Consider the following 57671-nt stretch of genomic DNA (forward strand, 5'->3'; position numbering starts at 1 on the left):
CGCGAAGCGGTCAACGGCGGCTGAGCCGCGCACACCGTGGCGCTGACGAGCAGGAAGAGAGAAGCAAGCGGCTTTAACACGATTGTCCTTAAGCAAATCATCAGGAGTCATATCACGTATTTAGCACGCTTTCTGGCTTTACATGCAATAAATCTTCGCGTGGCAAACGCTACGTCGCCTGCTCCTGCAACCAGCCGATAAACGCCTCGATTTTCGGCCACTGTCTGCCAGGCAGCGTGGTCACATAATAGTGCTGGTGGCATTTCAGCGTCATCTCGCCGAAAGGCGCAATCAGTTCGCCGCTATCAAGACGCTTTTGCACCAGCCGTTTACGCCCCATCGCCACACCGATATGGTTCATTGCCGCAATAACGGCTAAATCGGAACGATCGAAGCCAATGCCCGACGATGTCGGCAGATTCACGCCAAAATGCTGCGCCCAACTGTGCCATTCATCAGTGCCGGAGTCGTTGCTCCATGCCTGTCGGTCATGCAGGAGCGTACAGTGGCGCAGGTTAACCCGCGCATTCGTTAAGTCATGATGACGGGCATATTCGGGGCTGCACACCGGCAGAATGGCCTCATCCATCAGGAAGTGATGCGTCAGCTGCGCCGAGGGCGCATCATCAAAATAGATCGCTAAATCAATCCCTGCCCGCTGGAGATTCACGTTGTCATTACCGGTCAACATGGTCAGCGAGATGGACGGATAGCGGCGAGTAAAATCTCCCAGCGCAGGCACCAGCCAGCACTGAGCAATCGAAGGCCGCGAATAGACGGTCAGCGTCCCTGACAACTCCTGATTTTTAATATCGAGGATTTCCTGATTCAGCGTATCCAGCGACGATTTCAACGCCCAGAATACCCGCTTGCCCTCATGGGTGAGTTCCACTTTGCGGTGCGAACGGACAAAGAGCTGAATCCCCAGCTCCTCTTCCAGTTGATTAATTCGATGGCTGACCGCGCTGGGACTTAGCGACAGCTCATCCGCCGCCAGCGCAAAAGACTGATGCCTGGCCGCCACTTCAAAGGTGTACAGCTTTGATAATTGCCAGCCGTTGAGTAAACGGTTTCTGCCGTCGCGTAAGGGTTCCATCGCCACCTCTGTGACCTCTTTTTAGCTTTGCAGTGTAAAAAAATGCGCCTGGAAAATCAGCGTAAAGATGAATCAAAGTGAACCATATCGCATAAACAGACCATTATTGGATGCAAATCACCCTTTTGATTCAATCTGGTTCATGCGAAGGGCAATTTATATCGTTTGTCAGCAAGTGCCGTTTTTTCGTCCAATACGCCTATGTTAATCACAGGGCAAGGTGAGATATGCACTCTCAAATTTGGGTTGTGAGCACGCTGCTGGTAAGCATCGTGCTAATCGTGCTGACCATCGTGAAATTCAGGTTCCACCCGTTTCTGGCACTGCTGCTGGCCAGTTTCTTTGTGGGCGCGATGATGGGCATGGGGCCGCTGGAGATGGTCAATGCGATTGAAAGCGGTATTGGCGGCACGTTAGGCTTCCTCGCCGCCGTCATCGGTCTCGGAACCATTCTCGGCAAAATGATGGAAGTGTCCGGCGCGGCAGAACGGATCGGCCTGACGCTCCAGCGTTGCCGCTGGCTTTCCGCTGATGTGATCATGGTGCTGGTGGGGCTGATTTGCGGCATCACGCTGTTTGTGGAAGTGGGTGTGGTACTGCTCATCCCACTGGCATTTTCGATAGCGAAGAAAACCAACACGTCGCTGCTGAAGCTGGCTATTCCGCTGTGTACCGCGCTAATGGCGGTGCATTGCGTGGTGCCGCCGCATCCGGCTGCGCTGTTTGTGGCGAATAAGCTGGGCGCGGATATCGGTTCCGTTATCGTCTACGGTTTGCTGGTTGGGCTGGTGGCGTCGCTGGTCGGCGGGCCGCTATTCCTGAAGTTCCTCGGCAACCGCCTGCCGTTTAAGCCGGTGCCGACGGAGTTTGCGGATCTCGAAGTGCGCGATGAAAATACGCTGCCTTCTTTACGCGCGACGCTGTTTACCGTCCTGCTGCCGATTGGCCTGATGCTGGTAAAAACCGTTGCCGAACTGAATATGACGCAGGGCGGCACGCTGTATACGCTGCTGGAGTTTATCGGCAACCCGATCACCGCAATGTTTATCGCCGTTTTCGTGGCCTATTACATTCTTGGCCTGCGTCAGCATATCGGTATGGGTACGTTGCTGACCCATACCGAAAACGGCTTTGGCTCGATTGCTAACATCCTGCTGATTATCGGTGCAGGCGGCGCGTTCAACGCTATCCTCAAAAGCAGCGGTCTGGCGGATACGCTGGCGGTGATCCTCTCCAATATGCACATGCACCCGATTCTGCTGGCCTGGCTGGTGGCGCTGATTCTGCACGCCGCAGTGGGTTCCGCAACGGTCGCGATGATGGGCGCGACGGCGATTGTCGCGCCGATGCTGCCGCTCTACCCCAACGTCAGCCCGGAGATCATCGCCATTGCCATCGGTTCCGGCGCGATTGGCTGCACGATCGTGACCGACTCCCTCTTCTGGCTGGTGAAGCAATACTGCGGCGCCACCCTGAATGAAACATTTAAGTACTATACAACCGCGACATTTATCGCGTCGGTTGTTGCTCTGGCGGGCACATTCCTGCTTTCCTTTATCATCTAAGCGCAAAGAGACGTATTATGGAAAACGCTAAAATGACTTCACTCATCGCTCAGTATCCTCTGGTAGAGGATCTGATCGCCCTCAAAGAAACGACCTGGTTTAACCCAGGCACCACCTCTCTTGCGGAAGGTTTACCCTATGTTGGTCTGACAGCGCAGGATGTACAGGATGCGCATGCCCGCCTGGCCCGTTTCGCGCCGTATCTGGCAAAAGCCTTCCCGGAAACCGCCGCAACCGGCGGGATTATTGAGTCTGAACTGGCGATCATCCCCGCAATGCAGCAGCGGCTGGAAAAAGAGTACGGACAGAAAATCAGCGGCGAACTTCTGCTGAAAAAAGACAGTCACTTACCGATTTCCGGCTCGATAAAAGCCCGTGGCGGGATTTATGAAGTGCTGGCCCGCGCGGAAAAACTGGCGCTGGAGGCGGGTCTGCTGACGACCGAAGATGACTACAGCGTAATGCTTTCACCGGAGTTCAGGCAGTTCTTCAGCCAGTACAGCATTGCCGTGGGTTCAACCGGTAATCTGGGGCTGTCGATTGGCATTATGAGCGCCTGTATCGGCTTTAAGGTGACGGTGCATATGTCCGCCGACGCCCGCGCCTGGAAGAAAGCTAAACTGCGCAGCCACGGCGTAACGGTAGTGGAATACGAAGAGGATTACGGCGTGGCGGTTGAGCAAGGGCGCAAAGCGGCACAGTCCGATCCAAACTGTTTCTTCATTGACGATGAAAACTCCCGCACGCTGTTTTTGGGCTATGCGGTGGCCGGGCAGCGCCTGAAGGCTCAGTTTGCGCAGCAGGGGCGCGTGGTGGATGCCGACCATCCGCTGTTTGTCTACCTGCCGTGCGGCGTTGGCGGCGGCCCTGGCGGCGTGGCTTTTGGTCTGAAACTGGCATTTGGCGACAACGTCCACTGCTTCTTCGCCGAACCAACCCACTCTCCGTGCATGTTACTGGGCGTGTATACCGGTCTGCATGATGCCATTTCCGTCCAGGAGATTGGCGTCGATAACCTGACGGCGGCAGACGGCCTGGCGGTGGGGCGCGCATCCGGGTTTGTAGGGCGGGCAATGGAACGTCTGCTGGACGGGCTGTACACCCTCGACGATCGGACGATGTACGACATGCTGGGTTGGCTGGCGCAGGAAGAAGGCATTCGCCTGGAGCCGTCCGCACTGGCGGGAATGGCCGGGCCGCAGCGTGTTTGCCGTTCGACGGATTACCAGCAGATGCACGCCTTCAGCGCTGAGCAGCTTAATCACGCCACGCATCTGGTGTGGGCGACCGGCGGCGGTATGGTGCCGGAAGAAGAGATGGCGCAGTACCTGGCGAAAGGGCGCTAAACGTCACTGACCTTAACGCAGCATCGCCATCAACTCCATCGGTGAGCGATGCTGTTTAATCAGATCCCGCATAACGCGCATATGCGGCGACGTGTAGTTAATAAACGCTTTATACCCGCCGCACAGCACGCTTTTCCCGCTTAAATCCCGATGCTTTGGACAATCACCGTTGCAGAATCGCAATAAGGCGCAGTCCAGGCAATCCGCCCCCAACGTTGATTTTTTCTGCTGTCCAAATTCTCTCGCCTGCGGGCTGGCGTTTAGCATATGTAGCGGCGTTTGATGGATATTACCCAGCCGGAACGCCGGGTAGACATAGTGATCGCACTGATAGAGATCGCCGTTTGCTTCCAGGGCGAACGCGTGACCGCAGGTTTCGCTAAGCGCGCACATTTGTGCCGGATGCCCGCTCCACACGCCCAGCATCGAATCAAACAGTTGCACAAAAACGCGCCCAATATCTTCCCGAACCCAGAGATCAAACACATCGTTGAGAAAACGCCCCCAGCCTTCCGACGTCACGGAATCAGCGGTCAGTTTGCCGCTATCGTCACGTTCAACCAACGGAATGAACTGAAGAAAAGGCGTGCCAAGCTGGCGAAGATAGCGATACATACGCGCAGGCTGCTGGCTGTTCAGCCGATTCACCACCACCAGCAGGTTGAAGTCCACGCGATGGGCAACCAGCCTTGCTATCGCTTCCACCACCTTATAATGCGTCGGTTTTCCACTACGGCTAACGCGGTAAGCATCATGTAAATCGGCGGGGCCATCCAGTGAGATACCGACCAGCCAGCCGTTATCACGTAAGAATCGGCACCACTCGTCACTGAGTAAAATGCCGTTGGTCTGGAAGGTATTCTGGATGCGTTTCCCCTCTCCATAGCGTTTTTGCAACGCGACCACGCGGTGAAAAAAATCGAGTCCACACAGCGTCGGCTCTCCGCCCTGCCAGGCAAACAGCACATCATCAACCGGCTGCGCGGCAATATGCTGGCAAATAAAAGCCTCTAAGGTCGCGTTATCCATAACGGGTTGAGAGGGTTTATCGATATAAAAACAGTAATGACAATCAAGGTTACAACGTGAGCTGGCCGGTTTAGCCATGACCTGACATCCTGTCATGCAACATCCCTAATAAAGACGATAAGTTGACGAATATGCGTTACAGCAAACAGTATTGCGAGGGACAACACCGCGAGAGAGATCAAAAATTTGTCACGCACGGCGCGAGATTCGGAAAAATCACTGTGCGCCACATCCATCAGGTTACGGCTGCGGGTATAGCGCCAGAGGATGAGCGCGACAATCGCCAGCACGCCAATAGAAACCCAGAACAGAAACCCCGCCTGATGCCAGTTATGTTTCAGCGCCAGCGCCATCAATGCGCCATAGCCTAACAGGGTACGAAACCAGGCCAGCGACGTGCGCTCCGGCTGTAGACCGGGATCAACCTGACGGCGGGCTTTGCGGCTATCCGGCATACAACACCAGCGCCATGACAATCACCGCAACAATCATCAGCATCAGGCTGATTATCATCAGGCTATGGGTGTACGGCAGGTCTTCTTTCAGACGCATCGCTTTTTCGTTGCGTAGCCAGCGCAGATAGCCATAAATCGCCAGGCCGCCCGCAAAGAGACACAGCAGCAGCGCCAGCAGTTCGCGAATCACCGGCGTGGCGAAGTCCGGCGCGAGTTGATCAAGCCCGACGCCCGACGCCAGAAACCCCAGCGCGGTGCGAATCCACGCCAGAAAGGTACGCTCATTTGCCAGCGAGAAGCGGTAATCCGGCGCTTCTCCGAGGCGGGAAATCTTCATGACGGCTCCTTTAAATTATTGCCGGATGGCGGCGTAAACGCCTTATCCGGCCTACGGTATTGCGCTTTTGTAGGCCCGGTAAGCACAGCGCCACCGGGCATCATTATTGCCGGATGGCGGCGTAAATGCCTTATCCGGCCTACGGTGTTGCGCTTTTGTAGGCCCGGTAAGCGCAGCGCCACCGGGCATTATTATTGCCGGATGGCGGCGTAAGCGCCTTATCCGGCCTACGGTATTGCGTTTTTGTAGCGCCACCGGGCATAACGCATCAAAACTTCTGCTTTTTCTCTTCTACTTTCACGCCTTGCGTGGGCAAACCGGTATCGTAATCACGTACCACCGGAGAATAACCGTCTTGCGGGCGTGGGCGGAATGCCCCCATCCAGCGCGGCCGGGCATCTTTACGCCACGGACGCAGGCTCCACTGGTACGTGCGGAACGGGTCGCGGATTTTATCCATGTAATCCAGCAGCGCGTCGTGCATCTGACTGCGAACACCGGCAAATTCCGGCGCAGCAATCAGATTATGCAGTTCATCCGGGTCATTACGCCTGTCGTACAGCTCATCGCTGGTAAACAGGTTCAGCACCAGCTTCCAGTTATCCGTCACCCAGCAGCGCACCGGAATAAAGCCGCCAAAGCTGTCATGCTCGATCTCATAGCGGTTGAACTCCACCATCACCCCGCGCGGCGCTTCAACGGCCAGGATGTTTTCACCCGGAAGAATATCGGGCTTATCAATCCCCGCCAGCGCCATCATCGTAGGCAGCAGGTCAATATGGCTGACCGGCGTATCGATCTGCTGCGGCGCTCCCTGCGGCGGGCGCATAATCAGCGGGATGCGGGTAATGTCATCATACATTGCCGCCCCTTTGCTGATGAGTTTGTGCGCCCCCATCATTTCACCGTGATCGGAGGTATAAATCACCCAGGTGTTCTCACGTTGTTCCGGGGTTAACGCATTGATCACCCGCCCAATCTGATCATCAACAAAGTCATTGCAAGCAAAGTAGAGCGGATGATGATAACAGCCATCATCGCCCACCGGGGACGGCATCGCCTGCGCCCATAGCCGATGGTGCTCAGGTTTATTGCTCAGCGAATCCTGCGCCTTCGCGCCCAGGTCATAATAAAAATCCTGATACTTCTCCAGATACTCAACCGGACAGGTAAACGGATGATGCGGCTCATCATAAGAGACCACCATCAGGAACGGTTCGTCATCTCTCGCTGGCTGATGGAGAAAATCAACCGCCCGGTTGCTGATGCGATACGCCCAGGTAAAGGTCTCATCAATATTATTGGTCTGCAAATCCTCAATACTGTTCAGTCCGTTACGCCACAGGCTGATTTCATTCTCCGTCAGTTCAGAAAGGTAGTTCGCGCCGTCATACCAGTAGTCGGCATCCCACTCAGGCGGGCACTCGCCGGTGCCAAAGTAATCGTGCCCGTCGAGGTGCCATTTGCCGATATAACAGGTGTGATAGCCTGCATCCTTAAAATAACGCCCCATCGTGGAGATGTTCTTCCCCGGCGCGACGTTGTTCGTCCACGGGCCGGACTGATTGGCATAAATACCGGTAAAAAGCCCCGCGCGGGCTGGCGTACACACCGGCGAGCAGGTATACGCGGAGTTAAAGCGAATCCCTTCAGCGGCCAGACTGTCAATATGCTGCGTGTTCAGCGGCTTACCGCTATAGCAACCCACCATATTGGTCGCCTGTGTATCGGTCATAATGAACAGAAAATTCGGACGGGTCATGCTTTATCCTTAGCGTCAGAAACATAAACCACAGGCGCGGAATGGCGCGTCTGCCATGAGCTGTAAATCAGGTAAACAACCACCGCAGCGGTGATGGCGTAGCTGAGAATGGTCAGCCACCGGGTCTGATAGCCACCGAACTGCGCCAGACCAGAATAGACGCCAATCATCGCGAACAGGACGCCAACGGCGGCGATCTTCACGTTTTTCCACGGTTTCATGTCAACCGCAAACGCATCATGAAATTTAAACGGCGTTGCACGCGGCTTAATCACGCCAATGAGCAGCATCACCACGACGTTGATACAGAAGGTGCAGGCCAGCACATAGAGGAAATGAAAATCAAATTTCACCAGGTAGTTGATGGTGATGTAACTGACAATACCGAGTCCCATTGCGACCTTCGCGGCCAGCGCCGGAATACGCGGGAAGAAGAAGCCCATAATAACAATGGTCACCAACGGCACGTTATAAATCCCGTTGAGTTGTTTCATCCAACTGTAGAGCCCTTGCGGCGCATAGGCGATCCACGGCGCCACCAGCACGGAGATCACGGCCACAATAAAGCCAAAGCGACGACCAACAGTGACCAGTTTATCGGGGCTGGCCTGTTCATTAATCAGTCGGCGATAGATACCGAGGCTAAACAGGGTCGAAGCACTGTTCAAAAAACCGCAGAATGCGCTGATAATCGCGCCAAACAGCACCGCGCTAAAAAAGCCAATCAGCGGCAGCGGCATCACTTTGTTCACCAGCGCCGGATAGGCCATGTCTGCTTTCGGTAGATCCTGAAAGAGATGAAAAGCGATAACGCCCGGCAGCACCAGAATCAGCGGGTCCAGCATCTTCAACACCGCCGTAAGCAGCGCCCCTTTTTGCCCTTCCGATAAACTTTTTGATGCCAGCGTACGCTGAACGATCCCCTGGTTGGTGCACCAGTAGAACGTATTGACCAGGATAAGCCCGGTCAACGCCGCGCCAATCGGCACCGGGTCGTTGCTGCCGCCAATCGAGTTCAGCATCTGGCTGTGATCCTGGGTTAAACGCGTAATACCTTCGCTCAGACTGCCTTTCCCCATCGCCATCAGACCAAACAGCGGCACCATCAGGCCGCCAATCACCAGGCCGATACCGTTAATCACATCGGCAATGGCAATCGCCCGCATCCCGCCGACGACAGCATACAGGATGCCGCTAATCCCCAGCACGACAGCCATCAGCCAGATCGCCGTATGTTGTGAAATACCAAAGGTTTCAGTGACATGAAACATGCTGTTAAAGGCAAGCGCGCCGGAATACAGAATGATGGGTAAAAAACAGATTCCCGTCGCAATCAAAAAACAGCAATCAATAATGATGCGGGTAGTTTTATCATAGCGCTCTTCAATAAAATCCGGGATCGTTGCAATGCCGCGTTGCAGATAGCGTGGCAGAAAGATCAGCGCCAGAAAAATAAGCGGAATTGCGGAGATGACTTCCCATGCCATTACCGACATACCGCTGCGGTAAGCCTGGCCGGTTAATCCCACCAGTTGTTCCGTTGAGAGGTTAGTTAACATCAGCGAGGCGGCAATAACCGGCGCTTTTAACGAACGTCCCGCCAGAAAATATCCCTGCTGCGAACCGGTATCCGCTTTTCGTAACTTCCACCAGGTGATAACCGCCACCAGTAGCGTAAAACCAACAAAGCTCAAAATTTGTAGCGTATTCATCTCATAGCCCTTGTTTTTCATTATGTCCCGGCAGCGATAGGGTCAACACGAGGTAAAGCGTGCCGGGTCAGGCAGTCAGATTTCTTAATTACAAACATCGCCTCCCTGAAGCATTCACTTTCTGTTATGTTCAGGTTGTGGGCATCATTCTCCGGCGAGAAAATAAAATGAATGGAAACTTGCTAAGTTCGCATGTAAAAAACGAAACTACGTACAATATTCCCCTGCTGATTAATGAAAATGTGATCTCCAGCGGAATTTCATTGATCTCGCTGTGGCATACCTACGCTGACGAAAATTACCGTGTTATATGGCCGCGAGATAAGAAAAAGCCGCTAATCGCCAATTCGTGGGTCGCGGTCTATACCGTACAGGGGTGCGGGAAAATCCTGCTGAAAGACGGTGAGCAAATTACATTAAACGGCAACTGCATTATCTTTTTAAAACCCACCGATATACAGTCTTACCATTGCGAAGGTTTATTGTGGGAGCAATACTGGATGGAGTTTACCCCAACCAGTATTATGGATATTCCTATCCGACAACAAAGCATTATTTATAATGGTGATGTTTATAATCAGGAACTGGCCGAAGTTTCACAATTAATTACCCGCCCGGAACCGATTAAAAATAATCTCGCCGTCGCGTTTCTCACGAAAATTATTTATCAGTGGATTTGTCTTATTGACTCAAACGGGAAAAAAGACCCACAACGCATACAGGTTGAAAAGTTAATTGCAGCGTTACATGCCAGCCTGCAACGCCGCTGGAGCGTGGCGGATATGGCAGCCACGATCCCCTGTAGCGAAGCCTGGCTGCGTCGTCTGTTTTTACGCTATACCGGGAAAACACCGAAAGAATATTATCTGGACGCCCGGCTGGAACTGGCATTATCGCTGTTAAAACAGGAAGGGAATTCGGTGGGTCAGGTAGCGGATATGCTCAACTTCTTTGACTCATTTCATTTCAGCAAAGCATTTAAGCATAAATTTGGCTACGCGCCGTCGGCGGTGTTGAAACATCCTGACCGGCACCCGCTGGATGCCAGTCAACAAGATTAGTGCAGTTCAGGCCAGTATTCTTTGTTGGCTTCAATCAGATCATCAAGAATCGCTTTGGCGACAGACGCGCTCGGCACGGTTTTGGAGAGCGTAATCGCCTGCCACAGACGCTGATAGGAGCGATGCTCCCAGGCATCGACCACCAGTTTCTCGACGGCCACCTGCTGGCTCATCAGCCCTTTCTGGAACTGCGGAATATCGCCAACCGTCAGAGGTTCCGGCCCGTTATGCCCCACCAGGCAAGGGATCTCCACCATCGCTTCATCATCAAAGTTATGAATCGCCCCGTTGTTTGGCACAATCAGCAGCATCCGTTCCTGCGTATTAAAGGCGATTGCCGTTGCCAGATCGACGATATAAGACGCGTGTTCATCAATTTCCAGCTCGCCAGCGGAGGAGTGGCCCGCTTCAATAATGGCGCGGCAGGAGCCAAATACCTGTTTTTCACGGTGATCCATCACCTCATTAGCACGCGTGCGCGCCGGGTTCGAGTGCTGCACCACATAGTCCGGGAACAGATAGTATTTCAGATAGGTATTCGGCATGGTGTCCGGGTCCAGCGCCTGCACATCCTTCGCTTTGGCGAACGTATCATTCCAGCTCGCTTCAGTATGCGGATCGTTAGATGGCGGAACATAACCGTGTTTCGCGACGTATTCCCGCAGTTTCGGCATCAGGTCGTTACCCTGCAAGTCCTCAATCGACGTCCACCAGCCAAAGTGGTTCAGCCCGTAATAACGCACGCGCATTTGCTTACGATCTTGCAGGCCGACAATCTGCGCCATCCGCCCTTCAATGCCGATCGGCATATCACAGATATTGAGGATTTTAGCGTTCGGGCGCAGACGGCGCGTCGCCTCGGCCACTATCGCCGCCGGGTTGGAGTAGTTCAGCATCCACGCGTTCGGGGAGTATTTCTCCATGTAATCCACCAGCTCCAGCACGCCGCCAATAGAACGCATCCCATACGCAATCCCGCCCGGGCCACAGGTTTCCTGGCCTAACACGCCGTGGCGCAGCGGGATTTTTTCGTCTTTTTCCCGCATCGGGTATTTGCCCACGCGGATATGCGCCATCACGAAATCAACATCGGTAAACGCTGCTTCGGGATCGGTGGTGTAACTAAACTCAATCTCCGGCGCCTGCTCTTTAAGGATGATTTTGCACGCTTCGGCAATCACTTCCTGGCGAGCGCCGTCGTTGTCATAGAATTTCAGCGCGCGAAGCGGAAAACGGTCCTGGTTTGCCAGCAACATCAATACGATGCCCGGCGTAAATGTGCTGCCGCCGCCTGCGATAACCACTGAGAATTTTTTCATGATACTGCCTCCGTCATGGGGATTTGTTCGGTCGATAAGGGGGATTTCATTAGCGTTTCAAGCTGGTCACGCACCTGGGGCACATGCAGGCCGACAATCACCTGGATGCCATTGCCACGGCGAACCACGCCGTGCGCGCCCAATGCTTTAAAGACGTCATCACTCTGGGTCTGCGCCATATCGTGGAGCGCGATACGTAAGCGCGTGGCGCAGTTATTAATGCTTTCGATATTGCCCGCGCCGCCCAGCGCCTGGAGGAACCCGGCTGCCTGCCCAAGTTTTGCGTCCGGCGCGGGCGCCGTTGTCTGTCCACGCGCGGCCTTGTAATCCGCTTTGCTGTAGAGTCTGATTTCACTCTCTTCACGACCCGGCGTTTTCAGGTTGAAGCGCAGGATCAGGGTGCGGAAAACCACAAAATAGAGGGCGGTGAATGCCAGCCCAATGCCTATCTGGGTAAACATCATTCCGGCATGGTTGTGGAACATCGGGACCCAGTTTTGCGGTAAGAACTGATCCAGCAGTCCGCCGCCCATATTTCCTACCACGCCACAGATATACATCACCGTCGCCATTGAGGCCGCCAGTACCGCGTGTACGGCAAACAGCAGCGGAGAGATAAACAGGAAAGTGAATTCCAGCGGTTCCGTGATGCCCACCAGTACAGCGGTTAACGTGGCGGGGATCAGCAAACCGGCGACCTTCACCCGGTTTTCTGGCGATGCGGTGTAATAGAGCGCCAGCGCAATCCCGACGGAGCCAAAGATTTTTGAGTTACCGTGCAGGGCAAAACCGCCTTCCGGGAATAACGTCTTCAGCGATTCCGTGCTCTGGCTGAACGCCTGCATGTGTTGCGCCCAGTAAACCTGAATGCCACCTTCTACCGCCGCCGGGCCAAAAATGAAGGGGCCATAGACGAAGTGGTGTAACCCTGTCGGGATCAGAATACGTTCGAGGAAGGTGTAGACCCACACGCCCAGCGCGCCCGCTGAACGCAGGAAAGCCTGTAGGGATTCAATGCCCATCTGCACTTTTGGCCAGCCGAGCAGCGTCAGCCAGGCGCAGGGGATCATCACCAGGAACGCGATAATCACCACAAACGACGTGCCCTGAAAAATACCGAGGAACACGGGCAACGGCTTATCGAAATAGCGGTTGTGCAGCGCGGTGACGATGCCCGAAATCATAATGGCGCCGATAATGCTGGTATCGAGCGTTTTTATTCCGGCCATCATCGTCAGACCGCTGCCTGCCGTCGGGTCTACGCTGAAGTCCACGCCGAAGAAATGCCCCCAGGTCATGCCCATGGCATTAATGAAATAGTTCCATGTCAGGAAGCTGACCAGCACCGCCAGACAAGCTCGGCCTTGCGCCTGTTTAGCCAGGCCAATTGGCAAGCCGACGGCGAAAATCAGCGGCATATTACGGAAAACCGTCCAGCCGCCCTCTTCAATAATATGAACGATTTGCGCGAATAAACTGTTGGGATCGGTCAGCGCTTCGCCAACAAAAAGCGGGTTGCGCAGCATGATGGCGATACCCACGACGATACCGGCGAACGGGAACAGCAGTACCGGGGTAAACATAGCGCCGCCAAAGCGTTGTATTTGACTGAGCATTTTTACATCCTCATATAACAACCAGTAGGGAGAGGCCTTTTTTGTAGTGATTGCTGGCCTGATACGAGAATATGTAGTTGCGATTCTGAGAACATGACGCGCCGCTTCGATTCGTGATCGCATTCATGGTTTTAATTCAGTCAATGATATCTACTTTTTACATAAAAGTTAGACATCAAAAGGTTCGTAGCGCGGAAATTAAAGGGAAAAAGAGGTCTGGTAGTGATCTACAAATCGATAGCGGAACGACTAAGAATCCGGCTCAACTCATCTGATTACAACATCGGTAGCCCGTTGCCTGGTGAAAAAAAGCTGGCGGAAGAGTTTGCTGTATCACGAATGACCATCCGCAAAGCCGTCGATATGCTGGTGGGGTGGGGACTGGTGGTGCGGCGGCACGGGAGCGGCACATACGTGGCGCGTAAAGACGTTCATCATGAAACCACCAACCTGACCGGACTGGCGGAAGTGCTGCGGCGTCAGGGAAAAGAGGTCACCAGCCAGGTGCTGGTGTTTGAAGTGATGCCTGCGCCCCCCGCCATTGCCAGCCAGTTGCGGATTCAGATCAACGAACGTATCTACTTTTCCCGCCGCGTGCGCTATGTGGATGGCAAACCGCTGATGCTGGAGGACAGCTATATGCCCGTCAGGCTGTTCCGTAACCTCTCGCTGATCCACCTGGAAGGGTCGAAATTTGATTATATTGAGAAAGAGTGCGGCATCACCATCAGTGGCAACTATGAAAGCCTGACGCCTGTACTGGCCGATAAACAGCTCTCCGCGCAAATGAACGTCCCCGAGCAAACGCCGCTACTGCGGACCACATCGCTTTCTTACAGCGACAGCGGGGAATTTTTGAATTATTCGGTCATGTTCAGAAATGCCAGCGAATACCAGGTGGACTACCATTTACGGCGCGTCCACCCGGATGCAAACCTGACCTAGCCTAACCCCCAGAAAAGCACCGCCAGCAGTTGTGGGGTGATAATCCGCAGGAACATTACCAGTGGATAAACAGTGGCGTAGGAGAGCGCCGCCGCGCCGCTGGTGGCATGCAGGTTGTTAGCGAACGCCAGTGCAGGCGGATCGGTCATTGACCCCGCCAGCATCCCGCATAGCGTCAGGTAGTTCATTTTGGCAAAGATACGTGCCAGAAGACCGACGGTAATCAGCGGAATGGCAGTAATAAAGATGCCGTAACCAATCCAGCTCAGACCATCACCCTGAGTCAACGTATCAATAAAGTCACCGCCAGATTTCAGCCCGACCACCGCGAGAAACAGCACGATCCCCAGCTCACGCAGCGCCAGGTTGGCGCTTGGCGGCATAAACCAGTACAGCTTGCCGATGCTGCCGATACGTCCCAGAATTAGCGCCATGATCAACGGCCCGCCCGCCAGTCCCAGCTTTAACGCTACCGGGAATCCAGGGACAAACAACGGAATCGACCCCAACAGCACGCCCAGACCAATACCGATAAACACCGGTAACATCTGCACCTGTTGCAGTTTTTGCTGGGCGTTACCCACAACATTGGCCACCGCATCAATTGAAGAGGGACGGCCAACCAGATTGAGGATGTCACCGAATTGCAGGCTGGCGTCGCTACTGGCTACCAGCTCTACGCCCGCACGGTTCAGACGGGAGATCACCACGTCATAGCGCTCTTTAAAATGGAGGTCGCGAATGCGTTTTCCGAGCACCTTTTCGTTAGTGACCACGACGCGTTCAACGCGCAAATCCGTCCCTCGCGTTGAGAGCGAGGTGTCCACCTCCTGACCAATGACCAGCTGCGCGTTATGCAGATCGGCGGGCTGTCCCACCAGATGCAGCAGGTCGCCCGACTGGATGATCGTTCCCGGTGAAGGCACCATCAGCGTCTCGTCGCGTTTCAGACGCGAACAGATGATTTTATCGCTGTTCAGGATGGGCACATCCTGGATCGCCATATTGTTGAGATTCGGGTTCTCAACACGGATATTCATGGTCTGGATTAACGAGTGTCCATTGCTAAGCGTGTCTTCATGCTGCTTCGCTTCCGCCTCCACGTTGACGCGAAAAATCATCCGCATCAGCCACATGGTGAGCAAAATACCGCAAATCCCGAAAGGATAGGCCATCGCATAGCTCATCCCCATCTGATCCACCGCTTCCATTGGCGTTCCCAGATCGCGCAGAATTTGCTGCCCGGCCCCCAGCGCTGGCGTATTGGTGACCGCGCCGGAGAAAATCCCCAGCACCACCGGTAGCGGGATAGCGAAGATTTTATGCAGAATGGCGGTAACCAGCCCACCGATAATGACAATCAGGATGGCAAAGAGATTAAGGCGCAGCCCTGAGACGCGCAGAGAGGCAAAGAACCCCGGGCCCACCTGAATACCAATGGTGTAAACGAAGAGTATCAGGCCGAATTCCTGGATAAAATGCAGCATGTCACTGCTCAGCGTCATCCCGGCCTGATCGACAAAGTGGCCGACGATAATCCCGCCGAACAGTACGCCGCCAATGCCAAAACCGACACCCCGCACCTTGATATTGCCGATCCACAACCCGACAACCGCCACCAACGCCAGAACGCTGACCGTCAATGCTATATCACTCATCTTCTTTTCCCTGTGAATAACATTATTAATTAAATGGATTCTCGCAGAGTACAAGCGGTATGTATGGGTGGTAAAGCACAAAAATGCCCCGTCATTGCTGGCGGGGCGGTTTGTTGAAAAGCATGATGCCGGACCTATAGGTTCTGCGTCGCTTTGTAGGCCCGGTAAGCATAGCGCACCGGGCGATTTGCCGGATGGCGGCTACGCTTTATCCGGCCTACAGGTAGTCCTGGATTAGCTATTTAACGCGGGACGTTCGCTAATAGCGATACGCTGCGGAGCGATGGTTTCCGGCTCGTTGCGGGTTAAATCAATGTGCAATAACCCATTGGTGAAGGTCGCGCCGCTGACCTCCATATTTTCTGCCAGAGTAAAACTCAGACTGAATGGCTGTGTCACCAGCCCCTGATGCAACCATTTGGTTTCTTTTTCCGGCTGCGCTGGCGTGCCTTTTACGGTCAGGCGCGTGCCTTCCAGTTGAATATCCAGATCTTCCTGACGGAAACCGGCTAACGCGAGGGTAATGCGGTAGTGGTTGTCATCGCTTTTTTCAATGTTATAGGGCGGGAAGCTCTGGCTTTCACCGGTGTTTTGCAGGGCGTTGGCCAGTTTGTCAAAACCGATCCATTGACGCAGCAGTGGGGATAAATCGTAATTACGCATGATAATCATCTCCTTCTAAGAAGCGAGTAATACCCAGCGAATCCTCAGATTCGCATATGCTCCCTGACGGCGAGCATGGAGATAACAGGCCGCCAACGGCGACCTGACTGAATCAGTTAATTTCGATACGGCGCGGTTTGTTCGCTTCTGGAATCACGCGCTCCAGGTCGATATACAGCAGACCGTTCACCAGGTTAGCGCCGCGAACATGAATGTTCTCTGCTAACTGGAATTTGCGTTCAAAGTTACGCTCTGCGATGCCCTGGTAGAGATAGGTACGTTCTTTTTGCTCATCCGCATGAGCGCCTTTTACCACCAGCAGATTATCCTGAGCAGTAATTTCCAGTTCGCTTTCCGCAAAGCCTGCAACGGCAATCGCAATGCGGTAATGGTTTTCATCCACCAGTTCGACGTTATACGGAGGATAACCGCCATTACTCTGGCTCTGGTTGTTTTCTAAGAGGTTAAACAGACGATCAAAACCAATGGCAGAACGGTACAGCGGGGATAAGTCAAAGTTACGCATAATGAATAGCTCCTGAAATCAGCGAGAATAGTTGACCTTCCATCATGGACAGGTCAGGTAGCCAGAACACCCATCAGGCGTGCTCTTTATTTGTCTACACCCTAAAAATGGGTCTGGAAATGAACTTTTCAAGCGCTTGCAGGGGACTTTTTTTGCAGTTTGTTGTCTATCGCATAGACTGGGTGAACAGCACACATTGTTAAAGTGCGATAAGCGCCACAGTGCGACGTGATGGTGATGTTATTTTTCGCGACGGATCGCTATAACTCATCATGCAAACATCGATAATCAACAGATGAATAAATCATGATAAAAAATGTGTTGTTAACGCTGATGATGTGCAGTGGATTGATTTTACTGGGTGGCTGCTCCAGCGTAATGTCACATACCGGCGGCAAAGAGGGGACCTACCCCGGCACACGCGCCAGCGCTGAAATGATCGGCAGCAGTGATACAAACTGGGGCACCAAATCGCTGGCAATCCTGGATATGCCCTTTACCGCCGTCATGGATACGATACTCTTGCCGTGGGACTTCTTCCGCACAGACAGCTCAGTGAAGTCGCGAGTGGAAAAGAGCGAGGAGAAAACAAAGATGACCAACGCCGTTATCCCCCCGGCAAGAATGCCCGCTCACTGATTTATCGTTCGGTTTCCGTCACCCAAAGCTGGCGGAAACCGTCAACCTCTTCCATCCACGCGATTAACGCTCCATCCGGCGAAAAAACAACGGCGTCCACTGAAGGCGGGCTGTCATGACTCGCCGTTAAAAAGGCGATTGCCCCGCTCTGCGCGTCGCAGCAGGCAATGCGGTTTTCCAGCACAAACCCCAACCACTGGCCTGACGGGTGCCAGTTGAACGCTGACTGAATATCGGTCGCGTTATGCGTAAGCTGGCGCGGCTCTCCCCCCTGCGCCGGGATCAGCCAGAGCTGGACAATACCGCGATCATCGCGCATCAAAAACGCAATGTCCGTGGCTTGCGGGTTACTCCGCACCCAATGTCGCGGAACGTTTACCAGCCCAGGGAAAGCGCGATCGTGCGTAAAGGTCAGACGGCGCTGAACAACGCCCACGGGCGGCGCAGGCAGCGTTGATTCTGTTCCGGTCAGCGGCATATCGCCTGCCTGTTTCCAGCCTTTTTCATCCTGCGGCAACGCCACCAGAAACAGCTCCGGCACTTTTTCACCCTTCGCCGACAAGGTATCGCCAATAAACGCCAGCGCATGATCGCCCACCCACCCCTCTTCGTAGGCGCGGTTAATGTCATCGCTGCCCGGCCGTGGCGCCGGCGTGGTCTGGCTCACTAACACGCACCAGTGGCTGCCGCTGTACTCCCGAGGATGCTGAACCGCTACCGTAACCGGGCCATACGGCACCGCAACGCCGACGTTGCGCAAGTCCAGTGCCGGATCGCGCTCATGCAGTACATGGTCGTTATAGGTGAAGCTGACACGCTCGCCGTTCGGACTGAACACATGCACATGGCTGCCGCCGCGCAGCGCGCCGGGCGTATACGGCACGGTGATGTCCATTGCATCCAGATTCATCACGCGGTTTTGCGCCGCTATCACGCCGCGACGATGGTGGAAATCATAATGCCACGTCTCGTCCGGGTTCTCCGGGCCATGAATGAACACATAGCGATCGTCTTGTGGATGAACAGTCACCACGCCAACGTGCGCGCCCTGCGTAGCGCGATAAATGACCTCAATCTCGCCAGTCCGTACGTTGACGCGCTCAATCGTCTCACCGGTAAACGAGGCACCTGACGGACGCACATCAAAAACCAGCCACTGGCTGTCCGCCGTCCAGGTGTTGGTATTCGTAAGCTGATGATGACGCGAAGCGAAAGTGATTTGTTTCATGGAGATACCCTGATGCGCGGTTTTCGCATCAGGGTATAGCATTGGAAGAAATTAGCCTACCCGTTTAACGTCGCCGACCAGCAGGATATAAGAGAGCGCGCCAATCAGAGCAACAGCGGAGATATAGACCAGCGCCGGGCCAAAGCCATAATCCTGCGCAAGGTAGCCAATCACCAGCGGCACGGTGATGCCACCCAGTCCACCAACAAAGTTAAACACGCCGCCGGTCAGACCAATCAGACGCATCGGTGCGAGTGAAGAGACCAGTGACCAGGTGATAGACGCAAAACCATTGCCGAAGAACGCCAGCGCCATCAGAGTCATAATCCATACGGGATCGTTAGTGTAGTTCGCCCCCATGATGCAGGTAGAAATCAGCAGCCCGCAGATAATAGGCGTTTTACGCGCAACACCCAACGAGAACCCTTTTTTCACCAGCTTATCCGCCAGCCAGCCGGAGAGCAGCACCCCAAAGAAAGCGGCAAGGAACGGTACGGTCGTCATAAAACCCGCCTTCAGGGCGGTGATCCCTTTCTCCTGGGTTAAATAGTTCGGGAACCAGGTCAGGAAGAACCACAGCGTAGAAGTAACCGCAAATTGCCCCAGGTAGACCCCGACAAGTTTGCGGTGAAACACCAGTTTCCAGTCAGCTTTGGTCAGTGGCTGACGCGCCTCTTTTTTGACTGGCGCATCGCCGTCCACCAGACCGCCGCCATCGCGAATATAGTCCAGCTCAGCCTGGCTGATGCTTTTGGTCAGGCGCGGCGGCTGATAAACCTTGAACCAGATTAGCGACCAGATAATCCCGATTCCCCCGGTAACGATGAACACCCAGTGCCAGCTCAGCATCTCCTGAATCCAAATCAGCAGCGGCGTCAGAAACGCCAGGCCGACAAACTGCCCAGAGGTGTAGAAACCGACGGCGGAGGCGCGCTCATGCTCCGGGAACCAGCTGGTAACCATCCGGTTATTGGTCGGAAATGCGGGCGCCTCAAAAATCCCGGTGATGGCGCGAAGACCAATCAGCGACATTAATCCGGTGGCGAACCCCTGAAATAGCGTTGCAACAGACCAGCCCAAAATAGCGATAAAGTAGGTCAGTCGCGATCCCACACGGTCAAGGAACCAGCCGCCAGGAATCTGGCATAGCGTATAAAGCCACGCAAAAGCCGAAAAGACGTAGCCCATTTCCGCTTTGGTGATGCCGAATTCTTCCTGAATATGCGCCGACGCCACGGCGAGGTTCGCGCGGTCAACATAACAAATAACCACGGTAATAAAGATCATAATCAGCGTCAGATAACGACGACGCCCGGGTTTTGCAGCTGTAACTGAAATATCCATCGCAATCTGTCTCCAGATTTTGGGCATAGCGAGACCGCTCACCATGCCCTGTAATTTACAGAGGGTTATATTTTTGTATGTAAGGTTTTTGCCCGGTGGCTTACCGGGTCTACGGGATGGCGATTACCATTCCGCTACGCTGCCATCTTCATGACGCCACAACGGGTTGCGCCAGTCCGGCGCGTTTTTACTCAGTTCAATGACTTTAGCTTCGTCAATGTCCACGCCAAGGCCCGGTTTAGTTAACGGTTTAAAGAAGCCGCCTTCCATACTGAAATCGTCCTTGTTTTTCACGAAGTCGAGCAGCTCCGCGCCTTTGTTGTAGTGAATGCCCATGCTCTGCTCCTGGAATACCGCATTGCGCGATACGAAGTCGATATGCAGACAGGCTGCCAGCGCAATCGGCCCCAGCGGACAGTGCGGCGCCAGCGCCACGTCGTAGGCTTCCGCCATCCCGGCGATTTTGTAGCATTCGGTGATACCGCCAGCGTGCGACAGATCCGGTTGCAGAATCGCCAGCCCGCCCGCTTCCAGCACGCGTTTAAACTCAAAGCGTGAGAACATGCGCTCGCCTGCGGCAATCGGAATATGCGTCTGCGCCGCCAGCTTCGGATAATATTCCGCCTGCTCCGCCAGCACCGGCTCCTCAATAAACAGCGGACGATATTGTTCCAGCTCTTTAATTAATACTTTCGCCATCGGGGCGCTGACACGACCGTGGAAGTCGAGACCAAATTCAATTTCGTTACCAAAAGCCTCACGGATTTGCGCTACGGTATTGACTGCCGCATCCACCGCGCGTGAATTATCAATCACGCCCATCTCTTCACAACCGTTCAGTTTGAAGGTGTCGAAGCCAATAGCGCGCAGTTTCCTAATGCCGTCGATCACTTCCGCCGGACGGTCGCCGCCCACCCAGCTGTAGGCTTTAATTTTGTCGCGAACCAAACCGCCCATCAGTTGCCATACCGGCGCGTTCAGCACTTTGCCTTTGATATCCCACAGCGCCTGGTCGATACCGGCGATGGCGCTCATCATTATTGGGCCGCCGCGATAAAAACCGGCGCGGTACATCACCTGCCACAGATCGTTGATACGCGCCGGGTCCTGACCGATCAGATAGTCGCCAAACTCATGAACCGCCGCTTCGACGGTACGCGCGCGCCCTTCTATAACCGGTTCGCCCCAGCCAACCACGCCTTCATCCGTTTCGATTTTCAGGAACATCCAGCGCGGGGGTAAACGGTACGTGGTGATTTTGGTTATTTTCATTTCACTGCCTCTCGATACGCTTTAACAAATGCCGTCGCCTGCTGCGCGGTACGCTCAACGGACTGCCCGGCGCGATAGAGATCGCTGCCCAGCCCGGCGCCTGCGCAACCCGCGTTAATCCATTGCGCCAGGTTTTCCGGCGTCACGCCCCCCACGGCAAACACCGGGACATCAGCCGGAAGCACCGCTTTCAGCGCTTTGATGTAGTCCGGGCCAAATGCCGATGAGGGGAATATTTTCAGCGCCTGCGCACCCGCATCCAGCGCGGTAAAGGCCTCGCTGGCGGTCGCGCATCCAGGGCATACGGTCATGCCATAACTCACCGCGCGACGAATCACCTCGGGCTGAATATTTGGCGTGACGATCAGCTTGCAGCCCATTTGCGCTAACAGGTCTACCTGATCGGGCTGAAGTACGGTGCCCGCGCCGATCAACGCCTTATCGCCATACGCATCCACTATCGCCGGGATACTTTTTTCCCACTGCGGGGAGTTAAGCGGGATTTCCACCGCATCAAAGCCAGCCTCGATGACCGCGCCAACATGCGCCAGCGCTTCATCGGGCGTCACGCCACGTAATATCGCAATAAGCGGAAGATCAGTTTGCCACTGCATGAGCGATGCTCCTTATTCCTGCCTGAAATGCCTTCTCACCGGAAACGACGGTTGCATGACGGCCAATGGCGCTGAACGCCTGCTGGTAGCGTTCCGCCAGCGCGTCTCCGGCAACAATGGTGATCTGCCGGGCGTCAAAGCTTTCGCTAAGGGTGGCGACTTCAGCGCCAATCAACAGACCGGATAAAAATTCGCTCACCTGCGCGCGCGGGAGTGTTCCCAGGACGTGCGAGGCGCGAACCTCAAAAAGTTGCGGCAGGATGGCGGGGGTAGCGAGACCACGCTCCAGCCCGGCAGTAAAGGCGACAGGCGAGGTTTCCTGTTCAGGCAACCCTGCGCCAACCAGTGAATAACGCAGCAACAGATGGTGTAATTCACCCGTCATCACGGTGCGAAAATCGTGAATTTGCGCGTTATCAGCCCGTACCCATTTACAGTGCGTACCGGGCATCACATAGACAGAAGAAGGAGAAAGCGTGCGGGCGCCAAGCAACTGTGTCTCTTCGCCGCGCATCACATTGTGGTTATCGTCGCGTGAGACACAGAGTCCGGGAATAATCCAGATCTTGTCGCCAACGGAGGTTAACTGCTCGCCTATGGAAGAGAAATGGGCAGGAACCGGCAGATAGGGGGCGATTTTCCAGCCTACATTGCTGCCGACCATTCCCGCCATAACCACGGGAGTGGCGCTGTCGCGCCAGTTTTGCGTCACTTCTGCTAACACCGCTTCAGGAGATTTACCCTTCAGACGCGTTACGCCTGCTTCTGATTGCCTGCTCTCCAGGCATTTGTCGCCCTGGTAAAGCCAGGCGCGCAAATTGGTCGATCCCCAGTCAATTGCGATGTAGCGAGCTGTCATGTGATTTCCTTGAGCCTTCGTGTCGAGCTGGCGATCATCGTTAAGGCCGCCTGCTCTGCCGCATCGCCATCCTGATGCCGTATCGCATCGAATAGCGCCTTATGTTCCTGGAGCGTTTTTGGCATGTTGGCCTCATCACCCATCCAGGTTCGTTCAAACACCGCTCGCTGTAGCGAACTGATCGCCACACTAAGCTGTTGTAAAACCGGGTTATGTACCGACTGCAATACCGCCTCGTGATAGCGAATATCCGCTTCGTTGAAGGCATCCCGGTTCTGGTTGTTGGCGATCATGTCATTGAGCGCCGACTCAATTTCGGCCAGATCGCTCGACGTCGCGCGTTCCGCCGCCCAGCGCGCAATAGCCGGTTCCACCAGGTTACGGACTTCACTCATTGCGCTGATCAGCCGCGGGTCATAATCGTTTTCCAGCACCCATTGCAGCACGTCGGTATCGAGGTAGTTCCACTGGTTTCGTGGTGCGACAAACGCTCCGCGATAACGCTTCATTTCAATGAGCCGCTTCGCCATCAGCGAACGGAACACTTCGCGAATGATGTTGCGCGAGGTTTCAAACTCCTCACACAGATCCGCTTCCGCAGGCAGTGCCGAACCCGGTACGTACTTGCCGCTGACAATCTGTTTTCCCAGCGTGATGACGATACGATCGGTTTTATTGAGGGTCATGGAGAGTCCTTGTGCTCTGTATGTACCGCTCTACTTTACCGTTACCGCTGAAATTCGCCTCAACTTTGTAGTACTAACGTGATGTCATTCATCGTTGCTGTGTTGATAATGTAGTACAACACAAATGTGTTGTACTACAATTTAGATCACAAAAACGACAATCAGTAATGGGAATGTTATGAAGGGAAAATGAGGGCGTAAAAAAACCCGCAGCAGAGGCGGGTTACGGAACGTCTGTTTTGCCGGATTAATCCAGGCCAGCCACTTAATTCAGCACAAATTTCTCAATTGCGTATGCCACACCGTCTTCCAGGTTGGATTTGGTGACAAAATTAGCCACCTCTTTCACCGACGGAATCGCGTTGTCCATCGCCACACCCATGCCTGCATATTCGATCATCGCGATGTCGTTTTCCTGATCGCCAATCGCCATGATTTCTTCCGGCTTGATCCCCAGTGCATCGGCCAGCGACTTCACGCCAGTGCCTTTATTGACGCGTTTATCCAGGATTTCGAGGAAGTACGGCGCACTTTTTAACACAGTATATTTCTCTTTTACTTCCGCCGGAATACGCGCAATGGCCTGATCAAGGATGACGGGTTCATCAATCATCATCACTTTCAGGAACTGCGTTGCCGGGTCCATTTTCTCCGCTTCACAGAACACCAGCGGAATGGTGGCGACATAGGATTCATGTACGGTGTAGTAGCTGATATCACGGTTTGCGGTGTACAGCGTGTTGCGATCCAGCGCGTGGAAGTGTGAGCCGACTTCGCGGGACAACTTCTCCAGAAAGCGGTAATCGTCATAGCTCAGCGCCGTTTGCGCGACGGTACTGCCATCGCCCGCTTTCTGCACCAGCGCGCCATTGTAGGTGATGCAGTAGTCGCCGGGTTGTTCCATGTGAAGCTCTTTCAGATAGCTATGGACACCCGCATACGGACGGCCAGTGGTCAGCACCACGTTAACGCCACGGGCGCGCGCGGCGGCAATCGCCGTTTTTACCGCAGGTGAAATGGTGTGATCGGGCAGCAAAAGGGTGCCATCCATATCGATAGCAATGAGTTTGATAGCCATGAGTTCCCCGGATTAAATGAGTCCGTCCTCATGCTAACGCGATTCCGCTCAAAAAACAGCAATGAAAAGGGGGATAGAAAGGGGAACCGGGATTCCCCTTTTGCAGATCGGTTGTAGGCCGGATAAGGCCTAAGCCGCCATCCGGCAGCTTAGGCTGATGAACTGCCTGATGGCGCTTCGCTTATCAGGCCTACAGGAGAGGCCTACAAGCTGATTAGATATCGATGTTTGCCGCTTTCAGGGCGTTCTCTTCGATAAAGGCGCGACGCGGTTCAACGGCATCGCCCATCAGCGTAGTGAACAGCTGGTCGGCGGCAATCGCATCTTTCACGGTGACGCGCAGCATACGACGGCTTTCCGGGTCCATCGTGGTTTCCCACAGCTGATCCGGGTTCATCTCGCCCAGACCTTTATAGCGCTGAATCGCCAGGCCACGACGGGACTCTTTCACCAGCCACTCCAGCGCCTGCTCGAAGCTCGCAACCGGCTGACGGCGCTCGCCGCGTTCAATGAACGCATCGTCTTCGATCAGACCGCGCAGCTTCTCGCCGAGCGTGCAGATGCGACGGTATTCGCCGCCGGTAACAAACTCGTGATCCAGCGGATAGTCGGTATCCACGCCGTGAGTACGCACGCGAACAATCGGTTCGAACTGCTGCTGTTCGGCGTTCTCGCGAACGTCAAACTTCCACTGGCTGCCGTGCTGCTCTTTCTCGTTCAGCTCGGTAATCAGCGCGTTCACCCAACGGGTGACAGCCTGTTCGTTGCTAAGATCGGCTTCCGTCAGCGTCGGCTGATAAACCAGCTCTTTCAGCAGCGCTTTCGGGAAGCGACGCTCCATGCGGCCAATCATTTTCTGCGTCGCGTTGTAATCAGAAACCAGTTTTTCTAACGCTTCGCCCGCCAGTGCCGGTGCGCTGGCATTGGTGTGCAGCGTTGCGCCATCCAGAGCGATGGAGATCTGGTACTGATCCATCGCCTCATCGTCTTTAATGTACTGTTCCTGCTTGCCTTTCTTCACTTTGTACAGCGGCGGCTGCGCAATGTAGACGTGACCGCGCTCGACGATTTCCGGCATCTGACGATAGAAGAAGGTCAACAGCAGCGTACGGATGTGCGAGCCATCGACGTCCGCATCGGTCATGATGATGATGCTGTGATAGCGCAGTTTATCCGGGTTGTACTCGTCACGACCGATGCCGCAGCCCAGTGCGGTGATCAGCGTCGCCACTTCCTGGGAAGAGAGCATCTTGTCGAAGCGCGCTTTCTCCACGTTGAGGATTTTACCCTTCAGCGGCAGAATCGCCTGGTTCTTGCGGTTACGACCCTGTTTAGCAGAGCCGCCCGCGGAGTCCCCTTCCACAAGGTACAGTTCAGACAGCGCCGGGTCGCGTTCCTGACAATCCGCCAGTTTACCCGGCAGACCCGCCAGATCCAGCGCGCCTTTACGACGCGTCATTTCACGCGCACGACGCGCGGCTTCACGCGCACGCGCCGCATCGATAATTTTGCCGACCACGATTTTGGCGTCGGACGGGTTTTCCAGCAGGTATTCGCTCAGCAGCTCGTTCATCTGCTGTTCCACCGCCGATTTCACCTCGGAAGAGACCAGTTTATCTTTGGTCTGGGAGGAGAATTTCGGGTCCGGCACCTTCACGGAAACCACGGCAATCAGGCCTTCACGCGCATCGTCACCGGTGGCGCTGACTTTGGCTTTCTTGCTGTAGCCTTCTTTATCCATATAGGCGTTCAGGGTACGGGTCATCGCCGCACGGAAGCCTGCAAGGTGCGTACCGCCGTCACGCTGCGGAATGTTGTTGGTAAAGCAGTAGATGTTTTCCTGGAAACCATCGTTCCACTGCAATGCCACTTCCACGCCGATACCGTCTTTTTCGGTGGAGAAGTAGAAGATATTCGGGTGAATCGGCGTTTTGTTCTTGTTGAGGTACTCAACAAACGCTTTGATGCCGCCTTCGTAGTGGAAATGGTCTTCTTTACCGTCGCGCTTGTCTTTCAGACGAATAGAGACGCCGGAGTTCAGGAAGGACAGCTCACGCAGACGCTTCGCCAGAATTTCGTATTCAAATTCGGTGACGTTGGTGAAGGTTTCCAGGCTCGGCCAGAAACGCACCATCGTACCGGTTTTGTCAGTTTCGCCGGTCACCGCCAGCGGCGCCTGCGGTACGCCATGCTCATAGATCTGACGGTGGATTTTGTTATCGCGCTGGATAACCAGTTCCAGTTTCTGGGACAGGGCGTTAACCACGGAAACACCCACGCCGTGCAGACCGCCGGACACTTTATAGGAGTTATCGTCGAATTTACCGCCCGCGTGCAGCACGGTCATGATCACTTCCGCAGCAGAAACGCCCTCTTCCGGGTGAATACCGGTCGGGATGCCACGCCCGTCATCCTGCACGGATACGGAGTTATCGGCATGAATGGTGACGATAATGTCTTTACAGTGACCCGCGAGCGCTTCGTCGATAGCGTTATCTACCACCTCGAATACCATGTGGTGCAGACCGGTGCCGTCATCCGTGTCGCCGATATACATACCCGGGCGCTTACGCACCGCATCCAGCCCTTTCAGGACTTTGATACTGGAGGAGTCATAAGAATTCGACATCAACGTTTCTCGCTCAATTTATCTTGGGTTAATCCGTTATTTTACCCTTTTCCACGGTGAACATCTTCGAATTTTTGTCCGACATGTCCAGAACGTGTTCAGCGCTGATTGCGCTGACAAAGACCTGTGATTGCGTCGCTTTCAAGCGGCTGGCCAGCAGCCCGCGACGCGCATCATCAAGTTCAGAGGCAAAATCATCTATCAGGTAGAGACACCGCCGCCCGCTTTCACGGGTGAGGAACTCCCCTTGCGCCAGTCGTAAAGCGCACATCAGCAGTTTAAGCTGCCCACGCGATAAGGTATCTTCCACCGGCGCACCGTCAGCACGAATGCGGAAATCCGCTTTGTGCGGGCCATGCGCGGTGTAGGTCAACATGCGATCGCGTTCGAAGCTCCGCTCCAGCACCTCGGCATAATCCGTCTCTTTTTCCCAACCGCGCTGAAAAGAGAAGGTGAGGGAGAACTCCGGTAGAAATTGCTGGCAGGTATCCGCCATATCCTGCGCAATACCAGCACTGTACTCAGCACGCCAGGTACTGATTTGTTCCGCGAGAGGAATCAACTCCTTATCCCACGGACGCAATTGTTCATAACGGCTTACCTGGCGCAGCGCCGCGTTGCGCTGCTTGAGCAACCGCTTCAGGTTGCTCCAGGCGGTAAAAAAACCGACTTCGTTGTGAAAGCATCCCCAGTCAAGGAACGCTCTTCTGTATTTGGGGCCGCCGTTGAGTAAAGTAAACCCCTCAGGGGTAATCAACTGCATCGGCATCAGGTGCGCCAGCTCCGCCACTTTGTGGCCGTCGGTGCCGTCGATGCGCACTTTGCTGTCGCCCAGCTTGTCTTTCGTCAGGCCGATAGCGGTTTCGCGCTCTTCCCCTTGCAAACGTCCGTGGAGGACAAACGACTCCTGCTCATGACGAATGACGCGGCCAATCTGCAAACTGCGAAACGCCCGGCCGTGGCCGAGCGTATAGATGGCCTCCAGCACGCTGGTTTTGCCGCTACCGTTTGCGCCAACCAGGAAGTTAAAGCCGGGGGATAAAGCGAGATCCGCATTTTCAATATTGCGAAAGTCGCGGATCAACAGGCGGGTGAGCGACATTACAGTCTCATTGGCATCACAACATACGCAGCACTTTGAGACGCCGCATCTTCAATCTGTACGCTGGAAACGGAGTCTGTCAGCAGAATACGCACGGTTTCACATTTCAGCGCGTTTAGCACATCGAGCACGTAGCTGACGTTAAAGCCGATCTCCATCTCAGTACCGCCGTAGGTGACGTCCAGAATCTCTTCCGCTTCTTCCTGTTCCGGGTTGTTGGCGGTGATTTTGAGTTGGTTTTCGCTCACATACAGGCGTACGCCACGGAATTTCTCGTTGGAGAGAATCGCCGCGCGGGCAAACGCCTGCTTGAGAATATCGCAACCCGCTTCCAGCGTTTTGTCCGGGTTCTTCGGCAATACGCGGCGATAATCCGGGAAACGACCATCAACCAGCTTGGACGTAAAGATAAAATCACCGACGTGGGCACGGATGTTGTTACTGCCGATCTGTACGCGCAGCGGGGTTTCGCCGCCGTCGAGCATACGCATCAGCTCAATCACGCCTTTACGCGGCACAATCACCGAATGGTTAGGCAGAGATTGCCCGACCGGCATAGAGCAGACCGCCAGACGGTGACCGTCGGTCGCGACGGTACGCAACTCTTCACCTTCAGTCTCAAACAGCATGCCGTTTAAGTAGTAACGCACGTCCTGATGCGCCATTGAGAACTGGGTGGCTTCAATCAGGCGCTTCATCGTTGCCTGCGGCAGGGTGAATTCGACTTCGCTCTGCCAGTCATCCAGATTAGGGAAATCGGCGGCAGGCAGCGTGGAAAGCGAGAAACGGCTACGCCCGGAGCGCACCAGCATCCGATCGCCTTCCAGCTGGACGGCAATTTCAGCCCCTTCCGGCAAGCCACGGCAGATATCAAAGAATTTCCGCGCCGGGACGGTAGTTGCGCCTGGTTCATGAGGTTGAATCAACGCAACGCGCGCCACCATTTCCATTTCAAGATCGGTGCCCGTCAGCGACAGCGTACCGTCAGCCACCTGCAACAGCAGGTTACCGAGAATGGGCAGCGTAGGACGACCGCCCAGCGGGCCACTGACCTGCTGAAGCGGTTTTAATAAATGTTCACGTTCAACGGTAAATTTCATAGCGTCACGAAGATAATGTTCTGATTAAGTTTGAGAAATCTTCTTTAATATCATGGCTTTCTTCACGCAGCTGCTCAATTTTACGGCAGGCATGAAGTACGGTAGTGTGGTCACGTCCACCAAACGCGTCGCCAATTTCCGGCAGACTGTGGTTGGTGAGCTCCTTTGCCAGCGCCATAGCCATCTGACGCGGGCGCGCTACCGAGCGAGATCGACGCTTGGAAAGCAGATCCGCGATTTTAATTTTGTAATACTCCGCCACCGTCTTCTGGATATTGTCGATGGTGACCAGCTTTTCCTGCAACGCCAGCAGATCGCGCAGCGCTTCACGCACAAAGTCGATAGTGATAGCGCGTCCGGTAAAGTTAGCGTTAGCGATCACGCGGTTCAGCGCCCCTTCCAGCTCACGCACGTTAGAGCGTAGTCGCTTGGCAATAAAGAACGCCACCTCACCAGGCAAACGAATATCATTTTCGTCCGCTTTTTTCATCAGGATCGCCACGCGGGTTTCCAGCTCAGGCGGTTCGATCGCCACCGTCAACCCCCAACCGAAGCGGGATTTCAGACGATCTTCAACGCCGTTGATCTCTTTTGGATAACGATCCGACGTCAAAATGATCTGCTGATTACCTTCTAACAGGGCGTTAAAGGTGTGGAAAAACTCTTCCTGGGATCGTTCTTTATTGGCGAAGAATTGAATGTCATCAATAAGCAGTGCGTCAACGGAACGGTAGTAGCGTTTAAACTCTTCGATCGCGTTGTTTTGCAAGGCTTTAACCATGTCCTGCACAAAGCGCTCGGAGTGCATATACACCACTTTCGCATTCGGTTTGCGCGCCATAATGCCGTTGCCCACCGCATGCAACAGGTGAGTTTTACCCAGACCGGTGCCGCCGTAGAGGAACAAGGGATTGTAGGCGCCGCCGGGGTTGTCCGCCACCTGACGCGCCGCCGCGCGCGCCAGTTGGTTGGATTTACCTTCGACGAAGTTATCAAACGTGTGTTTCACGTTAACGTTAGAGCGGTAGGTCGGTTCTGCCGGAGCCGGCACGTTATCCCAGCCCGGGCGCGCCGCGGCTGGCGCCGCACGCTGTGGCTGCGCCTGAGCGACCTGCGCAGGCGCAACAACATTGTTGACCGGCGTTTTGAGCGTTTGAGTGACGGGTTTCGTCCCGACCTCAAAACGCAGTTGTGGGGCATCCGCTCCGCAGAAATTATTCAGCAGTCCATTGATATTATTGAGGTACTTGTCTCTTACCCAATCGAGCACAAAACGGTTTGGCGCATACAAAGCCAGCGTGTTATCGCTCAGTTCCGCCTGCAACGGGCGTATCCACATACTGAATTCTGTGGCTGGTAACTCATCCTGCAATCGGGCAAGACACTGCTGCCAAAGCGAAAGTGACACGGCGGACTCCACTCGAACAAAAGTCGATAAATGACAAAGGCTGAAACATTCATGATTGTTGACGCACGTCGAAAAGACCCTGTGCATAAAAGGGTGACGTGCGAATTGCTATCTGCAATTTTACCCGATCAGGATCCGTTGAAACGATCAGGACCGCGGATCATAGCCTAAACTGAGCAAGAGATCTTCTGTTTCTCACAGATTCTTCCCGATTTATCCACAGGATGATCCAGAACCGGGTAAGTGTAAACGATCCAGGCGAAGTGCTGCACGATTTCGCGCGCATATTGAAAAAATTAATGAGTAAAGACATTAAGCGCCTTAAACGATCTAATAAAGATCCCGTGCGATCCTTGCGCTTTGTTCGGCAGTCCGTATAATCCTCCACCCGTTGTACAATGCCCATCGTACGGCGTTAGCGCTGCTTGTTTTTCGCGCGAAAAGGTGCGGAAAAACGCAGGGTTTTAAGGAAAGAGAATTGACTCTGGAGTGTACAATTATTACAATCCGGCCTCTTTAATCACCCACGCTGAGGCGTAAGTCGTTCGATAATCGTTCGGGTATACGCAAAAGTCAGTGAATTTATTCAAGTTTAGGTAGAAATCGCCATGAAACGCACTTTTCAACCGTCTGTACTGAAGCGCAACCGTTCTCACGGCTTCCGTGCTCGTATGGCTACTAAAAATGGTCGTCAGGTTCTGGCACGTCGTCGTGCTAAAGGCCGCGCTCGTCTGACCGTTTCCAAGTAATAAAAGCTAACCCCTGAGTGGTTAAGCTCGCATTTCCCAGGGAGTTACGTTTGTTAACTCCCAGTCATTTCACATTTGTCTTCCAGCAGCCACAACGGGCTGGCACGCCGCAAATCACCATTCTCGGCCGCCTGAATTCGCTGGGGCATCCCCGCATCGGTCTAACCGTCGCCAAGAAAAACGTTCGACGCGCGCATGAACGCAATCGGATTAAACGTCTGACGCGTGAAAGCTTCCGTCTGCGTCAACATGAACTCCCTGCAATGGATTTCGTGGTGGTGGCGAAAAAAGGGGTTGCCGACCTCGATAACCGTGCTCTCTCGGAAGCGTTGGAAAAATTATGGCGCCGCCACTGTCGCCTGGCTCGCGGGTCCTGATAGCCCTTATACGGGTCTATCAACGCCTGATCAGTCCGCTGCTTGGGCCGCATTGCCGTTTCACGCCAACCTGCTCAAGCTACGGAATTGAGGCATTGCGCAGGTTTGGAGTGATAAAAGGCAGTTGGTTGACGGTGAAACGCGTATTAAAATGCCACCCTTTACACCCTGGTGGTGACGATCCCGTCCCGCCCGGACCATTTGATACCAGAGAACACTAACGATGGATTCGCAACGCAATCTTTTAGTCATCGCTTTGCTGTTCGTGTCTTTCATGATCTGGCAAGCCTGGGAGCAGGATAAAAATCCGCAGCCTCAGACCCAACAGACCACGCAGACAACGACCACCGCAGCGGGTAGCGCCGCCGACCAGGGCGTACCGGCCAGTGGCCAGGGGAAACTGATTACGGTTAAGACCGACGTGCTTGATCTGACCATCAACACCCGTGGCGGTGATGTTGAGCAGGCCTTGCTGCCAACTTACCCGAAAGAGCTGGGTTCTAAAGAACCGTTCCAGTTGCTGGAAACGACTCCGCAGTTTATCTACCAGGCGCAAAGCGGCCTGACCGGTCGTGATGGCCCGGATAACCCAGCTAACGGCCCGCGTCCGCTGTACAGCGTCGATAACGACACGTTTGTCCTCGCGGATGGCCAGAACGAACTGCATGTTCCGATGACCTGGACTGACGCCGCTGGCAACACCTTCACCAAAACGTTTGTCCTCAAACGCGGTGAATATGCGGTCAACGTCAACTACAGCGTGCAGAACGCCGGTGAGAAACCGCTGGAGATCTCCACCTTTGGTCAGTTGAAGCAATCCATCAATCTGCCGTCTCATCGCGACACCGGTAGCAGCAACTTTGCACTGCATACCTTCCGTGGCGCGGCGTACTCCACGCCGGATGAGAAGTACGAAAAATACAAATTCGACACTATTGCCGATAACGAAAACCTGAACGTCAGCTCCAACGGCGGTTGGGTCGCCATGTTGCAGCAGTACTTCGCAACGGCATGGATTCCGCGTAACGACGGCACCAATAACTTCTATACCGCTAATCTGGGTAACGGCATTGCCGCTATCGGCTATAAATCTCAGCCGGTTCTGGTACAGCCGGGTCAGACTGGCGCAATGACCAGCACCCTGTGGGTTGGCCCGGAAATTCAGGATAAAATGGCGGCCGTTGCACCGCACCTGGATCTGACCGTTGATTACGGTTGGCTGTGGTTCATCTCTCAGCCGCTGTTCAAACTGCTGAAATGGATTCATAGCTTCCTGGGTAACTGGGGCTTCTCCATCATCGTTATCACCTTTATCGTTCGTGGCATCATGTACCCGCTGACGAAAGCGCAGTACACCTCCATGGCGAAGATGCGTATGCTACAGCCGAAGATTCAGGCTATGCGCGAGCGTCTGGGCGATGACAAACAGCGTCAGAGCCAGGAAATGATGGCCCTGTACAAAGCTGAGAAGGTTAACCCGCTGGGCGGCTGCTTCCCTCTGATCATCCAGATGCCTATCTTCCTGGCGTTGTACTACATGCTGATGGGCTCCATTGAACTGCGTCATGCGCCGTTCGCACTGTGGATCCATGACTTGTCCGCACAGGACCCGTACTACATCCTGCCGATCCTGATGGGCGTGACGATGTTCTTCATCCAGAAGATGTCTCCGACTACCGTGACCGACCCGATGCAGCAGAAGATCATGACCTTTATGCCGGTCATCTTCACGGTATTCTTCCTGTGGTTCCCGTCAGGTCTGGTGCTGTACTATATCGTCAGCAACCTGGTAACCATCATCCAGCAGCAGCTGATTTACCGTGGTCTGGAGAAACGTGGCCTGCATAGCCGCGAGAAGAAAAGCTCCTGATTCCATGTAAGCCGGGTAAGCATAGCGCCACCCGGCAATCAGAACAGCGATGACAGGGCGGTCAATTGACCGCCTTTTTTATTAGCAAAAAAGAGAAGATCATGAGCCATAACGACACTATCGTCGCCCAGGCTACCCCACCGGGACGCGGTGGCGTCGGTATCCTGCGCATTTCCGGCCTCAAGGCGCGCGAGGTGGCCGAAGCCGTATTGGGCAAGCTACCAAAACCGCGTTACGCCGATTACCTGCCGTTTAAAGATGCCGATGACACGGCGCTGGATCAGGGGATCGCGCTGTGGTTTCCCGGCCCGAACTCGTTCACTGGTGAAGACGTACTGGAACTGCAAGGGCATGGCGGCCCGGTCATTCTCGACCTGCTGTTAAAACGTATTCTGACGCTCCCCGGCCTGCGCATTGCCAGACCGGGCGAGTTCTCCGAGCGCGCGTTCCTCAATGACAAGCTCGACTTAGCCCAGGCAGAAGCGATTGCCGACCTGATCGACGCCAGTTCCGAGCAGGCGGCACGCTCGGCGCTGAACTCGCTACAGGGGGCATTTTCCGCGCGTGTAAATCATCTTGTGGAAGCACTTACTCACCTGCGCATCTATGTGGAAGCGGCCATTGACTTCCCGGACGAGGAGATCGACTTTCTCTCCGACGGCAAAATTGAAGCCCAGCTCAACGGCGTGATCGCCGATCTCGATGCGGTACGCGCCGAAGCGCGTCAGGGCAGCCTGCTGCGTGAAGGGATGAAGGTGGTCATTGCCGGACGCCCTAACGCCGGGAAATCGAGCCTGCTGAACGCCCTGGCGGGCCGTGAGGCCGCCATTGTCACCGATATCGCTGGCACCACCCGCGACGTGCTGCGCGAGCATATTCACATCGACGGAATGCCGCTGCACATCATCGATACCGCCGGTCTGCGCGATGCCAGCGATGAAGTGGAACGTATTGGGATTGAGCGCGCCTGGCAGGAGATAGAACAGGCCGACCGCGTGCTGTTTATGGTGGATGGCACAACCACCGATGCCGTTGATCCGGCGGAAATCTGGCCGGACTTTATCGCCCGTTTACCGGCGAAACTGCCGATCACCGTTGTGCGCAACAAAGCTGACATCACTGGCGAGACGCTGGGTATCAGCGAGGTGAATGGTCACTCACTTGTCCGTCTTTCCGCCCGTACCGGCGAAGGCGTGGATGTGTTGCGTAACCATCTCAAACAAAGCATGGGCTTTGACACCAATATGGAAGGCGGCTTCCTTGCCCGCCGTCGCCATCTTCAGGCGCTGGCAGAAGCCGCAGAACATCTCCAGCAGGGCAAATCACAGCTGCTTGGCGCCTGGGCTGGCGAACTGCTGGCGGAGGAGCTGCGTCTGGCGCAGCAGGCGCTGAGTGAGATCACCGGCGAGTTTACCTCCGACGATCTGCTGGGCCGTATTTTCTCCAGCTTCTGTATTGGCAAGTGATGTTGTTTTGCCCGGTGGCGCTACGCTTACCGGGCCGACTAAATCTGTAGGCCGGATAAGGCAAAGCCGCCATCCGGCAATAATAAATTTCCTCACAGGAAATCACCGTTGTCCAAATGGCAACTCGCGTCACTGAAAAGCTCCCCGTATTCTTAGCGCCACGCTTATTGTGAGGACGCTATGACCCGCTTTCTAATCTGTAGTTTTGCCCTTGTTTTACTCTACCCAGCCGGTATCGACATGTATCTGGTCGGTTTACCCCGTATTGCCGCCGATCTGAACGCCAGCGAGGCGCAGCTGCACATCGCGTTTTCGGTATACCTGGCCGGGATGGCTACCGCAATGCTGTTTGCGGGTAAAGTTGCAGACCAGTCAGGGCGCAAACCGGTGGCGATAGCGGGCGCGGTGATATTCATCATCGCCTCCATGCTTTGCTCACGAGCAACGGACGGGTCGCTGTTCCTGACCGGGCGCTTTATTCAGGGCATCGGGGCGGGGTGCTGTTATGTGGTGGCGTTTGCGATTCTGCGCGACACGCTTGACGATCGCCGCCGGGCAAAGGTGTTATCGCTATTAAACGGAATTACCTGCATTGTGCCGGTATTAGCGCCAGTGTTAGGGCATTTGATTATGCTTAAATTCCCGTGGCAAAGTCTGTTTTACACGATGATAGCGATGGGTATCGCGGTATGCCTGCTCTCGGTGTTTATCCTGAAAGAAACGCGCCCGGCAACATGCTCATCGACCTCGCGCCCTCAGCAAAATGCAGAGTCGCTGCTCAACCGCTTTTTCCTCAGCCGTCTGGCGATCACCACGTTGAGCGTGTCGGTGATCCTCACATTTGTAAACACCTCGCCGGTGTTGCTCATGGAAATGATGGGCTTTGATCGCGGTGAATACGCCACCACAATGGCGCTGACGGCAGGCATCAGCATGGTGGTGTCGTTCTCAACGCCCTTTGCGCTGAGCGTATTTAAACCGCGCACGCTGATGCTCACGTCGCAAGGGCTGTTTCTGGCTGCGGGCATCGTACTCAGCCTCTCATCCTCTCACGCCGTCACGCTCTTTGGCCTGACGCTCATCTGCGCGGGTTTTTCAGTTGGCTTTGGCGTGGCGATGAGCCAGGCATTAGGCCCATTCTCACTGCGTGCTGGCGTCGCAAGCTCTGTACTCGGCATTGCACAGGTCTGCGGGTCATCGCTATGGATATGGCTGGCGGCAGTCATTGGCTTTAACGCCCTGAATATGCTGATCGGGATTCTGATTGGCTGTAGCATGGTCTGTATCCTGTTACTGATGACCATACAGCCCGCAGCGCACTATGAAAAAATCCATCACCAGTCTCGATCTTAATCTGTTGTTATGTTTGCAGCTTCTGATGCAGGAGCGCAGCGTCACCAAAGCGGCGAAGCGGATGAACGTCACGCCCTCGGCGGTGAGTAAATCGTTGTCAAAGCTGCGAACATGGTTTGATGACCCGCTGTTTGTGAACACGCCGCTGGGGCTGACGCCGACGCCGCTGATGGTCAATATGGAACAAAGCCTGGCGGACTGGATGCAGATGAGCAATCAGCTGCTTGATAAACCGCATCACGAATCGCCACGCGGCCTGAAATTTGAACTGGCGGCAGAATCGCCGCTGGTAATGATCATGTTCAATTCTCTGTCGCAGCAGATTTATCAGCGCTATCCGCAGGCCACAATCAAGGTGCGTAACTGGGATTACGACTCGCTGGATGCCATCACACGCGGCGAGGTGGATCTCGGCTTTACCGGAAGGGAGAGCCATCCCCGTTCGCGGGAGCTTCTCAGCCTGCTGCCGCTGTCTATCGATTTTGAAGTCCTGTTCAGCGACCTCCCCTGGGTCTGGCTGCGGGAAGATCACCCGGCGCTACAAGAAGAGTGGAATCTGGAAACATTTTTACGCTATCCGCATATCAGCATTTGCTGGGAGCAAAGCGACACCTGGGCGCTGGATGATGTATTGCAGGAGATGGGCCGCAAACGCAATATCGCCTTAAGTTTACCGGGGTTTGAACAATCGCTGTTTATGGCCGCCCAGCCGAACCACTCGCTGCTGGCGACCGCGCCTCTCTACTGCCAGCGTTATAACCAGCTCCACCAGCTACCGTTGGTCGCGCGTCCTCTCCCTTTTGACGCCGCCCAGCGAGAAAAGCTGATGGTGCCTTTTACCCTCCTTTGGCATAAACGTAACAGCCATAACCCTAAAATTATCTGGTTAAAAGAGACCATCAAAACGCTCTATAGCCACCTCTCCTGACGGTAAATTAACCACGACCGCGTCAGAAATGTAAAAGTCGCGTAAGCGCCGCTGTTTTCGTCGAACTTTTGACCAGTAAAACCTGTCCATAATCTACGTAAATGTTACTCTCGTAATAATCACGGACCATTAATCACGGAGCGAAAAATGGCGACACATTTTGCCAGAGGGATTCTTACGGAGGGACACCTGATTTCAGTCCGTCTGCCTTCTCCATGCCACATCGAAGCCAGAAACCTTCCCGCTCACCGCCGGACACGTTTTTTGGCTTCACGCGGCTTACTCGCTGAACTGATGTTTATGCTCTACGGAACCAGCGAGCTGCCAGAAATTGCTATTCAGGCCAAAGGGAAGCCTGTCTTTCGCGATAAAAATCTGCCTGCGTTCTCCATCTCATATGCCGGGAATATGGTAGGCGTGGCGCTGACAACGGAGGGGGAATGCGGCCTGGATATGGAATTACAGCGAGCCATGCGAGGCTTCCATAGCCCACTCTCAGCCGAGAGCCCGGCGTTCTCCAGCAACGAAAATCTGTGGATCAACAATCAGAGCGATCCCAACGAAGCGCGCGCGCAACTGATCACCTTACGCCAGAGCGTGCTAAAGCTAACCGGTGACGTACTGAATGACGATCCGCGTGAACTCCAGCTCCTTCCCGGCGCAGGCCGCCTGAAATGCGCCCACGTTACGCAGGTGGAGGCAATATGCGACGCGGAAGATATTCTGGTCTGGTCGGTGGCGGTTACGCCAGCCATTGAAAAACTGAATGTTTGGGAGTTTGATAGTAAGCAAGGATGGAAAAGCCTGGCCGATATCCAGACCCGGGCGAATGAACCTACCGGTCGCCTGATGCGATTCGCTCAATTATCCACAGCAAAGTCATCTTATACACTTAGCTGATTCGGCCCTGTCCCGGCCGCCATGATGAAAAGGAGTAATCATGTCCGAAACGTTGAATGTTGTTACGTTACTGGGGAGCCTGCGCAAAGGTTCATTTAACGGTATGGTCGCCCGCACGCTGCCGAAAATTGCCCCGGCAGGCATGGAGGTCAGCGCATTACCTTCGATTGGCGATATTCCGCTGTATGACGCTGATGTGCAGCAGGAAGAGGGGTTCCCGGCGAGCGTTGAAGCGCTGGCGGAGCAAATCCGTAAAGCGGACGGCGTCGTCATCGTCACACCGGAATACAACTACTCGGTGCCTGGCGGACTGAAAAACGCGATCGACTGGCTGTCCCGCCTGCCAGAACAGCCGTTAGCCGGGAAACCGGTGCTGATCCAGACCAGCTCAATGGGGGCAATCGGCGGCGCTCGCTGTCAGTATCATCTGCGCCAGATTCTGGTATTCCTTGATGCGATGGTAATGAACAAACCGGAGTTTATGGGCGGCGTGATTCAGAACAAAGTTGACCCGCAAACCGGGGAAGTGGTTGATCAAAGCACGATTGATCATCTTACCGGCCAGCTAACCGCATTTGGCGATTACATTCAGCGCGTTAAAGCGTGATAATAGCGCGCGCGTAGGGCCGCAGGCCGGATAAGGCGTTTGACCGCCATCCGGCTATCAAATTTGCCTGATGACGCTACGCTTATCAGGCCAGGACACCTCGCGCAGCGCCGTATCAGCGGCAATTAGTGCGCGTCGATAAACACAATCTTCAGCACAAACAACAACGCCACGACCACCACGCAAGGACTCAGCTCACGCAGACGTCCGGTGCCGATTTTCATCACACAGTAAGAGATAAAGCCCAGCGCGATACCTTCGGTAATCGAGAAGCTGAACGGCATCATCACGGCAGTAATAAACGCCGGAACAGACTCGGTAAGGTCCTGCCATTTCACGCGCGCCAGACTGGAAGTCATCAGTACGCCAACATAGATCAGCGCCCCGGCAGCGGCATAACCCGGCACCATTCCCGCCAGCGGCGACAGGAAGATAACCAGCAGGAACAGCAGACCGACAACAACGGCGGTCAGGCCCGTGCGCCCGCCGACGGATACGCCGGATGAGGACTCGATATACGCGGTAACCGACGAGGTTCCGATAAACGCCCCGGTCACAGAAGAGACGCTATCGACGAACAGCGCCTGCTTCATCCGCGGGAATTTACCTTTCTCATCAGCCAGACCGGCTTTGTCGGTGACGCCAATCAGCGTACCGGAGGAGTCGAACAGGTTCACCAGCATGAAGGAGAAAATCACGCCAGCCAGACCAATGTTAAACGAGCCCGCCAGATCCACATGCCCGATCACAGAGCTAACGCTTGGCGGCGCAGAGACAATGCCGTTGTAATGCACATCACCCATCATCCAGCCGAGCAGCGTCGTTACAATAATAGAGACCAGCACGGCGGCATGAATGTTACGTGATGCCAGAATAGCGATGATGAAGAAGCCCAGCACGCCGAGCAGTACGCTGTGAGAGGTCAGATTACCGATGCTCACCAGGGTTTCCGGGTTCGCGACGATAACGCCTGCGTTTTTCAGCCCCATCATGCCGATAAACAGGCCGATACCGCTGGTGATGCCCACGCGCAGACTGACCGGAATGTTAGCAATCATCCAGTAACGCACGCGGAAGATGGTCAGCAGCAGCAGGCCGATCGCTCCCCAGAAGATTGCGCCCATACCAACCTGCCAGGACAGCCCCATCGCGCCAACGACCACGAAGGCGAAAAACGCGTTCAGACCCATAGCCGGCGCCAGCGCGACCGGTAAATTAGCAAACAGCCCCATCAGAATGCTGCCGAACGCCGCGATAAGACAGGTGGTAACGAAGACGGCGCTGGTGTCCATGCCAGCAACGCCAAGAATCTGCGGGTTAACAAAAACGATGTAAACCATCGTCAGGAAGGTGGTAAAACCGGCGATCACTTCGGTTCGTGCCGTCGTGCCATGTTCGCGCAGTTTAAACACGCGTTCCAGCATACCCTGACCAGAAGTCTGGGTGGTGTGTTGTTGACTCATTATCTATTTCCGAACAAGGAGGGAAAATTCGTCGCTATCCTATACCAAAATGCGACAATAAGGGCAGTTGTGAGACACTTTTTTCATTGAATTTGCTTATACGGCAACGATTGCGTCGCACAATAAGGCATTACGAAAACGTTAAACTAGCGAGAAAAGAAAGCATGTCCCAGATTCAAGCGGTATTTTTCGACTGCGACGGTACGCTGGTCGACAGTGAAGTCATTTGCTCCCGCGCGTATGTCGCGATGTTCCAGGAATTCGGCATCACGCTCGATCTCGAAGAGGTGTTCAAACGCTTTAAAGGCGTAAAACTCTACGAAATCATCGATATCATTAACGAGGAGCAGGGTGTGTCGTTAGCAAAAGCGGATTTAGAACCCGTTTACCGCGCCGAGGTCGCACGCCTGTTCGACTCAGAACTGGAGGTGATCGCAGGGGCAAATGCGCTGCTGGACAGCATGACGGTGCCGATGTGCGTCGTCTCTAACGGCCCGGTCAGCAAAATGCAGCATTCACTGGGCAAGCTGGGCATGTTGCATCATTTTCCAGAAAAATTGTTCAGCGGCTATGACATTCAACGCTGGAAGCCCGATCCGGCTCTGATGTTCCACGCGGCGAAAGCCATGAACGTTGACGTAGAGAATTGCATTCTGGTGGATGATTCCAGTGCCGGCGCCCGGTCGGGAATCGATGCGGGAATGGAGGTGTTCTACTTCTGCGCCGATCCGCACAACAAACCGATCGATCATCCGAAAGTGACGACGTTTACCGATCTGGCGCAGTTGCCGGAATTGTGGAAAGCGCGGGGTTGGAATATCGTCGATTAAACCGTAGGCCTGATAAGCAAAGCGCCATCAGGCGAATGGCGCAGAATGCCGGATGCGGCGTAACGCCTTATCCGGCCTACAATAGCGACGCCGGGGGATCCCGGCGAACGCAACAAGCCGCTTATTCCTTCGGATCTTTGCCTGCCAGCAGTTTATCCAGCTCGTCACCACCGACGTGGCGGAAATCCTGTCCCTTCACGAAGTAGAAGATGTACTCGCAGATATTCTGGCAACGGTCGCCAATGCGCTCAATGGAGCGTGCGCAGAACAGCGCGGTCAGCACACTTGGAATGGTGCGCGAATCTTCCATCATGTAGGTCATCAGCTGACGCACGATACCTTCGTATTCCTGGTCAACTTTCTTATCTTCACGGTAGATACGCACCGCTTCGTCAATATCCATTCGCGCGAACGCGTCCAGCACGTCATGCAGCATCTGTACGGTGTGACGCCCCAGCGACTCCAGGCTCACCAGTAGCGGCTGGTGCTGGTGGGAGAATTTCTCCAGCGCGGTGCGACAAATTTTGTCCGCCACGTCGCCAATGCGCTCCAGTTCAGCGATGGTTTTGATGATCGCCATCACCAGGCGCAGGTCGCTCGCTGTCGGCTGGCGTTTGGCAATGATGCGCACGCACGCTTCATCGATCGCCACTTCCATCATGTTGACGTGCTTATCGCCGTCAATAACGCGTTTCGCCAGTTCGCTATCCTGATTATGCATCGCGGTGATCGCATCAGAAAGCTGTTGCTCCACCATGCCGCCCATGGTCATCACCTGGGTGCGGATGCTTTCCAGTTCTGCGTTGAACTGGCCGGAAATGTGTTTGTTAAGGTTTAGGTTGTCCATGGTTAGCTCCAAATCAACCGTAGCGGCCAGTAATATAATCTTCGGTTTGCTTTTTAGCGGGCTTAGTGAACAGATCGTCCGTGTTGCTGAACTCAATCAACTCGCCCAGATACATAAACGCCGTGTGGTCGGAACAACGCGCAGCCTGCTGCATGTTGTGCGTCACGATCACCACGGTGTAGTCCTGCTTCAGCTCAGTGATCAGCTCTTCAATACGCCCGGTGGAAATCGGGTCCAGCGCTGAACACGGCTCATCCAACAGCAGAACTTCCGGGCGAATGGCGATACCACGCGCAATGCACAGACGCTGCTGCTGACCACCCGAGAGAGAGTACCCGCTCTGGTGCAATTTATCTTTGGTTTCGTTCCATAATGCGGCTTTGGTCAACGCCCACTGAACGCGTTCGTCCATATCGGCGCGAGACAGTTTCTCAAACAGGCGCACGCCAAAAGCGATGTTGTCATAGATAGACATCGGGAACGGCGTCGGCTTCTGGAACACCATCCCCACTTTGGCACGCAGCAGAGCGATATCCTGGGTGTTGGTGAGGATATTATCGCCATCCAACAGGATCTCGCCTTCCGCGCGCTGCTCTGGATACAACGAATACATTTTGTTAAAGGTACGCAGCAGTGTGGATTTACCACAGCCAGACGGCCCAATAAACGCCGTGACCTGGTTCTTCGCGATATCCAGGTTGATATCCTTCAGGGCATGGAATTTGCCGTAGTAGAAGTTCAAATCACGAACCTGAATCTTACCCGGAGCAGTATCAACCATACTCATTTCAATCTCTTCCTCATTCGGCGTCGCCGTTGGCCGCGCCGTAAAAAATTAACCGCTGTTCACATCTGTAGGCCAGATAAGGCGTTTACGCCGCCATCCGGCACCTGAAATTAACCGTGTTTACTCTTCGCAAAAATGATGCGCGCCAGAATATTCAGCAACAATACGCACAGGGTAATGATCAACACCCCAGCCCAGGCCAGTTGCTGCCACTCCGCGAACGGACTCATCGCAAATTTAAAGATAGTGACCGGCAGGTTAGCGATAGGCTGCATCATGTCGGTGCTCCAGAACTGGTTGGAAAGCGCAGTAAAGAGCAGCGGCGCGGTTTCACCCGCAATACGGGCAACCGCCAGCAGTACGCCGGTGATGATCCCAGAAATAGAGGCTTTCAGGGTAATCGCCGAGATCATTTTCCATTTCGGCGTCCCCAGCGCATAAGCCGCTTCACGCAGGCTATCCGGCACCAGTTTCAGCATGTTCTCTGTGGTACGAATGACGATAGGCACCTGTAGCAGCGCTAGCGCAATCACGCCCGCCCAACCGGAGAAGTGCTCCATTTGCGCCACCACGATGGTGTAAACAAACAGACCGACCACGATAGACGGCGCGGAAAGCAGGATGTCGTTAATGAAACGGATCACTTCCGCAAGCCAGGATTTACGACCATATTCCGCCAGGTAGATCCCCGCCATGATGCCAAGCGGCGTACCAAATACCGTCGCCCACAAAATTAACAGTCCGCTCCCCGCCAGGGCGTTCGCCAGACCACCGCCAGCGGTATTCGGCGGCGGCGTCATTTCGGTAAACAGCGCCAGCGACATGCCGTCGAAACCACGCGTAATGGTGGACATCAGGATCCAGATGAGCCAGAACAGCCCAAACGCCATCGTCGCCATTGAGAGCGTCAATGCGATGCGGTTTCTCGTGCGGCGCTTAGCCTGCATTTTACGGCGGGATTCCGCCAGTTCTGCGGTCGTTTGCATTTCAAGCGTAGCCATTAGCGTGCCCCCTCATTCTTCGCCAGACGCATAATCATCAGCTTAGAAATCGCCAGCACAATGAAGGTAATCACAAACAGAATCAGACCCAGTTCCATCAACGCGGCAACGTGCAGACCAGACTCCGCTTCGGCAAATTCGTTCGCCAGCGCAGAGGTAATACTGTTGCCCGGCATGTACAGCGAAACGCTGTCGAGCTGGTAGGTGTTACCGATGATAAAGGTCACCGCCATGGTTTCTCCCAGCGCACGACCCAGCCCCAGCATAACGCCGCCGATCACCCCATTTTTGGTGAACGGAAGGACGATACGCCAGATAACTTCCCAGGTGGTGCAGCCGATGCCGTAGGCCGACTCTTTCATCATCACCGGGGTTTGTTCGAAGACATCGCGCATAACTGCCGCGATGTAAGGAATGATCATAATGGCGAGAATAACGCCCGCCGCCAGAATACCGATACCAAATGCCGGGCCAGAGAACAGTGCGCCAACAAACGGAATGTTGGAAAGAATATTCCCGACCGGTTCCTGGAACCAGGTAGCAAACAGCGGCGCGAAGATAAACAGGCCCCACATGCCGTAGACGATACTGGGGATAGCCGCCAGCAGTTCGATGGCGATGCCCAGCGGGCGACGCAGCCAGCCCGGCGCCAGTTCCGTCAGAAACAGGGCAATACCGAAGCTCACCGGAACGGCGATCAGCAGAGCGATAAACGAGGTAACCAGCGTGCCATAAATGGGAACCAGTGCGCCGTAGATATCGTTTGGCGCATCCCACTCTTTAGTCCACAGAAACGAGAAGCCAAACTTCTCAATGCTTGGCCAGGAGGAGATAATCAGCGAGACAATAATGCCACCCAACATCAATAGCACAATCAGCGCAGCCAGTTTTACCAGCGCGCTGAATATCATGTCACCCTTTTTACCCGGCGGGTTAAAAGCAGGCTTGGTTGCAGCCATAAATTACTCTTTCCATTAAACGCGTTTACGAAGTTGCCCATGCCGGATGGCGCTACGCTTATCCGGCCTACAAATCGGGCCTACAGTCGGAACTGTAGGGCGGATAAGCGTAGCGCCATCCGCCAGTTCGTTAAAGATATTCTATTAGTACAGCGCTTTACCGCTGCTATCCTTCACATTAGTCTTCCATGCTGCACGAACCTGCTCAACAACGCTGTCCGGCAGGCTGGCGTAATCCAGGTCATTCGCCTGTTTGCCGCCATTTTTGTACGCCCAGTCGAAGAACTTCAGCACTTCAGCGCCCTGCTCAGGTTTCTTCTGCTCTTTGTGGACCAGGATGAAGGTGGTGGAAGTGATTGGCCACGCATCGTCACCTTGCTGGTTCGTCAGATCCTGAGCGAAAGAGGTGCTCCAGTCAGCGCCTTTCGCGGCGTTAGCAAAGCTCTCTTCGGTCGGGCTTACGGGTTTACCATCCGCTGAAATCAGTTTGGTGTAAGCCAGGTTGTTCTGCTTCGCATAAGCGTATTCAACATAGCCGATAGAGCCCGGCAGACGCTGTACGAATGCGGCAATACCGTCGTTACCTTTACCGCCCAGACCGGTCGGCCAGTTAACGGTAGAGCCAGCGCCGACTTTAGATTTCCACTCTTCGTTCACTTTCGCCAGGTAGCTGGTGAAAACGAAGGAGGTGCCGGAACCATCTGCACGACGCACAACGGCGATGTTCTGAGAAGGCAGTTTCAGACCCGGATTCAGTTTGGTGATGGCTTCATCATCCCACTTCTTAATTTTACCCAGGTAGATGTCACCCAGGGTTTTCCCATCCAGCACCAGTTCGCCAGACTTCAGACCCGGGATATTCACCGCCAGCACTACGCCGCCAATGACGGTCGGGAACTGGAACAGACCTTCCTGCTCCAGTTTTTCGTCAGACAGCGGAGCGTCGGATGCACCGAAATCAACGGTGTTAGCCGTAATTTGTTTTACACCACCGGAGGAGCCGATACCCTGGTAGTTTACTTTGCTACCGGTCTCTTTCTGATAGGTATCAGCCCATTTGGCATACACCGGCGCAGGGAAAGTTGCACCTGCACCTGTCAGGCTCGCTGCTGCGAAAGCAGAGAACGCGCTCATGGATAAGGTCGCGGCGACAACAGTTGCGACAGTGGTACGCATGACTTTCATAATGTCTCCTGCAAGATTTTCGTAAATCATTGTTAAGTGGCTACGATGAGCAAAATAGGACAAACAGGTGACAGTTAAATGTACGAAATATGACAGTTTTATGACAACGAAAACTGATGAAATAAATCACAGAAAAAACAATTTATAAACAATCAGTTAATTCACTTCATGACAATGCGATTTCATGAAAATTTTCTTTTTATGACACTGAAAACAGTAGCTGAAGATGACGGTTTGTCACATTAAAACGACGGGAGAATTGATTAAAAACAGAACAGCGCAGAAAAAAATGCCCCGCTTTCGCAGGGCATCGTCACGATTACTCAACGGTAACAGATTTCGCCAGGTTACGCGGCTGGTCCACATCGGTGCCTTTGATCAGCGCAACGTGATACGCCAGCAGTTGCAGTGGAACGGTGTAGAAGATCGGTGCAATCACCTCTTCCACATGCGGCATCTCAATGATGTGCATGTTGTCGCTGCTGACAAAACCGGCATCCTGGTCGGCGAAGACGTACAGCTGGCCGCCACGGGCGCGGACTTCTTCGATGTTGGATTTCAGTTTTTCCAGCAGTTCGTTGTTCGGCGCCACCACGATAACCGGCATATCTGCGTCGATCAGCGCCAGCGGGCCGTGTTTCAGCTCACCTGCCGCATACGCTTCTGCGTGAATATAAGAGATCTCTTTCAGCTTCAGCGCGCCTTCCAGCGCGATCGGATACTGATCGCCACGGCCCAGGAACAGGGCATGGTGTTTGTCAGAGAAATCTTCCGCCAGCGCTTCGATACGCTTGTCCTGAGACAGCATCTGTTCGATACGGCTCGGCAGCGCCTGCAAACCGTGAACAATATCGTGCTCGATAGACGCATCCAGACCTTTCAGACGCGCCAGCTTCGCCACCAGCATCAGCAGAACGGTCAGCTGAGTGGTAAACGCTTTGGTGGAGGCCACGCCGATTTCCGTCCCGGCGTTGGTCATCATCGCCAGATCGGATTCACGCACCAGGGAAGAACCCGGAACGTTACAGATGGCGAGAGAACCCAGATAGCCCAGCTCTTTCGACAGGCGCAGACCGGCAAGGGTATCCGCCGTTTCGCCAGACTGAGACAGAGTGATCATCAGGCTGTTACGACGCACGGCGGATTTGCGATAGCGGAATTCAGAGGCGATTTCGACGTCGCACGGAATACCGGCCAGCGATTCAAACCAGTAGCGAGAGACCATACCGGAGTTATACGACGTGCCGCAGGCGATAATCTGAATATGTTCAACCTGAGACAGCAGTTCGTTCGCTTTTGGCCCCAGCTCGCTTAAATCCACTTCACCGTGGCTGATACGCCCGGTCAGCGTATTTTTAATCGCATTCGGCTGTTCGTAGATCTCTTTCTGCATGTAGTGACGGTAAATACCTTTATCGCCCGCATCATATTGCAGACTGGATTCGATATCCTGACGTTTCACTTCCGCGCCGGATTTATCGAAAATGGAGACCGAACGACGGGTCACTTCCGCAATATCGCCTTCTTCCAGGAAGATGAAGCGACGGGTTACCGGCAGCAGTGCCAGCTGGTCGGAAGCGATAAAGTTTTCGCCCATACCCAGACCGATAACCAGCGGGCTGCCAGAGCGCGCCGCCAGCAGCGTATCCGGGTGACGGGTATCCATGATTACCGTGCCGTACGCGCCGCGCAGTTGCGGAATCGCACGCATAACCGCTTCACGCAGCGTCCCGCCCTGTTCCAGCTCCCAGTGTACTAAGTGAGCAATCACTTCGGTGTCGGTCTCAGAAACGAAGGTATAACCACGCGCTTTCAGTTCTTCACGCAGTGGTTCATGGTTTTCGATGATGCCGTTATGCACCACCACAATGTGGTCAGAAACATGCGGATGCGCGTTTGCTTCCGAAGGTTCGCCGTGGGTCGCCCAGCGGGTGTGAGCAATCCCGGTGCCGCCAGACAGAGGATGGTCTTCCGCTGCCTGGGCCAGCATCTGTACTTTACCAAGGCGACGCAGACGGGTCATGTGACCTTCCGCATCAACCACGGCCAGACCGGCAGAGTCATAACCACGGTATTCCAGACGACGTAAACCTTCGAGAAGGATTTCAGCTACATCACGTTGCGCGATAGCGCCAACAATTCCACACATAGTATTTAATTCCGATTTTGGCATTAAGCCTGTCGTTGTCGCTGACCTGTTAATACCCGTATTCCGGGCGCCCCGAGCCTTGTAGAGAGTGGGGTTATTTTTATAGGTACTGCTTTTGGGCGAGCGATATATCTTTATCGCCTCATCCCTCATCTGCCGGATGGCGCTTACGCTTATCCGGCCTACAGAACGTCATCGAACGTAGGCCGGATAAGGCAAAGCCGCCATCCGGCAAAAAAACTTACTTCTTCTTCACCGGACGCTGCCAGCCTTGCTTATGCACCTGCGGCACGCGGCTTAACACCAGTTCGTTATCCGCGACATTGCGGGTAACGGTTGTGCCGGCGGCGATGGTCGCACCTTTACCCACGGTAACTGGCGCCACCAGCTGAGTATCGGAACCGACAAACACATCATCGCCAATAATCGTTTTGAATTTATTTGCGCCATCGTAGTTGCAGGTAATGGTGCCCGCGCCGATATTCACGTTGTCGCCAATTTCCGCATCACCCAGATAGCTCAGGTGGCCCGCTTTCGAACCTTTCCCCAGACGCGCTTTTTTCATTTCAACGAAGTTGCCGACATGAGCGCCTTCCCGCAGTTCCGCGCCGGGGCGCAGACGGGCAAACGGACCAATAGTACAGGCCGCTTCCAGGTGCGCATCTTCCACCACGCTGTACGGGCTGATGTCACAGTCATCGCCAATTACGCTGTTTTTAATAACGCAACCCGCGCCAATCTTCACGCGGTGACCCAGCGTGACGTTGCCTTCGATGATAACGTTAGTATCAATTTCAACATCGCGCCCGTGGGTGAGAGCGCCGCGCAGGTCAAAACGCGCGGGATCGCGCAGCATCACACCGGCCAGCAGCAGCTTTTCGGCCTGCTCGGACTGATAAACGCGTTCCAGACGAGAGAGTTGCAGACGGTTGTTTACGCCTTCCACTTCGCTTAAACGATCCGGGTGTACAGCAGCGATTTCGCGGCCTTCCTGATACGCCAGCGCAATGATGTCGGTAATGTAATATTCACCCTGAGCATTATTGTTGGTCAGTTTCGCCAGCCAGCGCTTCATGTCCGCACCATTAGCGATCAGGATACCGGTATTGATTTCCTGGATCTGACGCTGTTCGTCGGTGGCATCTTTATGCTCAACGATGCCGGTCACTTTACCGTTCTCACGCGTAATACGACCGTAACCGCTCGGATCGTCCAGCTTCACGGTTAATAAACCAATGCCGCCCTGCGGTTTGGCGTCACGCAGACGCTGTAAGGTTTCCACAGAGATCAGCGGCACATCGCCATAGAGCATTAAAATGTCTTCGTCATCGCTAAAGAACGGCGCCGCCTGCTGCATCGCATGACCCGTCCCCAGCTGCTCTGCCTGCAAAACCCAGTTCAGGTTGTCATTTTTAAGGGTGTTTTTAAGCAGATCGCCGCCGTGACCATAGACCAGATGCACCTGAGATGCGCCTAATTCATTAGCGGCATCAATGACATGCTGAACCATCGCTTTTCCCGCAAGGGTATGCAGCACTTTAGGAAGATCGGAATACATACGCGTGCCTTTGCCTGCGGCAAGGATCACTACGCTCATAGCACTATTCAACATACGCGTCCTGACTGTAATTTGAGAACGAATTTATACCGTTTCACATTGAAAATACTACATTTTTTTCATCGTGAAATGGGTAGAAGAGAAAACGCTCAACGCGGGGTTTTCACCGCTTGTTAATGGGATATTTTCGTTCATCGCCCTGCCTTTTGTCTTCAGAAAAGTCAGACTTACCTTTCATTAAAGGCTTAGGTTAATGTTTTTGCTATTTTTTTGACCCATGAATAAAGATGAAACAGCACGGAATAACATTCAGGCAAAAAAAAACCAGCCTGATTTCAGACTGGTTTTTATGCTTTCAAGCCGGTGTTACATCGCTTTTTTGGTCAACTCGATAACGCGCAGTTTGGCGATCGCTTTGGCCAGTTCCGCAGATGCCTGAGCGTAATCCACGTCACCATGAGAGCTCTTAATGCGCTCTTCAGCCTTACGTTTCGCTTCCAGAGCTCGCGCTTCGTCGAGATCCTGGCCGCGAATCGCGGTATCAGCCAGTACGGTCACGCTGCCAGGCTGCACTTCAAGAATGCCGCCAGACAGGTAGATAAACTCTTCATGACCGAACTGTTTAACGATGCGGATCATACCAGGCTTAATGGCGGTGAGCAGCGGCGCGTGGCCCGGGTAAATACCCAGTTCACCTTCACTACCCGTTACCTGGATTTTTTCGACCAGACCAGAGAACATTTGTTGCTCTGCGCTGACGACGTCCAGGTGGTAAGTCATTGCCATATCACCCTCCGATTAAGGCGTTAAAGTTTTTTGGCTTTTTCCACGGCTTCGTCGATGGAACCGACCATATAGAACGCCTGCTCCGGCAGGTGATCGTATTCGCCTTCCATGATGCCTTTAAAGCCACGGATGGTGTCTTTCAGGGAGACGTATTTACCCGGAGAACCGGTAAATACTTCTGCCACGAAGAACGGCTGGGACAGGAAGCGCTGAATCTTACGTGCGCGAGCTACCACCAGTTTGTCTTCTTCAGACAGTTCATCCATACCCAGGATGGCGATGATGTCTTTCAGTTCCTGGTAACGTTGCAGGATAGACTGTACGCCACGCGCGGTGTCGTAGTGCTCCTGACCAACAACCAGCGGGTCCAGCTGACGGCTGGTGGAATCCAGCGGGTCAACGGCCGGGTAGATACCCAGAGACGCGATCTGACGGCTCAGTACCACGGTTGCGTCAAGGTGCGCAAAGGTGGTGGCTGGAGACGGGTCAGTCAAGTCATCCGCAGGTACGTATACCGCCTGTACGGAGGTGATAGAACCGGTTTTAGTGGAGGTGATACGTTCTTGCAGAACACCCATCTCTTCCGCCAGGGTCGGCTGGTAGCCTACCGCTGAAGGCATACGACCCAGCAGTGCGGATACTTCCGTACCGGCCAGGGTGTAACGGTAGATGTTGTCGACGAACAGCAGAACGTCACGACCTTCGTCACGGAATTTCTCCGCCATGGTCAGGCCGGTCAGCGCAACGCGCAGACGGTTTCCCGGCGGCTCGTTCATCTGGCCGTAAACCAGGGATACTTTGTCGATAACGTTGGAGTCGGTCATTTCGTGGTAGAAGTCGTTACCCTCACGAGTACGTTCACCTACGCCCGCAAACACGGAGTAACCGGAGTGTTCGATCGCGATGTTACGGATCAGCTCCATCATGTTTACGGTTTTACCTACACCCGCACCACCGAACAGACCCACTTTACCGCCCTTCGCGAACGGACACATCAGGTCGATAACTTTGATACCGGTTTCCAGCAGTTCCTGAGAGTTTGACAACTCTTCGTAGGACGGTGCCGCACGGTGGATAGCCCAACGCTCTTCTTCACCGATCTCGCCTTTCATGTCTACTGGTTCGCCCAGTACGTTCATGATACGACCCAGCGTTGCTTTACCTACCGGGACTTCGATCGGGTGCTCAAGGTCTTTCACATCCAGACCACGACGCAGGCCGTCGGAAGAACCCATGGCGATGGTACGTACGATACCGCCACCGAGCTGCTGCTGAACTTCCAGCACCAGATGTTCATTACCATTCTGCACCTCAAGGGCGTCGTACACGCGCGGTACGGCATCCTGAGGGAACTCGACGTCAACTACGGCGCCGATTACCTGGACAATTTTTCCAGTAGCCATCTTGAATCCTCTACGAATTAACCTGGTTATACCGCGGATGCACCACCGACGATTTCGGTGAGTTCCTGAGTAATGCTGGCCTGACGAGCTTTGTTGTATACCAACTGCAACTCTTTAATCAGGCTGCCGCCATTGTCGGTCGCGGCTTTCATCGCCACCATACGTGCGGCCTGCTCGCTGGCCAGGTTTTCTACCACGCCCTGATAAACCTGAGATTCCACATAGCGACGCAGGAGGGTATCCAGCAGCGCTTTCGGATCGGGTTCGTACAGGTAATCCCAGGTTTTACGTTTCAGTTCATCATCTTCTGAAGCCGGTAACGGCAGCAGCTGAGTGATAGTCGGAACCTGAGACATGGTGTTAATAAATTTGTTGCTGACAATGTAAAGCTTGTCCAGACGGCCTTCATCATAGGCCTGCAACATCACTTTTACCGGGCCGATCAGTTCGGACAGGGATGGGTTATCCCCCATACCCGTCACCTGGGCGACAACATTGCCACCTACGGAACTAAAGAAAGACACGCCTTTAGAGCCGATCATTGCGAGGTCGCACTGAACGCCTTTATCGGACCATGCTTTCATATCCGCCAGCAGTTTCTTGAACAGGTTAATGTTCAAGCCACCGCACAGACCACGGTCGGTCGACACCACCAGGTAGCCCACGCGCTTAACGTCGCGTTCTTCCAGATAGGGGTGCTTATATTCCAGATTACCGTTCGCAAGGTGACCAATCACTTTGCGCATGGTATCTGCATAAGGACGGCTGGCCGCCATGCGATCCTGCGATTTACGCATTTTGGAAGCGGCGACCATCTCCATCGCTTTAGTGATCTTTTGCGTGTTCTGGACGCTTGCGATCTTACTACGTATCTCTTTTGCGCCGGCCATGAGCTTCTCCTCAATGCCTTGCGGCCTGCCTTAAGGCAGGCCACCAGACGTTACCAGGACTGGGTTGCTTTGAAGGAATCGAGGATGCCTTTCAGCTTGCCTTCGATTTCGTCGTTATAGCCACCGGACTGGTTGATCTCTTGCATCAACGGAGCGTGATCACGGTCGACGTAAGCCAGCAGAGCGGCTTCGAAGCTACCGATTTTCGCCAGTTCTACATCCGCCAGATAACCACGTTCTGCCGCGAACAGAACCAGAGACTGCTGCGCAACGGACATCGGCGCATACTGTTTCTGTTTCAGCAGTTCAGTCACTTTCTGACCGTGGTCAAGCTGTTTACGGGTTGCATCGTCAAGGTCAGATGCAAACTGGGAGAACGCCGCCAGTTCACGATACTGCGCCAGCGCGGTACGGATACCACCGGACAGTTTCTTCATGATCTTGGTCTGCGCTGCACCACCAACACGGGATACGGAGATACCCGGGTTAACCGCAGGACGAATACCAGAGTTAAACAGGTTGGTTTCCAGGAAGATCTGACCATCGGTAATAGAAATTACGTTGGTCGGAACGAACGCAGAAACGTCACCCGCCTGGGTTTCGATAATCGGCAGCGCAGTCAGAGAACCGGTTTTCCCTTTCACTTCACCTTTCGTGAAGGCTTCAACGTATTCAACGTTAACACGCGCAGCACGCTCCAGCAGACGAGAGTGGAGGTAGAATACGTCGCCCGGGAATGCTTCACGTCCTGGCGGACGACGGAGCAGCAGGGAGATCTGACGATAAGCAACAGCCTGTTTGGACAGGTCATCGTAGATGATCAGCGCATCTTCGCCGCGGTCGCGGAAGTATTCGCCCATTGCGCAACCGGCATACGGCGCCAGGTATTGCAGTGCGGCAGATTCAGATGCGGTAGCAACCACAACGATGGTATTTTGCAGTGCGCCGTGTTCTTCCAGCTTGCGAACCACGTTAGAGATGGTGGACGCTTTCTGGCCGATAGCCACGTAGACGCACTTGATGCCGGAATCACGCTGGTTGATGATGGCGTCGATTGCCAGAGCGGTTTTACCGGTCTGACGGTCACCGATGATCAATTCACGCTGGCCACGACCGATTGGGATCATGGAGTCAACGGCTTTATAACCCGTCTGAACAGGCTGATCAACGGACTGACGTTCGATTACGCCCGGCGCGATAGCTTCAACAGCAGAGAAGCCATCATGCTCAACCGGACCTTTACCGTCGATTGGCGCGCCCAGGGTGTTAACCACACGGCCCAGCAGGCCACGGCCAACCGGAACTTCCAGGATACGGCCAGTACATTTAACCTTCATGCCTTCGGCAAGGTCAGCGTACGGACCCATCACAACCGCACCTACAGAGTCGCGCTCCAGGTTCAGTGCGATAGCGTAACGGTTACCCGGCAGGGAGATCATTTCACCCTGCATACAATCGGCCAGGCCGTGAATGCGGATAACACCGTCACTTACAGAAACAATAGTACCTTCGTTGTGAGCTTCACTCACAACATTGAACTGAGCAATGCGCTGCTTGATCAGTTCGCTGATTTCGGTGGAATTCAGTTGCATGCTCCAGTCCCCTTAAGACTGCAAGACGTCTGCAAGGCGTTCAAGACGGCCGCGTACGCTGCCATCAATGACCATATCACCCGCTCGGATGATAACGCCTGCCATTACAGACTTATCGATTTTGCAATTCAGCTTAACTTTGCGTGACAGACGTTTTTCCATCGCAGCGCTAATTTTCGCAAGCTGTTCTTCACTCAATGCGGTGGCGGAAGTTACCTCAACTTCAGAGGTGGACTCACTCGCGGCGCGCAGGTGAATAAACTGCTCCAGAACATCCGGGAGCGCGTTCAGACGATTATTTTCAGCCATCACCCGAATCAGGTTCTGACCGTTTTCGTCCAGCTGCTCACCGCAGACTGCGATAAACGACTCAGCGAGCGTTTCCGGCGCCAGCGCACCAGAGAGAAGCTCTGCCATTTGTTCGTTCTTGGTTACCTCGGCGGCAAACGCCAGCATGTCCTGCCAGCGCTCTACACTTTGGTGTTCGACGGCAAAGTCAAAAGCTGCTTTGGCGTAGGGGCGAGCTACCGTAACAAATTCAGACATCAGCCCCTCCCTCCTTACAGTTCAGCGACAAGTTTGTCCACGATGTCGCTGTTAGCAGCTTCATCCACGGAACGTTCGATGATCTTCTCGGCGCCAGCAACAGCCAGGATAGCAACTTGCTTACGCAGCTCTTCACGGGCACGTTTACGCTCGGCGTCAATTTCCGCCTGCGCCTGGGCCACGATTTTAGTACGTTCCTGCTCTGCTTCAGTTTTGGCTTCATCCAGGATCTGAGCGCGACGTTTGTTCGCCTGCTCAATGATTACCTGAGCTTCCGCCTTCGCTTTTTTCAGCTGGTCGGTCGCGCTGGCCTTTGCAAGGTCAAGGTCCTTATGTGCTCGTTCTGCGGAAGCAAGACCGTCAGCAATTTCTTTTTGACGTTTTTCGATGGCAGCCATTAACGGCGGCCATACGTACTTCATGCAGAACAGAACGAACAGGACAAACGCGATGGCCTGGCCGAGGATTGTTGCGTTAAGATTCACAGCACAATGCCTCTATCTAGTTAACGTTCTGATATTGCTCTTAATTCAAGCAACGCTTACTACGCGACAGCGAACATCACGTACAGACCCAGACCTACAGCGATCATCGGGATAGCATCCACCAGACCCATAACGATAAAGAACTGAGTACGCAGCAGAGGAATCAGATCAGGTTGACGCGCTGCGCCTTCCAGGAATTTACCCCCGAGGATGCCGATACCGATCGCAGCACCGATTGCCGCCAGACCCATCATCACAGCGGCAGCCATGTACAGCAGATCCATATTCAGGTTTTCCATGACAGTCTCCAGTTTGTTTCAGTTAAAACGTAGTAGTGTTGGTAAAATTAATGCTCTTCAGACGCCATCGACAGATAGACAATCGTCAGAACCATGAAGATGAAGGCTTGCAGCGTAATGATCAGGATGTGGAAAATGGCCCACGGCACATTCAGAATCCACTGTGACCACCACGGCAACAGACCAGCAATCAGAATGAAAATCAGCTCACCGGCATACATGTTGCCGAACAGTCGCAGACCGAGTGATACCGGTTTGGACAGCAGACTTACCCCTTCAAGGATTAAGTTGACAGGGATGAACGCCCAGTGATTGAACGGCTGTAGCGTCAACTCTTTCGTGAAGCCGCCGATGCCTTTCATTTTGATGCTGTAGAACAGAATGAGGATAAATACGCCCAGCGCCATCGACAGGGTGATGTTCACGTCAGCGGACGGAACGACACGCAGTGCCGGCAGACCGAAGATATGCTCGCCGATATACGGCAGCAGATCGATAGGCAGTAAGTCCATCAGGTTCATCAGGAATACCCAGACGAAGATCGTCAGGGCCAGCGGCGCAATCAGCTTGCTTTTGCCATGGTACATGTCTTTCACGCTACCATGCACAAAGCCGATGACCAGCTCAATCGCGGTCTGAAATTTACCTGGTACGCCGCTGGTCGCCTTTTTGGCTACGCTGCGGAACATAAGCAGGAACAACAGACCCAGCACCACCGAGAAGAACATGGAGTCAATATTGAGCGTCCAGAAGGTGGCTGGGGGGTTATGCGGATCCACCAGCGAGAATGTACGCAGGTCCAACTGAAGGTTGTTCAGATGGTGTCCTATGTAATCCTGCGGCGTCATATTTTCTGAAGCCATGATGCCTTTTACCCTTTGTTGTTAATTACAGCCGGCGCCAGTATCTGAACCACCAGCACCAAAACCCACGTAACGATCAGCGGCAAAAATACCGCCTTAAAAACCGCCAACGCCACCACCAGTAGAACCAGCATCGCTAACACCTTGAAGGCTTCGCCGAAGGCGAATGACCAGGCCACGCGGCCTTTCGCAGGTGTATGCGCCTGGTGACGCCAGGCAAATATCATAAACAACATGTTAGGCAGCAACACTGCCAAGCCTCCGCATAAGGCGGAAGCGCCCCAGAAGGGGTCTTTGAGGCTAAACAGCAATCCACTTGCTATTACCGCCAGAAGCTGAATGAACAGAAGCTTACGAGCAACGTTTCGACTCAAGAGCGACACAGACATCACGTTTTTACTCCTGCTCCCTTCGAGGTATGCCGCGTGTCGTATAAAACGTTCTTTAAGGCTTAGAGTCAAGCATCAAAAAGCGGTCAAATTATACGGTGCGCCCTCGTGATTTCAAACAATAAGTAGCTAAAAGGTGAATAAATGTTTAAATATTTTTCCCTGGTGCACATTTATCACTTTTCATCAAACTGTGAACGATCATGCAAAACTGCAAATGGCGCGTAAATACTGGTGATAAAGCGTGCTTCGGATCACATATTGAGCATATTCGCCCCGGCAGTATTTATTTACTTGGCAAATGATGCCTTTTCATCTTTCTGATATTTAAGCCTAAAAT

General features: G+C 54.1%; 56 protein-coding genes and 1 other annotated feature (1 of these 57 only partly in view). Of the genes, 16 read left to right on the top strand and 40 right to left on the bottom strand.

Features of this window, described 5'->3' with window-relative positions; all coding sequences use genetic code 11:
* Positions 1-80, bottom strand: partial view of a cellulase family glycosylhydrolase gene (locus OGX81_RS14410; protein WP_225622034.1) — the beginning only. 982 nt of this gene lie to the left of the window's left edge; only the first 80 of its 1062 coding nucleotides appear in the window; the start codon lies at positions 78-80; the stop codon falls past the left edge of the window.
* An 89-nt stretch (positions 81-169) separates the two neighbouring features.
* On the bottom strand, positions 170-1096 hold the full coding sequence (gene dsdC, locus OGX81_RS14415) for a DNA-binding transcriptional regulator DsdC (RefSeq protein WP_024130072.1): 927 nt from the start codon (positions 1094-1096) through the stop codon (positions 170-172).
* 227 nt (positions 1097-1323) lie between these two features.
* On the opposite strand from dsdC, the gene dsdX reads away from it, so the two are divergent.
* Both dsdX and dsdA read left to right on the top strand, forming a co-directional pair.
* Positions 1324-2661 carry a D-serine transporter DsdX gene (gene dsdX / locus OGX81_RS14420; RefSeq protein ID WP_047460149.1) on the top strand — a complete coding sequence of 446 codons (1338 nt, stop codon included), beginning with the start codon at positions 1324-1326 and terminating at the stop codon, positions 2659-2661.
* Positions 2662-2678: 17 nt separating this feature from the next.
* Positions 2679-4007: a D-serine ammonia-lyase gene (gene dsdA / locus OGX81_RS14425; protein WP_104867985.1), complete on the top strand. Its 1329-nt coding sequence runs from the start codon at positions 2679-2681 to the stop codon at positions 4005-4007.
* A 12-nt stretch (positions 4008-4019) separates the two neighbouring features.
* On the opposite strand, the gene OGX81_RS14430 is transcribed toward dsdA, so the two are convergent.
* The 5 genes from OGX81_RS14430 to OGX81_RS14450 all read right to left on the bottom strand — a co-directional run bounded on the left by OGX81_RS14430 (position 4020) and on the right by OGX81_RS14450 (position 9302).
* A complete protein-coding gene (locus OGX81_RS14430) occupies positions 4020-5132 on the bottom strand; it encodes an anaerobic sulfatase maturase (RefSeq protein ID WP_158661209.1) in 1113 nt (370 codons plus the stop codon).
* On the bottom strand, positions 5129-5491 hold the full coding sequence (locus OGX81_RS14435; protein WP_012000783.1) for a DUF202 domain-containing protein: 363 nt from the start codon (positions 5489-5491) through the stop codon (positions 5129-5131). Before OGX81_RS14435 ends, OGX81_RS14430 begins: the two co-directional genes overlap by 4 nt.
* Positions 5481-5828: a YidH family protein gene (locus OGX81_RS14440; protein ID WP_104867983.1), complete on the bottom strand. Its 348-nt coding sequence runs from the start codon at positions 5826-5828 to the stop codon at positions 5481-5483. Before OGX81_RS14440 ends, OGX81_RS14435 begins: the two co-directional genes overlap by 11 nt.
* A gap of 268 nt (positions 5829-6096) precedes the next feature.
* Positions 6097-7590 carry a sulfatase-like hydrolase/transferase gene (locus tag OGX81_RS14445; protein ID WP_058668309.1) on the bottom strand — a complete coding sequence of 498 codons (1494 nt, stop codon included), beginning with the start codon at positions 7588-7590 and terminating at the stop codon, positions 6097-6099.
* Positions 7587-9302: a solute:sodium symporter family transporter gene (locus OGX81_RS14450; RefSeq protein WP_024130074.1), complete on the bottom strand. Its 1716-nt coding sequence runs from the start codon at positions 9300-9302 to the stop codon at positions 7587-7589. The genes OGX81_RS14445 and OGX81_RS14450 overlap by 4 nt, the downstream gene beginning before the upstream one ends.
* Before the next feature lie 167 nt (positions 9303-9469).
* Between OGX81_RS14450 and OGX81_RS14455 the strand changes: the two genes are divergently transcribed.
* Positions 9470-10363 (top strand): helix-turn-helix transcriptional regulator, encoded by an 894-nt coding sequence (locus OGX81_RS14455; protein WP_104867982.1) that lies wholly within the window; start codon positions 9470-9472, stop codon positions 10361-10363.
* Here OGX81_RS14455 and OGX81_RS14460 read toward each other — a convergent pair.
* Positions 10360-11682 (bottom strand): 6-phospho-alpha-glucosidase, encoded by a 1323-nt coding sequence (locus OGX81_RS14460; protein ID WP_047460135.1) that lies wholly within the window; start codon positions 11680-11682, stop codon positions 10360-10362. The genes OGX81_RS14455 and OGX81_RS14460 overlap by 4 nt on opposite strands.
* Entirely contained in the window at positions 11679-13298 is a 1620-nt protein-coding gene (locus OGX81_RS14465) for an alpha-glucoside-specific PTS transporter subunit IIBC (protein ID WP_104867981.1), read from the bottom strand. Before OGX81_RS14465 ends, OGX81_RS14460 begins: the two co-directional genes overlap by 4 nt.
* A 222-nt stretch (positions 13299-13520) precedes the next feature.
* Here OGX81_RS14465 and OGX81_RS14470 point away from each other — a divergent pair, with 222 nt between their 5' ends.
* The gene (locus tag OGX81_RS14470; protein ID WP_286487579.1) at positions 13521-14243 is read left to right on the top strand and encodes a GntR family transcriptional regulator; all 723 of its coding nucleotides are present in this window, start codon (positions 13521-13523) and stop codon (positions 14241-14243) included.
* Here the strand turns inward: OGX81_RS14470 and OGX81_RS14475 are convergent.
* The 3 genes from OGX81_RS14475 to ibpA form a co-directional block, all read right to left on the bottom strand.
* Positions 14240-15901 (bottom strand): putative transporter, encoded by a 1662-nt coding sequence (locus OGX81_RS14475; protein ID WP_101744157.1) that lies wholly within the window; start codon positions 15899-15901, stop codon positions 14240-14242. The two genes, OGX81_RS14470 and OGX81_RS14475, sit on opposite strands and share 4 nt — an antisense overlap.
* A gap of 234 nt (positions 15902-16135) precedes the next feature.
* Complete coding sequence (ibpB, locus tag OGX81_RS14480) at positions 16136-16564, bottom strand: small heat shock chaperone IbpB (RefSeq protein ID WP_047460126.1); 429 nt, start codon at positions 16562-16564, stop codon at positions 16136-16138.
* Between the two features lie 112 nt (positions 16565-16676).
* Positions 16677-17090, bottom strand: a complete 414-nt coding sequence (ibpA, locus tag OGX81_RS14485; protein ID WP_006687722.1) for a small heat shock chaperone IbpA — start codon at positions 17088-17090, stop codon at positions 16677-16679.
* Positions 17084-17156, bottom strand: a sequence feature (ROSE (Repression Of Heat Shock gene Expression) occurs in the 5'-region of heat shock genes and acts as an RNA thermometer to modulate expression.). Its footprint overlaps the gene before it by 7 nt.
* 240 nt (positions 17157-17396) lie before the next feature.
* Here ibpA and OGX81_RS14490 point away from each other — a divergent pair.
* Positions 17397-17729 carry a YceK/YidQ family lipoprotein gene (locus tag OGX81_RS14490; protein WP_286487580.1) on the top strand — a complete coding sequence of 111 codons (333 nt, stop codon included), beginning with the start codon at positions 17397-17399 and terminating at the stop codon, positions 17727-17729.
* Position 17730: 1 nt separating this feature from the next.
* On the opposite strand, the gene OGX81_RS14495 is transcribed toward OGX81_RS14490, so the two are convergent.
* The 11 genes from OGX81_RS14495 to dnaA form a co-directional block, all read right to left on the bottom strand.
* Positions 17731-18957, bottom strand: coding sequence for a YidR family protein (locus OGX81_RS14495; RefSeq protein WP_104867980.1), 1227 nt, complete (start codon positions 18955-18957; stop codon positions 17731-17733).
* A 51-nt stretch (positions 18958-19008) separates the two neighbouring features.
* Positions 19009-20346 carry an MFS transporter gene (locus tag OGX81_RS14500; protein ID WP_075203724.1) on the bottom strand — a complete coding sequence of 446 codons (1338 nt, stop codon included), beginning with the start codon at positions 20344-20346 and terminating at the stop codon, positions 19009-19011.
* 78 nt (positions 20347-20424) lie between these two features.
* Complete coding sequence (dgoD, locus tag OGX81_RS14505; protein ID WP_049008765.1) at positions 20425-21573, bottom strand: galactonate dehydratase; 1149 nt, start codon at positions 21571-21573, stop codon at positions 20425-20427.
* A complete protein-coding gene (locus OGX81_RS14510) occupies positions 21570-22187 on the bottom strand; it encodes a 2-dehydro-3-deoxy-6-phosphogalactonate aldolase (protein WP_104867979.1) in 618 nt (205 codons plus the stop codon). The genes dgoD and OGX81_RS14510 overlap by 4 nt, the downstream gene beginning before the upstream one ends.
* Entirely contained in the window at positions 22171-23046 is an 876-nt protein-coding gene (locus tag OGX81_RS14515; RefSeq protein WP_104867978.1) for a 2-dehydro-3-deoxygalactonokinase, read from the bottom strand. Before OGX81_RS14515 ends, OGX81_RS14510 begins: the two co-directional genes overlap by 17 nt.
* Positions 23043-23732 carry a D-galactonate utilization transcriptional regulator DgoR gene (gene dgoR / locus OGX81_RS14520; RefSeq protein WP_049008770.1) on the bottom strand — a complete coding sequence of 230 codons (690 nt, stop codon included), beginning with the start codon at positions 23730-23732 and terminating at the stop codon, positions 23043-23045. The genes OGX81_RS14515 and dgoR overlap by 4 nt, the downstream gene beginning before the upstream one ends.
* A 265-nt stretch (positions 23733-23997) precedes the next feature.
* A complete protein-coding gene (gene yidA, locus OGX81_RS14525; RefSeq protein WP_012000803.1) occupies positions 23998-24810 on the bottom strand; it encodes a sugar-phosphatase in 813 nt (270 codons plus the stop codon).
* Positions 24811-25024: 214 nt separating this feature from the next.
* Positions 25025-27439, bottom strand: a complete 2415-nt coding sequence (gene gyrB, locus OGX81_RS14530) for a DNA topoisomerase (ATP-hydrolyzing) subunit B (protein ID WP_012000804.1) — start codon at positions 27437-27439, stop codon at positions 25025-25027.
* A gap of 28 nt (positions 27440-27467) precedes the next feature.
* Positions 27468-28541, bottom strand: a complete 1074-nt coding sequence (recF, locus tag OGX81_RS14535) for a DNA replication/repair protein RecF (protein WP_012000805.1) — start codon at positions 28539-28541, stop codon at positions 27468-27470.
* A complete protein-coding gene (gene dnaN, locus OGX81_RS14540; protein WP_012000806.1) occupies positions 28541-29641 on the bottom strand; it encodes a DNA polymerase III subunit beta in 1101 nt (366 codons plus the stop codon). The genes recF and dnaN overlap by 1 nt, the downstream gene beginning before the upstream one ends.
* A 4-nt stretch (positions 29642-29645) precedes the next feature.
* A complete protein-coding gene (gene dnaA / locus OGX81_RS14545) occupies positions 29646-31049 on the bottom strand; it encodes a chromosomal replication initiator protein DnaA (RefSeq protein ID WP_060815936.1) in 1404 nt (467 codons plus the stop codon).
* A 299-nt stretch (positions 31050-31348) separates the two neighbouring features.
* Here dnaA and OGX81_RS22140 point away from each other — a divergent pair, with 299 nt between their 5' ends.
* From OGX81_RS22140 to OGX81_RS14590, 10 genes are all read left to right on the top strand, one after another.
* Positions 31349-31429, top strand: coding sequence for a hypothetical protein (locus OGX81_RS22140; RefSeq protein ID WP_422854069.1), 81 nt, complete (start codon positions 31349-31351; stop codon positions 31427-31429).
* Positions 31430-31657: 228 nt separating this feature from the next.
* Positions 31658-31798, top strand: a complete 141-nt coding sequence (gene rpmH / locus OGX81_RS14550; RefSeq protein WP_000831330.1) for a 50S ribosomal protein L34 — start codon at positions 31658-31660, stop codon at positions 31796-31798.
* A 17-nt stretch (positions 31799-31815) separates the two neighbouring features.
* A complete protein-coding gene (gene rnpA, locus OGX81_RS14555) occupies positions 31816-32175 on the top strand; it encodes a ribonuclease P protein component (RefSeq protein ID WP_012000809.1) in 360 nt (119 codons plus the stop codon).
* Positions 32139-32396, top strand: a complete 258-nt coding sequence (yidD, locus tag OGX81_RS14560) for a membrane protein insertion efficiency factor YidD (protein ID WP_001307474.1) — start codon at positions 32139-32141, stop codon at positions 32394-32396. Before rnpA ends, yidD begins: the two co-directional genes overlap by 37 nt.
* A 2-nt stretch (positions 32397-32398) precedes the next feature.
* On the top strand, positions 32399-34045 hold the full coding sequence (yidC, locus tag OGX81_RS14565; protein WP_012000810.1) for a membrane protein insertase YidC: 1647 nt from the start codon (positions 32399-32401) through the stop codon (positions 34043-34045).
* Positions 34046-34146: 101 nt separating this feature from the next.
* Positions 34147-35511, top strand: coding sequence for a tRNA uridine-5-carboxymethylaminomethyl(34) synthesis GTPase MnmE (gene mnmE, locus OGX81_RS14570; RefSeq protein WP_104869094.1), 1365 nt, complete (start codon positions 34147-34149; stop codon positions 35509-35511).
* Positions 35512-35691: 180 nt separating this feature from the next.
* Positions 35692-36864 (top strand): MFS transporter, encoded by a 1173-nt coding sequence (locus tag OGX81_RS14575; protein WP_104867976.1) that lies wholly within the window; start codon positions 35692-35694, stop codon positions 36862-36864.
* Positions 36833-37792, top strand: a complete 960-nt coding sequence (gene yidZ / locus OGX81_RS14580) for an HTH-type transcriptional regulator YidZ (protein WP_012000814.1) — start codon at positions 36833-36835, stop codon at positions 37790-37792. The genes OGX81_RS14575 and yidZ overlap by 32 nt, the downstream gene beginning before the upstream one ends.
* Positions 37793-37939: 147 nt before the next feature.
* On the top strand, positions 37940-38692 hold the full coding sequence (locus tag OGX81_RS14585) for a 4'-phosphopantetheinyl transferase family protein (RefSeq protein WP_024130084.1): 753 nt from the start codon (positions 37940-37942) through the stop codon (positions 38690-38692).
* A gap of 40 nt (positions 38693-38732) precedes the next feature.
* Positions 38733-39299, top strand: a complete 567-nt coding sequence (locus OGX81_RS14590) for an NADPH-dependent FMN reductase (RefSeq protein WP_012000816.1) — start codon at positions 38733-38735, stop codon at positions 39297-39299.
* 125 nt (positions 39300-39424) lie between these two features.
* Here the strand turns inward: OGX81_RS14590 and adeP are convergent, their stop codons facing one another.
* Complete coding sequence (gene adeP / locus OGX81_RS14595; protein ID WP_012000818.1) at positions 39425-40762, bottom strand: adenine permease AdeP; 1338 nt, start codon at positions 40760-40762, stop codon at positions 39425-39427.
* A 164-nt stretch (positions 40763-40926) separates the two neighbouring features.
* Here adeP and yieH point away from each other — a divergent pair, with 164 nt between their 5' ends.
* Positions 40927-41592: a 6-phosphogluconate phosphatase gene (gene yieH / locus OGX81_RS14600; protein ID WP_104867975.1), complete on the top strand. Its 666-nt coding sequence runs from the start codon at positions 40927-40929 to the stop codon at positions 41590-41592.
* A gap of 121 nt (positions 41593-41713) precedes the next feature.
* Here yieH and phoU read toward each other — a convergent pair whose 3' ends face one another.
* From phoU to atpI, 16 genes are all read right to left on the bottom strand, one after another.
* Positions 41714-42439, bottom strand: a complete 726-nt coding sequence (gene phoU / locus OGX81_RS14605) for a phosphate signaling complex protein PhoU (protein WP_012000820.1) — start codon at positions 42437-42439, stop codon at positions 41714-41716.
* Between the two features lie 13 nt (positions 42440-42452).
* Entirely contained in the window at positions 42453-43226 is a 774-nt protein-coding gene (gene pstB / locus OGX81_RS14610) for a phosphate ABC transporter ATP-binding protein PstB (protein WP_012000821.1), read from the bottom strand.
* A gap of 110 nt (positions 43227-43336) precedes the next feature.
* A complete protein-coding gene (pstA, locus tag OGX81_RS14615) occupies positions 43337-44227 on the bottom strand; it encodes a phosphate ABC transporter permease PstA (protein WP_012000822.1) in 891 nt (296 codons plus the stop codon).
* The gene (pstC, locus tag OGX81_RS14620) at positions 44227-45186 is read right to left on the bottom strand and encodes a phosphate ABC transporter permease PstC (protein WP_012000823.1); all 960 of its coding nucleotides are present in this window, start codon (positions 45184-45186) and stop codon (positions 44227-44229) included. Before pstC ends, pstA begins: the two co-directional genes overlap by 1 nt.
* 144 nt (positions 45187-45330) lie before the next feature.
* Entirely contained in the window at positions 45331-46371 is a 1041-nt protein-coding gene (pstS, locus tag OGX81_RS14625; RefSeq protein ID WP_024130085.1) for a phosphate ABC transporter substrate-binding protein PstS, read from the bottom strand.
* A 319-nt stretch (positions 46372-46690) separates the two neighbouring features.
* Entirely contained in the window at positions 46691-48520 is a 1830-nt protein-coding gene (glmS, locus tag OGX81_RS14630) for a glutamine--fructose-6-phosphate transaminase (isomerizing) (protein ID WP_012000825.1), read from the bottom strand.
* 241 nt (positions 48521-48761) lie between these two features.
* Entirely contained in the window at positions 48762-50132 is a 1371-nt protein-coding gene (gene glmU / locus OGX81_RS14635; protein WP_058668322.1) for a bifunctional UDP-N-acetylglucosamine diphosphorylase/glucosamine-1-phosphate N-acetyltransferase GlmU, read from the bottom strand.
* A 312-nt stretch (positions 50133-50444) separates the two neighbouring features.
* Positions 50445-50864 (bottom strand): F0F1 ATP synthase subunit epsilon, encoded by a 420-nt coding sequence (locus tag OGX81_RS14640; protein ID WP_012000828.1) that lies wholly within the window; start codon positions 50862-50864, stop codon positions 50445-50447.
* Positions 50865-50884: 20 nt separating this feature from the next.
* Positions 50885-52267: a F0F1 ATP synthase subunit beta gene (gene atpD / locus OGX81_RS14645; RefSeq protein WP_012000829.1), complete on the bottom strand. Its 1383-nt coding sequence runs from the start codon at positions 52265-52267 to the stop codon at positions 50885-50887.
* A gap of 26 nt (positions 52268-52293) precedes the next feature.
* Positions 52294-53157 (bottom strand): F0F1 ATP synthase subunit gamma, encoded by an 864-nt coding sequence (gene atpG / locus OGX81_RS14650; RefSeq protein WP_047460091.1) that lies wholly within the window; start codon positions 53155-53157, stop codon positions 52294-52296.
* A 50-nt stretch (positions 53158-53207) separates the two neighbouring features.
* On the bottom strand, positions 53208-54749 hold the full coding sequence (atpA, locus tag OGX81_RS14655; RefSeq protein ID WP_012000831.1) for a F0F1 ATP synthase subunit alpha: 1542 nt from the start codon (positions 54747-54749) through the stop codon (positions 53208-53210).
* Between the two features lie 12 nt (positions 54750-54761).
* The gene (gene atpH, locus OGX81_RS14660) at positions 54762-55295 is read right to left on the bottom strand and encodes a F0F1 ATP synthase subunit delta (RefSeq protein WP_012000833.1); all 534 of its coding nucleotides are present in this window, start codon (positions 55293-55295) and stop codon (positions 54762-54764) included.
* A gap of 14 nt (positions 55296-55309) precedes the next feature.
* Positions 55310-55780, bottom strand: coding sequence for a F0F1 ATP synthase subunit B (gene atpF, locus OGX81_RS14665; RefSeq protein ID WP_003827022.1), 471 nt, complete (start codon positions 55778-55780; stop codon positions 55310-55312).
* A 59-nt stretch (positions 55781-55839) separates the two neighbouring features.
* Positions 55840-56079 (bottom strand): F0F1 ATP synthase subunit C, encoded by a 240-nt coding sequence (gene atpE / locus OGX81_RS14670; protein WP_000429386.1) that lies wholly within the window; start codon positions 56077-56079, stop codon positions 55840-55842.
* 47 nt (positions 56080-56126) lie between these two features.
* Positions 56127-56942, bottom strand: coding sequence for a F0F1 ATP synthase subunit A (gene atpB / locus OGX81_RS14675; protein WP_047460083.1), 816 nt, complete (start codon positions 56940-56942; stop codon positions 56127-56129).
* Positions 56943-56950: 8 nt separating this feature from the next.
* The gene (atpI, locus tag OGX81_RS14680; protein ID WP_012131096.1) at positions 56951-57331 is read right to left on the bottom strand and encodes a F0F1 ATP synthase subunit I; all 381 of its coding nucleotides are present in this window, start codon (positions 57329-57331) and stop codon (positions 56951-56953) included.
* Between the last annotated feature and the right edge of the window lie 340 nt (positions 57332-57671).

This window comes from Citrobacter sp. CK206 (assembly GCF_030333125.1).
GTDB lineage: Bacteria > Pseudomonadota > Gammaproteobacteria > Enterobacterales > Enterobacteriaceae > Citrobacter_B > Citrobacter_B koseri.

What these genes read in the sequence shown, in the direction of transcription:
- pstB (WP_012000821.1), bottom strand. Translation starts at nt 43,226, where the DNA reads ATGAGTATGGTTGATACTGCTCCGGGTAAGATTCAGGTTCGTGATTTG.
- glmS (WP_012000825.1), bottom strand. Translation starts at nt 48,520, where the DNA reads ATGTGTGGAATTGTTGGCGCTATCGCGCAACGTGATGTAGCTGAAATC.
- yidD (WP_001307474.1), top strand. Translation starts at nt 32,139, where the DNA reads ATGGCGCCGCCACTGTCGCCTGGCTCGCGGGTCCTGATAGCCCTTATA.
- OGX81_RS14460 (WP_047460135.1), bottom strand. Translation starts at nt 11,682, where the DNA reads ATGAAAAAATTCTCAGTGGTTATCGCAGGCGGCGGCAGCACATTTACG.
- dgoD (WP_049008765.1), bottom strand. Translation starts at nt 21,573, where the DNA reads ATGAAAATAACCAAAATCACCACGTACCGTTTACCCCCGCGCTGGATG.
- gyrB (WP_012000804.1), bottom strand. Translation starts at nt 27,439, where the DNA reads ATGTCGAATTCTTATGACTCCTCCAGTATCAAAGTCCTGAAAGGGCTG.
- OGX81_RS14495 (WP_104867980.1), bottom strand. Translation starts at nt 18,957, where the DNA reads ATGAAACAAATCACTTTCGCTTCGCGTCATCATCAGCTTACGAATACC.
- atpE (WP_000429386.1), bottom strand. Translation starts at nt 56,079, where the DNA reads ATGGAAAACCTGAATATGGATCTGCTGTACATGGCTGCCGCTGTGATG.
- glmU (WP_058668322.1), bottom strand. Translation starts at nt 50,132, where the DNA reads ATGTTGAATAGTGCTATGAGCGTAGTGATCCTTGCCGCAGGCAAAGGC.
- OGX81_RS14515 (WP_104867978.1), bottom strand. Translation starts at nt 23,046, where the DNA reads ATGACAGCTCGCTACATCGCAATTGACTGGGGATCGACCAATTTGCGC.
- dsdX (WP_047460149.1), top strand. Translation starts at nt 1,324, where the DNA reads ATGCACTCTCAAATTTGGGTTGTGAGCACGCTGCTGGTAAGCATCGTG.
- phoU (WP_012000820.1), bottom strand. Translation starts at nt 42,439, where the DNA reads ATGGACAACCTAAACCTTAACAAACACATTTCCGGCCAGTTCAACGCA.
- OGX81_RS14500 (WP_075203724.1), bottom strand. Translation starts at nt 20,346, where the DNA reads ATGGTGAGCGGTCTCGCTATGCCCAAAATCTGGAGACAGATTGCGATG.
- dgoR (WP_049008770.1), bottom strand. Translation starts at nt 23,732, where the DNA reads ATGACCCTCAATAAAACCGATCGTATCGTCATCACGCTGGGAAAACAG.
- dnaN (WP_012000806.1), bottom strand. Translation starts at nt 29,641, where the DNA reads ATGAAATTTACCGTTGAACGTGAACATTTATTAAAACCGCTTCAGCAG.
- OGX81_RS14465 (WP_104867981.1), bottom strand. Translation starts at nt 13,298, where the DNA reads ATGCTCAGTCAAATACAACGCTTTGGCGGCGCTATGTTTACCCCGGTA.
- adeP (WP_012000818.1), bottom strand. Translation starts at nt 40,762, where the DNA reads ATGAGTCAACAACACACCACCCAGACTTCTGGTCAGGGTATGCTGGAA.
- dsdC (WP_024130072.1), bottom strand. Translation starts at nt 1,096, where the DNA reads ATGGAACCCTTACGCGACGGCAGAAACCGTTTACTCAACGGCTGGCAA.
- atpG (WP_047460091.1), bottom strand. Translation starts at nt 53,157, where the DNA reads ATGGCCGGCGCAAAAGAGATACGTAGTAAGATCGCAAGCGTCCAGAAC.
- atpH (WP_012000833.1), bottom strand. Translation starts at nt 55,295, where the DNA reads ATGTCTGAATTTGTTACGGTAGCTCGCCCCTACGCCAAAGCAGCTTTT.
- OGX81_RS14490 (WP_286487580.1), top strand. Translation starts at nt 17,397, where the DNA reads ATGATAAAAAATGTGTTGTTAACGCTGATGATGTGCAGTGGATTGATT.
- ibpB (WP_047460126.1), bottom strand. Translation starts at nt 16,564, where the DNA reads ATGCGTAATTACGATTTATCCCCACTGCTGCGTCAATGGATCGGTTTT.
- atpD (WP_012000829.1), bottom strand. Translation starts at nt 52,267, where the DNA reads ATGGCTACTGGAAAAATTGTCCAGGTAATCGGCGCCGTAGTTGACGTC.
- OGX81_RS14640 (WP_012000828.1), bottom strand. Translation starts at nt 50,864, where the DNA reads ATGGCAATGACTTACCACCTGGACGTCGTCAGCGCAGAGCAACAAATG.
- mnmE (WP_104869094.1), top strand. Translation starts at nt 34,147, where the DNA reads ATGAGCCATAACGACACTATCGTCGCCCAGGCTACCCCACCGGGACGC.
- pstS (WP_024130085.1), bottom strand. Translation starts at nt 46,371, where the DNA reads ATGAAAGTCATGCGTACCACTGTCGCAACTGTTGTCGCCGCGACCTTA.
- yieH (WP_104867975.1), top strand. Translation starts at nt 40,927, where the DNA reads ATGTCCCAGATTCAAGCGGTATTTTTCGACTGCGACGGTACGCTGGTC.
- OGX81_RS14450 (WP_024130074.1), bottom strand. Translation starts at nt 9,302, where the DNA reads ATGAATACGCTACAAATTTTGAGCTTTGTTGGTTTTACGCTACTGGTG.
- atpI (WP_012131096.1), bottom strand. Translation starts at nt 57,331, where the DNA reads ATGTCTGTGTCGCTCTTGAGTCGAAACGTTGCTCGTAAGCTTCTGTTC.
- recF (WP_012000805.1), bottom strand. Translation starts at nt 28,541, where the DNA reads ATGTCGCTCACCCGCCTGTTGATCCGCGACTTTCGCAATATTGAAAAT.
- pstA (WP_012000822.1), bottom strand. Translation starts at nt 44,227, where the DNA reads ATGGCTACGCTTGAAATGCAAACGACCGCAGAACTGGCGGAATCCCGC.
- rpmH (WP_000831330.1), top strand. Translation starts at nt 31,658, where the DNA reads ATGAAACGCACTTTTCAACCGTCTGTACTGAAGCGCAACCGTTCTCAC.
- OGX81_RS14510 (WP_104867979.1), bottom strand. Translation starts at nt 22,187, where the DNA reads ATGCAGTGGCAAACTGATCTTCCGCTTATTGCGATATTACGTGGCGTG.
- OGX81_RS14455 (WP_104867982.1), top strand. Translation starts at nt 9,470, where the DNA reads ATGAATGGAAACTTGCTAAGTTCGCATGTAAAAAACGAAACTACGTAC.
- OGX81_RS14435 (WP_012000783.1), bottom strand. Translation starts at nt 5,491, where the DNA reads ATGCCGGATAGCCGCAAAGCCCGCCGTCAGGTTGATCCCGGTCTACAG.
- yidZ (WP_012000814.1), top strand. Translation starts at nt 36,833, where the DNA reads ATGAAAAAATCCATCACCAGTCTCGATCTTAATCTGTTGTTATGTTTG.
- OGX81_RS14440 (WP_104867983.1), bottom strand. Translation starts at nt 5,828, where the DNA reads ATGAAGATTTCCCGCCTCGGAGAAGCGCCGGATTACCGCTTCTCGCTG.
- OGX81_RS14585 (WP_024130084.1), top strand. Translation starts at nt 37,940, where the DNA reads ATGGCGACACATTTTGCCAGAGGGATTCTTACGGAGGGACACCTGATT.
- yidA (WP_012000803.1), bottom strand. Translation starts at nt 24,810, where the DNA reads ATGGCTATCAAACTCATTGCTATCGATATGGATGGCACCCTTTTGCTG.
- pstC (WP_012000823.1), bottom strand. Translation starts at nt 45,186, where the DNA reads ATGGCTGCAACCAAGCCTGCTTTTAACCCGCCGGGTAAAAAGGGTGAC.
- ibpA (WP_006687722.1), bottom strand. Translation starts at nt 17,090, where the DNA reads ATGCGTAACTTTGACTTATCCCCGCTGTACCGTTCTGCCATTGGTTTT.
- OGX81_RS14575 (WP_104867976.1), top strand. Translation starts at nt 35,692, where the DNA reads ATGACCCGCTTTCTAATCTGTAGTTTTGCCCTTGTTTTACTCTACCCA.
- OGX81_RS14445 (WP_058668309.1), bottom strand. Translation starts at nt 7,590, where the DNA reads ATGACCCGTCCGAATTTTCTGTTCATTATGACCGATACACAGGCGACC.
- atpA (WP_012000831.1), bottom strand. Translation starts at nt 54,749, where the DNA reads ATGCAACTGAATTCCACCGAAATCAGCGAACTGATCAAGCAGCGCATT.
- dsdA (WP_104867985.1), top strand. Translation starts at nt 2,679, where the DNA reads ATGGAAAACGCTAAAATGACTTCACTCATCGCTCAGTATCCTCTGGTA.
- atpB (WP_047460083.1), bottom strand. Translation starts at nt 56,942, where the DNA reads ATGGCTTCAGAAAATATGACGCCGCAGGATTACATAGGACACCATCTG.
- OGX81_RS14475 (WP_101744157.1), bottom strand. Translation starts at nt 15,901, where the DNA reads ATGAGTGATATAGCATTGACGGTCAGCGTTCTGGCGTTGGTGGCGGTT.
- OGX81_RS14590 (WP_012000816.1), top strand. Translation starts at nt 38,733, where the DNA reads ATGTCCGAAACGTTGAATGTTGTTACGTTACTGGGGAGCCTGCGCAAA.
- OGX81_RS14430 (WP_158661209.1), bottom strand. Translation starts at nt 5,132, where the DNA reads ATGACAGGATGTCAGGTCATGGCTAAACCGGCCAGCTCACGTTGTAAC.
- OGX81_RS22140 (WP_422854069.1), top strand. Translation starts at nt 31,349, where the DNA reads ATGAGTAAAGACATTAAGCGCCTTAAACGATCTAATAAAGATCCCGTG.
- yidC (WP_012000810.1), top strand. Translation starts at nt 32,399, where the DNA reads ATGGATTCGCAACGCAATCTTTTAGTCATCGCTTTGCTGTTCGTGTCT.